Raw genomic sequence first — 57,671 nt, forward strand, 5'->3', positions numbered from 1 at the left:
TCCACTCAACGCTCGGCTACCGCACCCCCAACGAGGTCGAACACGAGCTGAGAAGCCGCAAACACGCAGCCTGAGACCACCAAAAACCACGGTCCGAGAAACACCGAGCACTCCACCGCGCCCCGCGGGCGAGGAGCGGACGTCGTCGGCCGCCCAGGCGGTGCCGAGCGGGTACACCACGTTCCACGGGAGGCGGATGTGAGACGACCGGGCTCACACTGTGAAACAAAACGTTCACACCCCGTGTCGTCATCGTGATGTTCGTTACCATGGTGACGGGCCGTTCTTCACCGTTGAGAGGAGGCCCGATGACGACGACGTCCACCGCCCCCCGGGCCCCCGAGACCACCCGCCCCGCCGGGGATTCGCCGCCCCCCGCCGGGGACGCGCCGCCCCCTCGGCGCAGGCGCCGCACCCCCGTGTGGGCCTCCTACCGCGTCCTCAAGGCGACCATGGCGGTCACGGGCACGATCATGGCCATGTTCGTCGTGGTCCACATGATCGGCAACCTCAAGGTTCTCATGGGCCCGGAGGCCTTCAACGGCTACGCCGCCTGGCTGCGTCGGGTCGCCTACCCGCTCCTGCCGCACGAGGGCCTCCTGTGGATCATGCGCCTGGCGCTGGGCGCGTGCATCGTGCTGCACGTGTCCGCGGGGATCATGCTGTGGCGGCGCGGAAGGGGCGCGCGCGGGTCCTTCCGGCGCCGCTCCCTGCCCGCCCGCACCATCGGCGCCCGCTCCATGATCCTCACCGGCGCCCTCATCGGCGTCTTCGTCCTGGTCCACCTCCTCGACCTGACCATCGGCCGCCTCGTCGCGCCCGAGAGCTTCGTCGCGCCCACGACGTCGAACGGCGAGCTGCAGGTCAGCGCCTACCACAACCTCCTGGCGAGCCTGTCGCGCCCCGGCATGGCGGTCTTCTACAGCCTGATCATGCTGGCGCTGTCCCTCCACCTGGCGCAGGGCCTGTGGAACGTGGTCATCGACCTGGGCGGCACCGGCCCGAGACTGCGCAAGCTGTGCCGCGCCCTGGCCATCGCCGTGGCCCTGGCCATCGCCGTCGTCAACGGCCTGCTGCCCGTACTCATCTGCACGGGGGTGATCGGATGAGCGCGAGCGCGCCGCCCGCCGTCGGCGGCCTGTACGACGTCGGACCCGACCTGGACGCGCGCCTGCCCGACTGCCCGCCCGAGCAGGCCTGGGGGCGCCGGCGCGACGAGTACCGCCTGGTCAACCCCGCCAACCGCCGCAAGCTGACCGTCATCGTCGTGGGCGCGGGCCTGGCCGGCTCCGGGGCGGCCGCGACCCTGGGGCGCCTGGGCTACCGGGTGGAGTGCTTCAGCCTGCACGACGCCCCGCGCCGCGCCCACTCGGTGGCCGCGCAGGGCGGCATCAACGCCGCCCGGGCCCGCAAGGTCGACGGCGACTCCCTGGCCAGGTTCGTCAAGGACACCGTCAAGGGCGGGGACTACCGGGGGCGGGAGGCCGACGTCGTGCGCCTGGGCCTGGAGTCCGGGCGGGTCATCGACCACATGGAGGCCATCGGGGCGCCCTTCGCCCGCGAGTACGGCGGCCAGCTCGCCACCCGCTCCTTCGGCGGGGTGCAGGTCTCGCGCACCTACTACACGCGCGGGCAGACCGGCCAGCAGCTGGAGATCGCCTGCGCCCAGGCCCTCCAGGAGCAGATCGCCGCCGGCAGCGTCCACATGCACACCCGCACCGAGATGCTCGACCTCATCGTGGCCGACTCGCGCGCCCAGGGCATCGTCGCCCGGGACCTGCTCACCGGCGAGATCAGCGCCCACACCGCCCACGCCGTCGTACTGGCCACCGGCGGCTACGGCAGCGTCTACCACTACTCGACCCTGGCCATGGCCTCCAACGCCACCGCCACCTGGCGCGCCCACCGGCGCGGGGCGGCCTTCGCCTCCGCCTGCATGGTCCAGTTCCACCCCACGGCCCTGCCGGTGAGCTCCCACTGGCAGTCCAAGACCACGCTCATGAGCGAGTCCCTGCGCAACGACGGGCGCATCTGGGTGCCCGTGCGCCCCGGGGACGACCGCCCGCCCAACGACATCCCCGAGGACGAGCGCGACTACTACCTGGAGCGCAAGTACCCGGCCTTCGGCAACCTCACCCCGCGCGACGTCGCCTCGCGCAACGCCCGCGAGCAGATCGAATCCGGCCGCGGCGTCGGGCCGCTGCACAACTCCGTCTACCTCGACTTCCGCGACGCCCTGGAGCGGCTGGGCAAGCCCACCATCGCCTCGCGCTACGGCAACCTGTTCGAGATGTACCTGGACGCCACCGGCGAGGACCCCTACGAGGTGCCCATGCGCATCGCCCCGGGCGCCCACTTCACCATGGGAGGGCTGTGGGTGGACTTCGACCAGATGTCCACCATCCCGGGGCTGTTCGTGGGCGGGGAGGCCTCCAACAACTACCACGGCGCCAACCGCCTGGGGGCGAACTCGCTGCTGAGCGCCAGCGTCGACGGCTGGTTCGTGCTGCCGCTGGCGGTGCCCAACTACCTGGCCGGACTCGTGGGCAGCAGGCCCCTGAGCCCCGACGCCCCGCAGGCGCTGGCGGCCGTGGCCGACACCCGCGAGCGCATCGAGGCGCTGGCGGGCGTGGGCGGGACCCGCCGCCCCGTGTGGTTCCACCGCCGCCTGGGCGAGGTCCTCTACGCCGGCTGCGGGGTGAGCCGCTCCGAGGCCGGGCTGAGGCGCGCCCTGGAGGAGGTGCGCGCGCTGCGCGAGGAGTTCTGGGCCGACGTCAAGGTGGTCGGAGGTCGGGAGCGCCTCAACCAGGAGCTGGAGAAGGCGCTGCGGGTCGCCGACTTCCTGGAGCTGGCGGAGGTCATGATCCTCGACGCCCTGGACCGGCGCGAATCCGCCGGCGCCCACTTCCGCGAGGAGTACGCCACGCCAGCCGGCGAGGCCAAGAGGAACGACGCGCTCTGGTGCTCCGTGTCGGCCTGGCAGACGGCGCCCGACGGCGCGCACACGCGCCGATCCGAGCCGCTGGGGTTCTCGATGGTGCCGATGCAGGTGAGGGACTACCGATGAGGGTCGAGCTGGAGATCTGGCGGCAGGACGGGCCGCGGGCGCAGGGCTTCTTCGAGAGCCACGTGGTGGAGGACGCCGAGCCGCAGATGAGTCTGCTCGAGCTGCTCGACCGCCTCAACGACCAGATCATCGAGTCCGGCGGCGAGCCGGTGGTCTTCGAGTCGGACTGCCGGGAGGGCGTGTGCGGGGCCTGCGGCTTCCTGGTCAACGGGGTGCCGCACGGGCCGCTGGACACGACCCCGGCCTGCCGCCAGCACCTGCGGGCCTTCCCCGGGGTGACGCGCTTCCGGCTGGAGCCGTGGAGGTCGGCGGCCTTCCCGGTCATCCGGGACCTGGCGGTGGACCGCACGGCCCTGGACGAGCTCATCCGCGCCGGAGGGACCGTGGACGTGGCGGCGGGGACCGCCCTGGACGCCGACGACGTCGCCCAGGGGCACCTGCAGGCCGAGCGGGCGCTGGACTTCGCCGCCTGCATCGGCTGCGGGGCCTGCGTGGCGGCCTGCCCGAACGGGGCGGCGGCGCTGTTCGCGGGGGCGAAGCTGGCGCACCTGTCGCTCATGCCGGCCGGGCGCCACGAGCGGGGGCGGCGGGCCCGGGCGATGACGCGGGCCCTGGACGAGTTCTTCGGGCCGTGCTCGGTGTACGGCGAGTGCGTGCCGGCGTGCCCGGCGGGGATCCCGATCGAGGCGATCGCACGACTCAACCGGGAGGTGCTGCGCGCCGGCCTGCGCGGGCCGACCCGCGACGACTGAATCGGCGCGGCGGGGCCGGTCCCCTTCTCGCTCGCCGCGCCCTCGCCTTCCTCGCCGAGACGTGCACTTTGCCGCCGAGACGTGCACTTTGCACTCGAGAATGACGGTCAGAACTGCCCGCTCGAGTGCAAAGTGCACGTTTCGGCGTCCGGGGCGACGGCGCGGCGGGCGGTGGCGGGCGCGCTCGACCTCGGGCTTGGGCCGTGCCCCCGACGCACCCGGGGCCCGGGGGCGTCGGACGACGTGGACGCGGGTACGGCCGCGGATCAGGCCTCGGGCGAGGACCCCTCAGCCCCGGCCTCCTCGGGCGCGGCTTCGGGCTTGTGGGCGACCAGGGCGATGCCCACCATGTCCTTCTCGTAGCGGGTGAAGGTGCGCCGCATCTCCATAACGCGGGCGCGCAGCGCCTTGTCCCGCATGACGTTCCACATGATCCTCGCGGCGCCGCCCGGCCCCTCGTCGCGCAGGTTGCGGCTCATCTTGAGCAGCGCCATGGGGGCGGTGTCCACCCAGTCGACGACCAGCCCGGCGTCCTCGAGCAGCCCGCGCCACGCGGCGGCGGTCATGGGACGGGCGTTGACGTGAATGGCGCGGGCGAGGTCGCGGCGCAGCTGCGTGTAGTACTCCTCGTCGATGTCGTCGGGGGCCACGCCGAGCTCGTGGATCGCGTAACGCCCGCCGGGCCGCAGCACGCGGGCGGCCTCGGCGACGATCGCCGCCTTGGACTTGTCCCCCTGCATGGTGAGCATGGCCTCGCCGACGACGACGTCGGCGCACGCGTCGTCCAGCCCGGTGTCGGCGGCCTCCCCCTGGCGGACGACGCCGCGATCCCCGACGACGGCGGCCACCCTGGCCGCGGCCTGCGGGTCGCGGTCGATGGCGGTGTAGGAGGCGGGGCGGGCGGCGACGATCTCGGCGGCGGTGCGCCCGAGCCCGGGGGCGAGCTCGACGACGTCGGCCCCGGGCAGACGGGCGTGGTCGAGCATGGCGGCGGTCAGCGCCGCGCCACCGGGTCGCAGCACGCGCTTGCCTGCGCGGGCGAGGACCCAGTGGCCGGGGGCCGTGGCGACCGGCCTGTCGGCGTAGGGCAGAGGGACGTCAGAGGGCGGCTTCTCGCTCATGAGGGGAGCCTAACCCGAGAGGGCGCGCCCACCGCGAGTGATCTTGATCGGGGCCCGGGGCCGGGGCGCTCGCGAAAGACCCGGCGCCATCCCCGGCGGGAGAGGCTCGACGCGCCTACAGATTCGCGGCGCTTTCCGACCGTCGCCGCCGGTCGCGATGATCGTTGACGACGGCGGCGACGACTCCGGCGGTGTTGAGGACCGTCAGGGCGCCCAGGACGATGACGGGCCACAGCGGCGGGACGCGGGTCAGCCAGATCGCCGCCTGGACGCCGGTGACGATGGCCGTGGTGCCCATGATCCATATCTGCGTGCGAGTGCTCATGAGGCATCTCCTTCCTTCCCGGTCCCCGGCGCCGTCTCAATGGCACCGACAGGTGTGCGGCGCGCCCCGCGCCCTGACGCCCCGCCCCGACAGGTTAGCAGCCTCGCCAGACAGCACCTCCATGCATCACAGGCGTGCGGCGCTTCCCGACGGGAGTTCTCCCGTTGTCCGAACCGGCAGTGACATCTCACTGAGCATTTCCCACCGGGTCGCCGGAGACGCTCCGGGGCGGGGCCGGCGCCGCGGTCCGCGAGGACCGCGACGCCGGCCCCTTCCTCGCCGAGATGTGCATTCTGCACTCGAGAATGACGGTTGGAGCTGCACTTTCGAGTGCGAAGTGCACGTCTCGGCGTCAGGGACGCCCCTCGACGCCGAGGATCCCGTGGGAATTGCCACCACGCCAAGAGACTCGCCCTGACCGAAGAACACCACACCAAGAGACTTGACCGCCCCGTCCCGGCCCGCCCCGGTCGGATTCGCGAGATCGTCACTTAACCCGCGAGCACGTCTGCCGGGGGTACGTGCTCGCGGGTTAAGTGACGTGCTCGCGGCCCGGGCGGCGCCGGGAAGTCAGACCCGGGTGACGTGGTCCAGGCTGGCCTCGCCGGCGCGGACGCCGGGGTACTCGGCGGCGGCGCGCTCGCGGCGGTGCATGGCGATGTAGTGCCTCTCGATCGGGCCGGTGTAGACCTGGCGCGGGCGGCCGATGCGCTTGGCCGGGTCGGCGATCATCTCCCGGTACTGGGCGATCCAGCCGGGCAGGCGCCCCAGGGCGAACAGCGGCGTGAACATCTTGGTGGGGAAGCCCATGGCCTGGTAGATCAGGCCCGTGTAGAAGTCGACGTTCGGGTAGAGGCTGCGCGAGACGAAGTACTCGTCGCTCAGGGCGACCTCCTCCAGCTCCATGGCGATCTCGAGCTTGCGGTCGCCCTCGGCGCTGCCCAGACGGGACAGGACGTTGTGCGCGGCCTCCTTGACCAGGGCGGCGCGCGGGTCGTAGTTCTTGTAGACGCGGTGCCCGAAGCCCATGAGGCGCACCCCGCCCTCCTTGTTCTTGACCCTGCGGACGAACTCCGCCGTCGTCATGCCCTCGGTCTGGATCGCGTCGAGCATGCGCAGCACCGCCTCATTGGCCCCGCCGTGCAGCGGCCCGGACAGGGCGCCGATGCCGGCGGCGACGGAGGCGTACATATTGGCGTCGGCCGAGCCCACCAGGCGCACGGTGGAGGTGGAGCAGTTCTGCTCGTGGTCGGCGTGCAGGATGAGGAGCATGTCCAGGGCCCGCACCACGGCCGGGTCGATCTCGTAGGACTGGTAGGGCATGCCGAAGGTCATGTGGAGGAAGTCGTCGACGTAGCCGCGCTTGGGGTCGGGGTAGAGCAGCGGCAGGCCGATGGCGCGCCGGGCGATGTAGGACACCATGGTGGGCATCTTGCTCAGCAGCAGGACCGTGGCGAGCTCGCGCTCGTAGGGGTCGTGCGGGTTGAGGGTGTCCTCGTAGTAGGTGGCCAGGCCGGAGATGCCCGCCTGGAGGATGGCCATGGGATGGCCCGAGGAGGGGAAGGAGGTGAAGAAGGAGCGGAAGTCCTCGTGCAGGAGGCGGTGGCGGGCGATGCGCCGCTCGAAGCGCTCGAAGGTGGCGGCGTCGGGCAGCTCGCCGTTGATGAGCAGGTAGGCGACCTCCAGGAAGGTGGAGGACTTGGCCAGCTCGTCGATGGGGTAGCCGCGGTAGCGCAGGATCCCGGCCCCGCCGTCGATGTAGGTGATGTCCGAGGTGCACGAGGCGGTGTTGGTGAAGCCGGGGTCGATGGTGACCAGGCCGGTGTCCCTCAGGAGCCTGGCGATCCCGAGCCCGTCGGAGCCCTCGGTGGCCAGGACGCGGGGCAGCTCGAGCGCGGTGCCCTCGATCGTGAGCCGCCCCTGGCCGTCGCCGTCGGACGGGGACTGGGGGGCGGGCCGGGTGCTCGCGTCGGTCATGGTGCCTCCTTGCGGGTCGACGTCGGGCCCTCGCCGCCCGCGGCGGGCGGGCGGCCCGCCGGGCCCGGGCCCTTTCCACCGGCCACTCTACGGCCCGGGACGTTACCGCCCGGACACGGGCGGCGAGGGCCCCGCACTCAGTCCCCCCGATCGAGCTCGTGAACCTCGGTCCGGCCCGCGCGCGCCCGCTCGTAGGCGTCGAGAAGCCTGCGGGCGTTTCATCCCGGGGCTCACGCCTCCCCCAGGTCGAAGCCGTTGGTGGCGATGACCCGCCGGTACCAGTCGAAGGACTTCTTCCTGTGGCGGTCGTAGGTGCCGTTGCCCTCGTCGTCGGCGTCGACGTAGACGAAGCCGCTGCGCCTGGACATCTGGCACGTCGACATCGACACCAGGTCGACGCAGCCCCAGGGCAGGTACCCCATGACCTCGACGCCGTCGTCGATCGCCCTGCCGACCTCGGCGATGTGACGGCGGAAGTACTCGATGCGATCGTCGTCGGCGATGGGCCCCTCCCCCTCCATGGACTCGTAGAAGCCGATGCCGTTCTCGACGACGAACAGGGGCAGGCGGTACTTGTCGTACATGGCGATGAGCGCCAGGCGCAGCCCCTCGGGGTCGATCTGCCAGCCCCACTCGTTGGCCCGCAGGTAGGGGTTCTTGACCCCCTCGGACAGGTTGCCGCTCACCCGCTGCCTATCCGCCTCGTCACGGGTGGTGACCAGCGACATGTAGTAGCTGAAGGACAGGAAGTCGACGGCGCCGGACGCCAGGTCGTCCCGGTCGGCCTCGGTGACCTTCACGCGCAGGCCCCGGCGCCGCCACATCCGCGTGACCCACTGCGGGTACTCGCCCAGGACCTGGACGTCGGAGGCTATCTCGTTCTCCCTGTTGGCGCGCTGGGCCAGCAGCTGGTCGTGCGGGTGGGCCGTGAGGGGGTAGTAGAGGGTCTTGGTGAGCATGCAGCCCATCTGCGCCGTCGGTACGAGGTCGCGCAGGAGCGCGGCCGCCCGGGCGGCGGCGACCAGCTGGTGGTGCAGGGCCTGGAAGCACGCCTCCTCCATGTCGCGACCCTCGAACTGCTCGGCCAGCAGGCCCGCCGAGGTGAAGGGGTGGCGGAAGACGGAGTCGATCTCGGTGAAGGTGAGCCAGTACCCGACCTTCCCGCCGTACTGGCGGAAGCAGACCTCGGCGAAGCGCATGAACAGGTCGATCATCGCCCGGTCGTACCACCCGCGGCGGTTGAAGACGGTGGCCAGCGGCTGCTCGTAGTGGTGCAGCGTCACCATCGGCTCGATGCCGCGCTCGCGCATGGCGCCGAAGAGCCGGTGGTAGAAGCCCACGCCCGCCGGGTTGGGCGCCTTCTCCTCGCCGGTGGGGAACAGGCGGCTCCATTGGATGGACACGCGCAGGACCTTGAAGCCCATCTCCGCCATGAGGTCGAGGTCCTCGAGGTAGTGGTGGTAGAAGTCGTTGCCGCGGCGCTTGCCGTAAGGGCCCTTGAAGTCGGTCCACTTCAGGGCCCGCCGGACCTCCGCCATGGTGATGGCGTGACCGGCCCGGTAGTCCCTGGGGTCGACGTCGGCCTTGTAGCGGGTCACGTCGGCGACGGACGGGCCCTTGCCCCCGCTGTCCCAGGCGCCCTCGCACTGGCTGGCCGCCAGCGCCCCTCCCCACAGGAAGCCCTCGGGGAACACGGGGGTCAGGTCATTCAGGGCGGTGCTCATGGGGCAGCGGCCTCCTCGCTGTTGTCAATGGTCGTCGGCGCGCCCGCTCCCGCGCCGGGCGCGATCGGCGAGCGCGGCGGGGACCCGCCGTCGACCACGGCGGGGGATTCGCGTCGGCGCGGCGGCGGTCGGGACGAGGGCCTGAACGGACCATACCCCTGCGGCCGGGTCGGGGCCGCCGCTTCCCGCCCGGCCGCGCTCGCGGCCACATGCCCTTCCCGGGCCGGCGGAGTCCCCCGCTTCCCGAAGAACCGTCCAACAACCGGGGAAGAACCCGGTACGACCGGCGCATCGGCGTCGTTCCGCCGGAAGATCCCGGTCCGCAGTGCCCGGGCGGCCCGGGCGGCGCCGAAGAGTTCTTGACGAGTTGTTTCAACAACTTCGCAATTACTTCGTGTACGACGTCGTTCAACGGGCCCTGAGCGCCATCGCCGCCGGTCAGCGGCGGAACAGGTCGGTGGCCCGCAGCCTGCTGCAGGCGGCGGCCACCCGCTCGTCGGTGCCGGTCAGACTCATGCGCACGCGCCCGGCCCCGGCCCCGCCGTAGAAGTCCCCGGGGGCGACGACGATGCCGAGCTCGGCGAAGGCGCCCACCAGGTCGAGGGCGCTCATGTCCTCCGGGCCGCTCAGCCACAGGTAGAGGCCGGCCGCGGAGGCGGGGTCGTTCGCCAGCCCGGCCTCGGCCGTGGCCGCCAGCAGCGCCTCGCGGCGGGCCCGGTAGGCCTCCCTCTGGGCGGCGACGTGCTCGTCGTCGGCCAGCACGGACACCATGACGGCCTGGACGGGGGCCGGCACGAGGAGCCCGGAGTGCTTGCGGATCTCGGTGACGGCGCCGACGAGGGCCGGGTCGCCGGCGAGGAGGGCGGCCCGGTAGCCGGCGAGGTTGGACTGCTTGGACAGGGAGTACAGGGCCAGGAGCCCGGTCGGGTCGGGGGCGCCGTCGGGGCCGGTGCCGCTCGCGCGCGCGTCCAGGAGGCTGGGGACGCCGTCGGCGGCCCAGGGCTCGGCCCAGGCGAGCTCGGCGTAGCACTCGTCGGAGGCGACGACGGCGCCGCGACGGCGCGCCCAGGCCACGATGCGGGCGAGCTGGGAGGTGCTCAGGACGTGGCCGTCGGGGTTGCCGGGGCTGTTGAGCCACACGAGGGCGACGGGGGCGTCGTCGGGCAGCTCCCAGGTGGCGGGGTCGGCGTCGGTGTCGACGGGGACGGGGGTGGCGCCGGCGATGCGGGCGCCGACGTCGTAGGTGGGGTAGGCGGCGCGCGGGTGGAGGACGAGGTCGCCCGGGCGCACCCCGAGCTGGAGGGGCAGGAGGGCGACGGACTCCTTGGAGCCGATGGTGGGGATGACGGCGTCCTCGCCCAGGCCGCTCACGCCGCGGCGCCGCCTCATCCAGTCGATAATGGCGGCGCGCAGGGTGTGGGTGCCGACGGCGGCCGGGTAGCCGGGGGCGTCGGAGGCGGCGGCGAGGGCGTCGCGGGCCACGGCGGGCGTCGGGTCGACGGGGGCGCCGACGGCGAGGTCGACGACGCCGTCGGGGTGCTGCGCGGCGCGGGCCCGGTAGGGGCGCAGGGAGTCCCAGGGGAAGTCGGGCAGCGCGAGCGGTCGGGGCAGGATCGAGGCGGTCATGGTCCGATCCTCCCACCGCCCGGCCCTCGCCGCTCCTCCCCCATCCCCTCGACGCCCCCATATTTCCCAGCAACCCCGTATCGCCCGGCGGCCCCATATTTCCCAGCGGCCCCACTCCCGCCGCCCGGCCTTCCTTCTTCCCCCCGCCGCCCGGCAACCCCATATCGCCCAGCGGCCCCACTCCCGCCGTCTGGTCCCCTCCCTCCCCCGCCGTCCGGCACAGAGCCCCGTTCCCCACACCTTTTCACGATTCCCACGACCGCCCAACCGTCCCTGTTCTTCCCGACCCGGCCCGCGAGATCGCCGGGTAACCTCCGAGCACGTCACTTAACCCGCGAGCACGTACCTCTAGCAGACGTTCTCGCGGGTTAAGTGACGTGCTCGCGCGTCGGGGCACCCGTCGTGGTCGCCATCCGGCGAGCGACGGCCCTACCCGAGGGGTCCGCGGGGGCGCAAGTTGTCCAAATCTGTTGCAAAGGCCCAGATCGCACCGAAACGCCGGAAGAGAAACGTTGATATTACGCGCTTCTTCTCACGGCCGATCCCGGCCCGGAGCGCCTTTGCAACAGATTTGGACAAATTCCCGCCCCGAGTCGCCCCAGGAGTCCCACCAGCATCACCGCACTAGCATCCCCTGCGACGGCGAGCCCGGATGAGGACGGTGGGGCCTCCGGGGCGGTGCGCCAGGACCAGGGTGCGTCTCTAGGTGCGTCTCCTAGTGCGGCGGCAATTCCCGCGGACTCCCGCCTAGCGCCCCGCCCCGCCGATTGTCCCGCATAATGGGACGGCGTCTCGCATGTCGTGACGCCGCCGACCCAGAATTCGTCTGCTACGCCCCTTCGCCCTCTACTACGCCCCCTTTTCCCGTACAGCGGAGGATGAAGAGGCGTAGCAGACAGAAAGAGGCGTAGCAGAGGGTGGATGGGCGCGGCGAGGGCGAAGAAGCGCGACGACCGATCACCCGATGCATCGAATCGAATGTCTTCTCCGCCGGTTTCACGTGCGTTTTCCGCCGGTTTCGGCGAAGAGGAGCGGGACGGGAGAGGAGGGCGGCCCTCACTCGTAGCCGTTGGCTTCCTTCCACTCCTCGTTCTGGGGCGGCAGCGCGGCGACCATGGGGTCGTCATAGGGCTGCGGGCCGACCGCCTGGGCGCCGCCCGGCGACCCCAGGCCCTTGAGGTCGAAGAAGTCGATATTGGCGCGGGTGTAGTCGGCCCACTCGTCGGGGACGTCGTCCTCGTAGAAGATCGCCTCCGTGGGGCACACCGGCTCGCAGGCGCCGCAGTCCACGCACTCATCGGCGTTGATGTACAGGCTGCGTTCGCCCTCGTAGATGCAGTCCACCGGACACTCGTCCACGCACGCACGGTCCTTGACGTCGACACAGGGCTGGGCGATGACGTAGGTCATGCGCATCTCCTCTCCTCGCCGGTCAAGCCGCAGGCGCGGCCGCATGCACGGCCCCAGTATCGTCCGCCGGCGCCCGCCGCCCAAGACGGCGCCAACGTGGGCCTGGGCACGCGGTCCGCCGGTCGGGACGCGCGCGTCTTTTCGTCACGACCGGCGTCCGCATACGCGCGGCCCGTTCCCAGGGTGCGCAGGGCGGCGTCGGTGAGGTAGCCCGGCGTCCGCATACGCGCGGCCCCGCCGCTCATCGTCGCCTTCATGGTCGTGGGCCTGTTCCGGCGTCCGCATACGCGCGGCCCCGCCATGCCGCCGCCCGGCGCCCGGTCCCCGCCGGCATTCGCCGCGCGGCCCGCCCGCGGCCGACTCAGCCGGGCCCTCCCGGGCGGGCCCGCCCGACGGCAAGCGCGGCCCCCGGCTCAGCCGCAGACGACGGGATTGTCCGAGTCGTAGGAGGTGCTCAGGACGTCGTCGGGCAGCTTCTGGCCGTCCGGCTTGGTCCGCGAGCGGGTGACGGTGATGTCGAACCCCTGCGCGCCGCCCCCGTAGGGGACGCAGTTCCCGCCGCTCTGGCGCTGGGTCTGGTAGGCGCGGTAGTTGTGGGGAGTGCCGTTGTCGATGCTCACCTGGTAGTACGGGGTGCCCCACAGGCGCACGTGCACCTCGCCGTCGACCGCCCAGGCCTGGACCATGACGGCGGTGGGCGTGGAGTTGCCGAACTTGACGTCCAGGTTGCCGGTCCACAGGGTGGCCTCGCGGCCCGCCGGGTAGCGGGTGAACCAGTAGTTGTGCGGCGTGTGCTCGACGTCGTCCATGCCGGCCTCGAAGCCCGCGTTGAAGACGGTCGTGGCGACCTGCGAGAGGCCGCCGCCCATGGCGTCGGTGTGCTGGCCGTTGGTGACCACTCCGGCGGAGGCGAAGCCGTGCTCCTCGTCGATCGGCCCGAGGGCCTCGGTGAGCGAGAAGACCCCGCCCGGCATGACGACGGTTCCGTTGATGGCGGCGGTACCGGCCACGAGGTTCTGGGTGCGGGCGGCGTCGGGGTAGTAGGGCGTGGAGTACTCGCCGATGACCTGGTTCATGCCCCAGTCGGCGGCGGGCGTGGTGACCGCGGGGGCCTGGTCGATCATGGGCAGCGCAATGCGGCGCTCCCCCGCCCCGCCGTCCTGGGTGGCGGCGGTCAGGACGTTGGCGGCGAGGGCGTCGGCGTCGACGACGGTGCCGCCGTGCGCCTCGACGTAGACGGGTTTCGCGTCGGCCCTGCCCTCGATGGTCCAGGTGGCGTCCTGCACCGGGGACTCGATCTCCGGGCCCATAGCGGCGAGTACGGTCTCGCGCAGCCCCTGGGGGTCCAGAGACGCGGTGATGTCGCCGTCCGCCGTGCCGATCCTGACCAGCTCGGCGAGCTGCTCCGGAGTCAGCACGACGGTGGGCCGCCAGGCCCTGGCGGCGGCGTCGGTCCCCTCGACCGTGATGGTGAAATCGCCGGACAGCAGCGGGGTGAGGACCTTGTCGATGAGGGTCTGCGCCTCCTCATCGGTGATGGCCGGCCTGGCCTCGCCGTCGGGCAGCTCGATGGTCTCCCGCCCGAGCGGCCAGTTCTCGCTCAGGGTGGTGACGGCCGAGTCGACGTCGAGCCCGGTGCCGATGCTCCCGGGGATGAGGACGGGCGTCGTCCCATTGAGGGTCACGCCGGCATCGGAGGCGCCCACGGCCAGGACGTCCAGGCGGGCGTCGAGGGCCGTGGTCAGGGAGCGGGCGTCGACTCGGGTGACGGCGTCCACGTCGGCGCCGCGCAGGCGCCCGATGAGGGTGAGCGGGTTGAGGGTGAATCCCGTGAGCCGCTCGACGCTGGCCCGGGCGTCCACGCTCACGCCGGACTCGGCGGGCACGAGCGTGTCGGTGGCGTTGCCGACGACGAGGGTGACCGGCTGGCCGAGCTGGGCGTTGATGGCGCCGGCGACCGTGCTCTCCGCCTGCGCGGGGCTCATATTGCCGACGGCGACGCCGGAGACGGTGGAGCCGGCGAAGATGTGCTGGGTGGTGGCGAAGGCGGCCGCGCCCCAGACGAGGACGAGCAGCGCGGCGGCGCCGAGGGCGAGGAGGAGCCGACGGCGGCGGGCGGGCGCCACGGCCTCGGACTTCTTCTGCTCGGCCGGGGCCTGTTCGGCGGCGACCTGCTCGTCCCGGGCCTCCCCGGACTCGTCGTCGGCGGCCTCGGACGCAGCAGCGACCCCGGACTCGTCGTCGGCGCCCTCGGACGCAGCAGCGACCCCGGACTCGTCGTCGGCAGCCTCCTCCGCCTCGCTGCCAGCCGGAGCCCGGCCAGTCGCGCCGATCGTGCCGACAGCCTCTTCGGACGCGTCGTCCCTCTCGGGCGTCCGCGCGGCGATCGGCACGCTGGGAGGCAGCGGCATATCGGCCGTCTCAGCGCCGGCGTGGTGTTCAATCGTCTTCGACGGCGCGCCGGCCGCGGATTCGTCGCCGGCCGCGGATTCGTCGGCGGTGGCGGGCGTGGGCGCGCTGAGCGAGAAGTTCGGCCGCAGCGGAGGGCGGGCCGCGCTCGCGCCGACGGCGGTCGCCTCCGATGCCCGCTCGGTGGGCGGCGCGCCGGCGGACGGCGGAGCCGGGGTCGATTCATCAACGGCCTCCTGCGCGGACTGCCCCTCGATGGCGGGCTCAGCGGACCGAACCTCCTCAACGGCAGGCCCCGACCCGGCGGCGGCCTCCTCCGCGGCTTCCGACTCGGCGGTCTCCGACTCAACCGGCTCGGCAGGCTCTGCGGACCGCTCCCCCTGGGCGGACTCCTCGACCCCGACAGCAGTCTTATCCACGGCATCCGCCTCCTCGGCGGACTCCCCCTGGACGGAGTCCACGACCTCGACAGGCCCCTCCGGCTCCGCAGTCTCGGCGACGGCATCCGCCTTCTCAGCAGACTCCGGCTCCGGCCCGGCGGACTCCGACTCAACGGGCTCCGGATCAGCGGACTCCTCCGATTCGACCGGCTCCGCGGTCTCTGCGGACTGCTCCTCCTGGGCGGGCTCCTCGACCCCGACAGCAATCTCCTCCGCGGCACCCGTATTCTCGTCGGCCTCCGGCTCGACAGACCGAGCGGCCTCAGTCTCAGTCTCAGCGGACTCGGCGACGGTCCCCGTTTCGACGGCGGCGGGCTGGGCGGGCTCGTCGGCCTCCGGTTCGACGACGGACTCGGCGGGCTCCTCCACGGGCGCCTCGGACTCCGGTTCCGACGTCACCTCCACCGGAACCGACCCAGCCTTCTCGGCGACCACGGACTCGACGGACTCCTCCGACTCAACGGGCTCCGGCCCGGCGGGCTCCGCGGGTTCCTCGACGGGCGGCTCCGGCCCCTCGGCGGCGGGCTCCTCATCGGCCTCCGCCTTCGCCTCCGGCCTCCGACCGGCGGGCGGCGCCGACTCGACCTCGGACGGCGCCACGACGGGCCCGTCCTGCGACGGGGCGGACGACTCCTCGACCGACCCGAGGTCCTCGGGCGCGTCGTCGGAATCGAGCAGGGGAACAGTGCCACTCATGCGGCGATCCTCTCCGTGAAGACCGGCTCCTGGGTATGGGGGAACCTGGGTATGGGGAAAACTACGGGGGTCAGGCCTGCGCCCGACGACGCCGGGCGGCGTCCTTGAAGCGCTCCTGGGAGTCGAGGATGACCTTGCGGATGCGCACGGCGTCGGGGGTGACCTCGACGCACTCGTCGTCGGAGGCGAACTCGAGGGCCTCCTCCAAGGTGAGGCGGCGCGGCGGCACGAGCCCCTCGAAGACGTCGGCCGTGGAGGAGCGCATATTCGTCTGCTGCTTCTCGCGCACCACGTTGACGTCCATGTCCTCGTTGCGCGGGTTCTCGCCCACGACCTGGCCCTCGTAGGTCTCCTGCCCGGGCTCGACGAAGAAGGTGCCGCGGTCCTCCAGGCGGATGAGGGCGTAGGCGGTGACGGTCCCGGCGCGGTCGGACACGAGCGAGCCGGTGGTGCGCGAGACGATCCGGCCGGCCCAGGGCTCGTAGCCCTCCGCGATGGAGGAGGCGATGCCGGTGCCGCGCGTCTCGGTGAGGAACTGGGTGCGCAGGCCGATGGTGCCGCGGGCCGGGATGAGGAACTCCATGCGCACCCAGCCCGTGCCGTGGTTGGTCATGGTCTCCATGCGGCCCTTGCGGGCGGCCATGAGCTGGGTGACGGCGCCCAGGTACTCCTCGGGCACGTCGATGGTCATGCGCTCGATGGGCTCGTGGCGCTTGCCGTCGATGGTGCGGGTGACCACCTGCGGCTTGCCCACGGTCAGCTCGAAGCCCTCGCGGCGCATCTGCTCGACCAGGATCGCCAGCGCCAGCTCGCCGCGCCCCTGGACCTCCCAGGCGTCGGGGCGGGAGGTGGGCAGCACGCGCAGGGACACGTTGCCCACCAGCTCGCGGTCCAGGCGGTCCTTGACCTGGCGGGCGGTGACCTTGGCCCCCTTGGTGCGTCCGGCCATGGGCGAGGTGTTGATGCCGATGGTCATGGAGATGGCTGGGTCGTCGACCTTGATCAGCGGCAGCGGCCGGGGGTCGTCGGGGTCGACGAGGGACTCGCCGATGGTGATGTCCTCGATGCCGGCGACGGCGACGATGTCCCCGGCGCGGGCCTCCTCGGCGGGTTTGCGCTCCAGCCCCTCGGTGACCAGGAGCTCGGAGACGCGGGCCGAGGCCAGGCTCCCGTCGTGGCGGGCCCAGGCCACCGTCTGGCCCTTGCGCAGGGTGCCGTTGTGGATGCGCAGCAGGGCCAGGCGCCCCAGGAAGGGAGAGGCGTCCAGGTTGGTCACGTGGGCCTGCAGCGGCGCGTCCTCGTCGTAGGCCGGGCCGGGGATGCGCTCGATAATGGTGCGGAAGAGGGGCTCGAGGTCGCCGTTGGCGGGCAGTTCGCCGTCGGCGGGCGCGGTCGTGTCCGCCCGGCGGGCCTTGGCGGAGGCGTAGACGACGGGCACGTCCAGAACGGCGTCCAGGTCGATATCGGGGTGCTCGTCGGCCAGGTCCGCGGCCAGCGACAGGAGCAGGTCGGTGGTCTCGGAGACGACCTCGTCGATGCGCGAGTCGGGGCGGTCGACCTTGTTGACCACGAGGATGACCGGCAGGCTCGCGGCCAGGGCCTTGCGCAGCACGAAGCGGGTCTGGGGCAGGGGCCCCTCGGAGGCGTCGACGAGCAGGACGACGCCGTCGACCATGGACAGGCCGCGCTCGACCTCCCCGCCGAAGTCGGCGTGGCCGGGGGTGTCGATGACGTTGATGGTGATGCCCTCGGGGTGCCCGGCGGCCGCGGCGGCGGGTCCGGCGTAGTGGACGGCCGTGTTCTTGGCGAGGATGGTGATGCCCTTCTCGCGCTCCAGCTCGCCGGTGTCCATGACGCGCTCGCCGGTGGCCTCGCGCGTGGCCCGGGCGCCGAAGGCCCCGGCCTCCCAGAGCATGGCGTCGACGAGGGTGGTCTTGCCGTGGTCGACGTGGGCGACGATGGCGACGTTGCGCAGGTCCTGGCGCACGGTCATATGGAGCTCTTCTTCTCTTCCGTCCGGGAGGGCGCGCCCGAGGGTGCCGTGGACCTGTGGGCGGGCGCTGCGGCGCCGGGCGCACAGCGGGTCAAGGGTAGGGGCGCCCCGGGCGCAGCGCCATGACGGGGATGACACGACCCCTGTGCGGCCGCTCACGCGCGGTCTGCGGGCGGTCAGAGCAGCGCCGTGGCGGCGATGAGGGCCAGGTCCGCGGCCAGGGCGAGGAGCGCGGGCAGGCGCGGGGCGGAGGCCGCGGCGGGCGGCGGCCCGCTCCGCGCCTCGCCCGGCGCTCCTGACGCTCCCCCTGCTCGCGCCGCTCCCGCAGTCCCCGCCGCCGCGCCGTCCGGACGGCGATCGGGCGCTCTTCCCCCCCGCTCGCCTTCCCGACGGCGGTTCAGGCGCTCCTGCCGGTGCGCCAGCCGCTCCAGGACCGCGTGGTGCGCCGCGCGCCGGTCGGCGTAGGCCTTGAGGAGGTCCCCGGCGGAGTCGGAGTCGAGGCCGGTGCGGTAGGTCGCTCCGCCGGGGTCGAGGAACTCCTCCCGCACGCCCCGATGCTCCAGGGCCGTCCCGACGGCGCCGACGCGGCCGGCCCCGCCGAGCATCTCCCTGCGCCGCATCTCCTGACGCCGCCGGAAGGAGGTGACCAGCCCCCCGGGGCGCTGCGCGGCCGACGCCACCACCCGGCCCCCGCCGTCCAGGAGGATCTCCAGGGACCAGCGGGTTCGGCACCCGACGACGTCCTCCCACCGGAGGGTGTGCCTGCGCCAGGCGTTGCTCACGGTGAGGGCCTCATCGGAGAGGGTCACGCTCGGAGCCCACCACAGCGCCCAGGCGGCCAGGACGAGCAGGCCGGCCCAGCCCAGGGCGCGCAGCCCGTTGCGGGCCCCGTCGCTGACGAGGACCGCGGCGACGCCGACGGCGGCCATGACGGCGACGACGACGAAGCCGAGTCGCCCCGGAAGCGAGCGGATGATGATGGTGGGCACGCCCCCATCCTGCACCGTCGGGCCCGGCGGGGGGAAGTGGACGGCCCGCGCCCGGGGCGAGGCCCCGGGCGCGGATGCCGGCGACATCGCCGGGACGGACGGGCCCGAGACCTCATGGCCCCGACCCCCGGCCCCGGGCGCGGGTGCGGGCCGCGCGGGCCCGTCCGGCGGGCGCTCAGTCGGCGAGGTAGCCGATGTCCTCGCCGTGGAACGAGGCCAGCCCCATGGCGCCGAAGTTCGCCAGGCCCTTCGGCACGGCGGTGAGCTCCTGGCGCTCGTAGATCGGGAAGTTCATGACGTTCTCCCAGATGAGCTTGTCGCACTCGTTGGCCAGGCGGATGCGCTCGGCGCGGTCGGTCGTCGTGGCGATCTTCTGGATGTACTCGTCGATCTCGGGCACGGAGATGCGGGAGTAGTTCTGCAGCGCGCCGGTGCCGTAGATCTGGCCGATGTTCGCCATCGGGTACTGGGTGCCCTGCCAGGTGAAGGACGTCATCTCGTAGTTGCCGGTGTTGATGTAGTCCTTGAAGTAGCCGTTGGTGTCGACCGGGACCAGCTTCACCTCGATGCCGACCTCCTTGAGCTGGGCCTGGAGGAGGTTGGCCTCGTTCTCCGTGGTGGGGGTGCCGGAGGGCAGCGTGAATCCGAAGGAGAGGCGCTGCCCGTCCTTGACGCGGATGCCGTCGCTCCCCGGGGCCCAGCCAGCGTCGTCGAGGAGCTTCTTGGCGGCGTCGACGTTGTAGGTCCAGTCCCCGCTGTTGTCCTGGTAGCCCTCCTGGTTGGGCATGAAGAAGCGGTTGCCCAGGAGCAGCTTGGAGGCGTCGACGGGCAGTCCGGCCAGGGCGGAGGAGGCGATGGCCTCGCGGTTGCAGGCGCGCACAATGGCCTGGCGCACCGACTTGTCGGCGAGGACGCCGGTGGAGCAGTTGATGGTGAAGTGGCGCCACTGGAGGCCGTAGTTCTGACGCACCTCGGCGTCGGAGCGGCCGATGCACTGGGTGTAGACGTCGGCGGAGATGATGTAGTCGATGACATCGAGCGACTTGTTCGCGAAGGCGGTGGCCTCCGCGGCGGAGTCGAGGACCCGGAAGGTGACCTTGTCCAGCTTCGGCGCCTTGCCCCACCACTTGTCATTCGGGACCAGGGTGACGAGCTGCTGGGAGTTGTCGTAGGAGTCGATCTTGAAGGGGCCGGCGAAGAAGTCGTTGTTGAAGTTGGCCTCCCCCGCCATGGCGTTGTTGAAGGTGTCGGCGTCCTTCATGAGCTCCTTGGGGCTGAAGCCCGACAGGACATTCGTCCAGTCGGGGAATGCCGCCTTGAAGGTGACCTTGGCGGTGAGATTGTCGACGATCTCGACGCTCTCGACCTGGTCGAGCCCGTCGGTCGAGGCCCACTTGTAGGCCGAGTCGGTGCCGTGGATGAGGGACTCCTTGATGTCCTCGGAGTCCATGGAGCGCCCGTTCCCCCACACCGCCTTCTCATTGAGGGCGACGGTGGCGACGGTCTTGCCGCCCACCTCCTCGGCCTCGTACTTCGTCAGGAAGTCCGGGTTGGGGCTCGGGGTGCCGTCGTCGGCCCAGTCGATGAAGTAGGGGAAGACGAACCACATGACGTGGCGGCAGTCGACGGTGTTGCCGTCGACGTTGAGGTAATTCCAGTTGGCGATGGTGGCCCCCAGGGACATCTTGAGCTCGCCGCCCTGCTTGAGCGCCGAGGGGTCCTTGGAGCTGATGGCGTCGGTCGTGGCGTTCTCGTTGTTCTTGGCGCAGGAGGCGAGGAGGGCGAGGGCCGCTGCGGAGGCGGTGCCGCCCAGGAAGAGGCGGCGGTTCATCATCATCATCGAGGCAACTCCATTCGAAGTGGTGTGGTCGGTCGGCGCCCGGCGGGCGCCCGTGGAATTGTGGGGACTGCGGGGGAACGACGCGGTCCGCGGCGGATCATCGTCGACGGCGCCTTACCGCGCGGGACATGGTATCGGCACACGCGGCGCGGTATCAATGCGCCGCCGCCGGCGGACCGTCCGGGCGCGGCCCGCCGGCCCCGGATCAGAAGACCGAGATCCTCTCGGGGTAGTGGCACGCGACCTCGTGATCCTCCCCCTCGGAGGAGAAGTCCGGCATGGCCCCCAGGCACAGGGACCGCTGGTCCTCGGTGAGGACGTTCTTGAAGACCTGGCAGCGCGTGCGGAAGCGGCAGCCCGACGGCGGGTTCGCCGGGGAGGGCAGGTCCCCCTCCAGGATGATGCGGCTGCGCCCCCGCTCCTTGGCGGGGTCGGGGATGGGGATCGCGGACAGCAGCGCCTGGGTGTAGGGGTGGGCGGGCGCGTCGAAGATGGCGTCGACGTCGCCCACCTCGACGATCTTGCCCAGGTACATCACCGCCACCCGGTCGGCGATGTGGCGCACCACGGACAGGTCGTGGGCGACGAAGAGGTAGCTCAGGCCCAGGGTGGCGCGCAGCTCGTCGAGCAGGTTGATGACGCCGGCCTGGATGGACACGTCCAGGGCGGAGACCGGCTCGTCGAGCACGAGGAGCTTGGGCTCCAGGGCCAGGGCCCGGGCGATGCCGATGCGCTGGCGCTGCCCGCCGGAGAAGTTGCGCGGGTAGCGGTTGGCGTGACTCGGCTCCAGCCCGACGAGCTCCATGAGCTCGTCGACCCTCGGCGCGATATCGGCCCTCCTCCAACCGTTGGCGCGCAGCGGCTCGGCGATGATGTCGAAGATCGGCTGGCGGGGGTCCAGCGAGGCCATGGGGTCCTGGAAGACGATCTGGAGGTCGCGCCGCACGGCCCTGCGGTCGGCCCTGCCCATTGACGCGGTGTCCTTGCCGAGGACGACGATGCGGCCCCGCTGCGGGGCCTGGAGCCCCAGGACCTCCATGAGCGTCGTCGTCTTGCCGCAGCCGGACTCGCCGACGATCGCCAGGGTCTCCCCCTCGCGGACGTCGAAGGAGATGCCGTCGACCGCGTGCACCGTCCCCACCCGCCGCTTGAAGACGGCGCCCTTCATGAGCGGGAACTCCTTGACCAGGTCCGTGGCCCGCACGACCTCCGTGCGCTCGCTGTGGGGCAGGGTGAGGGAGTCCGGCGTCTTGAGCGTGGGGACGGGGAAGATGTCGGTGTAGTCCAGGTTCTCGCGCTCGATCTCCTTCATGCGGCGGCAGGCGCTGTACTGCGCGCCCGCAGCGGGCGGGCCGGCGACGGCGTTGGCGGTGTCGTCGGCGTCGTCGGCGTCGTCGGCATTGGCGGGGCCGGCGTCGTCGGCGGCGTCGCGCACCGGCAGGAGATCGGGCTCGCCCGCCAGGCACTCCTCGACCGCCATGGGGCAGCGCGGGGCGAAGGGGCAGCCGGCGGGCAGGTCCAGCAGCGACGGCGGGTTGCCCTCCAGGGTGGCCAGGGCGGAGTCCTTCTTGGCGTCCAGGCGCGGCAGGGATCCGAGCAGGCCGATCGTGTAGGGCATGCGGGAGCGGTAGAAGATGTCGTCGACGTCGCCCGCCTCCACGATGCGCCCCGCGTACATGACGGCCACCCGGTCGGCCATGCCGGCCACGACCCCCAGGTCGTGGGTGATCATGATGACGCCGGCGCCGGTCTCCTTCTGGGCGGTGCGCAGCACGTCGAGGATCTGGGCCTGAATGGTGACGTCCAGGGCCGTGGTGGGCTCGTCGGCGATAATGAGGTTCGGGTCGTTGGCGATGGCGATGGCGATGACGGCGCGCTGGCGCATGCCGCCGGAGAATTCGTGCGGGTAGGCCCTGGCCCGCACCTCCGGGTTGGGGATGCCCACGAGCTCGAGCAGCTCGACGGCGCGGTCCCAGGCCCTTCTGCGGTCCATCTTCGGGTTGTGGATCTGGAGCGCCTCGACGATCTGGGCGCCCACCGTGTAGACGGGGGTGAGCGCGGACAGCGGGTCCTGGAAGACCATCGACACCTGGGTGCCGCGGATCTTCGACATGTAGTCGTCGTCGCGTCCCAGGAGCTCGGTGCCGTGGAGGCGCACCGAGCCGGAGATCTGGGCGGACTCGTCGAGCAGGCCCATGACCGCCGTCGAGGTGACCGACTTGCCGGAGCCGGACTCGCCGACCAGGGCCAGGACCTCCCCGCGCCCGACGGTGAGGTTGACGCCGCGCACCGCGTTGACCCGCCCGTCCTCGGACGGGAAGGAGACGCGCAGGTCCGTCACCTCCAGCAGCGGGGCGTCGGAGGCGGGGTCGGGCAGCTCCTCGGACTCGAAGGCCGCGACGCTCGGGTTCTTCTTGGGGCTCATGCCTGGCCTCCGGACTTGGACGACGGGTCGACGGCGTCGCGCAGGCCGTCGCCCATGAAATTGACGCACACGAGCATAATGACGACGACGGCGGCGGGCGCGAGGAAGATCCAGGGGTAGGTCGTCGCCGAGCGCTGCCCCTCGGCGATGAGGGTTCCCAGGGAGGTGTTGGGCGCCTGAACCCCGAAGCCGAAGTAGGACAGGGTCGTTTCGCTGAGCACCGCGTAGGCGACGTTGACGGTCGCGTCCACAATGAGGAGGGAGGCGATGTTCGGGATGATGTGGCGGACGATGATGACCGGGCTGGGCACGTTCATGAAGCGCGCGGCATTGACGTAGTCGAGGTCCTTGACGCTCAGCGTCAGGGACCGCACCACGCGCGCCGTGAGCATCCACCCGAAACCCGCCAGGAGGATGATGAACAGGGCGATGGAGCCCTTCGACGCGCCGGCCCGCTGGGAGATGATGGCGATGATGAGGAAGGAGGGGACGACGAGCAGGAGGTCCGTCATCCACAGCGCGATCCGCTCCCACCAGCCCCCGAAGTAGGCCGCCGAGGAGCCGATGACCGCCGCGATGCCCGTCTGCAGGAGTGCGACGCACACGCCGATGAGCATTGACTTGCGGGTGCCCTCGGCGACCATGGCGAAGACGTCGCGGCCGACCTGGGTCGTGCCGAACCAGTGGTCGGCGCTCGGGGGCGACAGGAAGGCCCCCGTGTCCACGTCGGTGAAGGTCCACGAGCCGATCCTGTCGCCGAAGATCGCGAAGCCCGCGACGAGGAAGAAGCCGATCGCGCCGACGACGGCGGTCCGGTTGCGCAGGAAGCGGCGCAGGGTGATCTGGCCCCGGGTCAGCCTCCTGGACGCCTTGGGGTCGTTCTCCCTCAGATCGCCGGCCTCGTCCTCCGAGGCGGGCACATCGGCGGGCTGCTCGACGGCGGAGTGGCCCCCGAGCGTCACCTGCTTGCCGATGGAGTCCATGCCGTTGGTCTGTGAATTGCGGGACATGGTCAGCTCACCCTCACACGGGGGTCGACGATTGCGACGAAGACATCGGACAGGAGCGCCCCCGTCAGCGTGCACAGGCCCGAGAAGGCCACGACCGCCGTCACGCCGTTGATGTCGTAGGTCGAGATGGACAGGATCGAGTACTCGCCCATGCCGTGCCAGCCGTAGACGCGCTCGGTGATGGCCGCGCCGGTGAACAGGGCGGCCAGGGCGAAGGCGAAGTAGGTGGCCATGGGGATCAGGGCGGTGCGCAGCGCGTGGCGCGTGACGGCCTTGCGCTTGATCAGCCCCTTGGCCCGGGCGGTGCGCACGTAGTCGGCCCCCAGGGTGTCGAGCATGAGGTTGCGCTGGTAGCGCGAGTAGCTGGCGACGCCGCCCAGCGACATGGACAGGGTCGGCAGGAACAGGTGCTGGAGCCTGCTCACCACCCCGGAGCCCTCGCCGGTGAATTCGAAGACCTGGTAGCCGGTGGTCCGGTTGAACTCGACGGCGAGGACCTGGAGGAGGATCGCTATGACCATCGCCGGGGTCGAGATCAGGATCATGGACAGCAGCGAGATCACGCGGTCCGAGAGCTTGTACTGGCGGGTGGCGGTCCACGCGCCCAGCGCGACGCCCCCGACCATTCCCACCGCGGCGCCGATGACGACCAGGCGCAGCGAGACGCCGATCTTGGTTCCGAGGATCCCGTTGACCGCCTCCCCCTTGGGGGTCGAGCCCCAGTCCCACGACAGCGCGACGGAGTGGAACCAGGAGAGGTAGCGGTCCCAGACGGGCAGCTCCGAACTGATGTTGTACTCGATCAGACTGGCATTGATCGCATCCCAGTTGAGAGTCGGATCCTCGCGATTCCAGTTGTTGGCCGGATCCAGCGAGGCGGACGCCAGGAGGTACGCCAGCGAGGTCGCGATGAAGAGCAGCAGCGCATAGTTCGCGATCCTGCGCACTAGATAGGGGAACATTCGGTCTTCTCTTCCGGGGGACCGGGCGGGGCCGGGGAGCCGCGGCGGGCCCCGTCCCGTCCAGTTACGGACATCTGCGCACCCACCCGGGCACCCGGAAGATGACACCGTGTGGCGCGGACTGGGCACACGATACCCGAATCCCGAAACGCGTCCGACACGTCGGGGGCGCCGACCGGGGTCCCGCCGCGCGGGCGCGGGCGGCCGTCCGGAGCGATCCGCCCGCGCTCCCGCCGCGGGAGCACGGGCCGCCGACCGCTCGGAACGGCCCGCGAGAGGCCCTCCCCATGCCGCCTCCGCCGGCTAGCGCTCCGGGCCCGCGCCCTCGCCGTACAGGGGGATGGAGGCCCCCGGCACGGCGTCGATGAGCTCGCGGGTGTAGTCCTCGCGCGGATGGGCGAAGAGCTCGTCGGCGGCCCCGGACTCCACCACCCGGCCGTGCTGCATGACGACGACGTCGTCGGCCACCTGGCGCACCACCGCCAGGTCGTGGGTGATGAACAGGTAGGTCAGCCCCAGGTCGGTCTGCAGTTCGGCCAGCAGGCGCAGGATCTGGGCCTGGACGAGGACGTCCAGGGCGGAGACGGCCTCGTCCAGGACGACGATCTCCGGCTTGAGGGCCAGGGCCCGGGCGATGGCGACGCGCTGGCGCTGCCCGCCGGAGAGCTCGTTGGGGTAGCGGCGCATGACCGAGCGCGGCAGGGCCACCATGTCGAGCAGCTCGGCGACCCTGGCCCCGCGCTCCTTGGCGGTGCCGATGCGGTGGACCCGCAGCGGCTCCTCGACGACCCGGTAGATGGAGTACATGGGGTCCAGGGAGCCGTAGGGGTTCTGGAAGACCGGCTGCATGATGCGGCGCAGCGCGAAGAGCTCCCTGGGGCCCAGGGTGGACAGGTCGACCCCGTTGTGGAAGACCTTGCCCTCGGTGGGGTCCAGGAGGTTGAGGATCATATTGGCCACCGTGGACTTGCCCGAGCCGGACTCGCCCACCAGCGCCGTCGTCGTCCCCCGCCGCACCCCGAAGGTGACGTCGTCGACCGCCTTGAGGGTCTTGGCCTCCCCCCTGGCGCCGCGCACGTCGAAGACCTTCGTCAGGTGCTCCACGCGCAGGATCTCGTCAGCGTCCTCGGCGATGGGGCGCACCCCCAGCTCGTCCTCGGTCACCTTGATCCCGGCCGCGTGGGCGCTCTCAATGCGGTGGGAGGCCAGGGAGGGCGCCGACTGGACCAGGCGCCGGGTGTAGGGGTGGCGCGGGTCCTGGAGCACCTCGATGCTCGGACCGGACTCGACCACGCGGCCGCGGTGCATGACGACGATGTGCTCGGCGCGCTCGGCGGCCAGGCCCAGGTCGTGGGTGATGAAGAGCATGGCCGTGCCCAGGGATCGGATCTGGCCCTGGAGGTGGTCGAGGATGCGGCGCTGGACGGTGACGTCCAGGGCGCTGGTGGGCTCGTCGGCGATGAGCAGGCGGGGCCGGGCGGCCAGGCCGATGGCGATGAGGGCGCGCTGGCGCATGCCGCCGGAGAACTCGTGCGGGTACTGGCGCGCCCGGCGGGCGGCGTCGGGCAGCCCGGCGTCCTCCAGCAGCAGGGCCACCTGCTCGTCGACCCCGATCTTCTCCGAGGGGGACAGGTCCTCGCCCTTCTCGGCGGCGGCGATCGCGGCGAGGCGGTCGTCGGCGACGCCGGCCAGGCCGTTGGCGCGCAGAGCCTCCTTGACCTGGAAGCCGATGGACCACACGGGGTTGAGGTTGGTCATGGGGTCCTGGGGGACCAGGCCGATGCTGCTGCCGCGCAGCTCCCGGTACCTCCTGGACGAGGCGCGGGTGATGTCCTCGCCGTCGAAGCGGATCGACCCGCCGGTCACGTGGCCGGTGCCGGGCAGCAGGCCGATGACGGCGGCGGCCAGGGACGACTTGCCGGAGCCGGACTCCCCCACGACGGCCACGGACTGGCCCGGGTAGAGGGTGAGATTTGCCCCGCGCACGGCGGGGACGAGGCCCGTTGAGGAGCGGAAGGCAACCTCGAGGTCGGTGATCTGCAGCAGCGGGGCCTGATCGGCCGGGGTCATCGGGTTGTCGTGGGAACTCACTTGCGCGCCTTCGGGTCGAGGGCGTCGCGCACGGCGTCGCCCATCATGATGAAGCCGAGGACGGTCAGGGCCAGCGCCCCGCCCGGGTACCACAGCACGGAGATGTTGTCGCGCAGGGCGGTCTTGGCGGCGGCGATGTCCGCCCCCCAGGACACGACGGTGGGCGGCAGACCGATGCCCAGGAAGGACAGGGTCGCCTCGGCGACGATGAAGCTGCCCAGCTGGACGGTGGCGGTGACGATGATGGGCGCCGCCGCGTTGGGCAGGACGTGGCGCATCAGGATGGCGAACCTGCCCGAGCCCAGGGAGCGGGCGGCGGTCACGAAGTCCTCGTTCTTGACGCTCATCACCGCCCCCCGGGTGATGCGGGCGATCTGGGGCCACCCGAAGACCGCCAGGACGAGGACGACGGTGAGGATCGAGGAGCGCCCCTTGAACATCTGCATGACGACGATCGCCGCCAGGACGAAGGGCACCGCGAAGAAGACGTCGGTGATGCGGGCGAGCAGGGTGTCCGCCCAGCCGCCGAAGAAGCCGGCCAGAGCCCCGACGACCACGCCCAGGACCAGGACGAGGAGGGTGGTGAGCACGCCCACCGTCACCGAGGCCCGCGCCCCGTAGACGGTGCGGGCGTAGATGTCGCAGCCCTGCTGGTTGAAGCCGAAGGGGTGGCCCGGGGCGGGGGCGCCGTAGGAGTGCTTGAGCTCGCAGAAGGTCGGGTCCGCGCTCACGAACAGGCCCGGGACGAGCGACAGGGCCACGACCGCGGCGATGAGGAGGGCGGAGACCCAGAAGATGGGGCGGCGGCGCAGCTGCTTCCACGCCTCCCCCCACATGGAGGCCGGGGCGCTCTCGTCGGCGACGGCGTCGACGGCGCCCAGCCCCTGCTCGTCGGTCTGGGCGACGTAGCGCTCCTGCCCGGGGCGCGCGACGGATGGGCTGGAATTGTCAGACATAGCGGATCCTCGGGTCGAGGGCGGCGTAGAGGAGGTCGACGAGGAGGTTGGAGAGGATGAAGACGATGATGAGGACGGTGGTGAAGGCCACGACCGTCGGCCCCTCGCCGGTGTTGATCGACTTGTAGAGGTTCCCGCCGACGCCGTTGATGTTGAAGATGCCCTCGGTGACGATGGCCCCGCCCATGAGCGAGCCGAGGTCGGCCCCCAGGAAGGTGACCACGGGCACCAGGGAGTTGCGCAGGACGTGGACGATCATGACCCGCGGGCCGGACAGGCCCTTGGCCCGGGCGGTGCGCACGTGGTCGGCGGAGAGGTTCTCGGCGACCTGCGTGCGCGTCAGCCGCAGCACGTAGGCGAAGGACACCCCGCCCAGCACGAGCGCCGGCATGAGCAGCTCCCTGAACCCGGGGGAGTTGCCCGCCGTCGTCGGCAGCCAGCCCAGCTTGACGCCGATGACGAATTGCAGGACGAAGCCGATGACGAAGGTGGGCACGGCGATGACCACCAGGGACAGCACCAGCGCCGTGGCGTCGAACCACCCGCCCTTGCGGATCCCGGCGATGAGCCCGACGGCGATGCCCGCCACGGCCTCGAAGAGCAGCGCCATGAGCGAGAGCTTGATGGTGACGGGGTACACGTCCGCCAGCTTCTCGATGATCGGGCGCGAGCCGCGCAGGGTGACGCCCAGATCGAGGGTGAACACGCCCTTGAGGAAGAGCAGGTACTGGACGAGGAAGGGCTTGTCCAGGTTGTACTCGGCGCGGATCTGGGCCTGCACGGCGGGGCTGAGGGAGCGGTCCCCGCCCATGGCGGCGACCGGGTCCCCCGGCAGGAGGAAGACCATGGCGTAGACGAGCAGGGTGGCTCCGAAGAAGACGGGGATCATCTGCAAGAGCCTGCGGCAGGCGTAGCGGAGCATGGGATTGTCCTCGGGTCGCGGCGCCGCGGGCCCGGTGCGGGCCCGCGGCGCCTGGGCGGGTCAGAAGGCCTTGATCTTCTCGGCCTGCTCCCACAGGCTCTTGGCCTGGGCCGCATCGAAGGCGAGGACCTCGTTGCCGGGCACCGTGGCGCTCCAGCCGGCGATGACCGGGCTGGTGAAGTCGGAGGCCGGGGTGCGGGTGTCGTAGTAGAGCGTTCCGCAGATCTCCTGGCGGTTGATGGCCCGCGACAGGGCGGCCCGGCGCAGGCGGCCCTCCTCGTCCATCTGGAAGTGCTCGGCCTTGACGTTGATGGCGAAGGCCTGGAAGACGGCGCCGGGCTGGTTGACCGCGCGCTCGCCCAGCTCGCTCTTGAAGGAGGACAGGGCGGAGTCCGGGATGGCGTCGATGACGTCGACGGCGTCGGACTGGAGGTCGGAGTAGGCGGCGTCGTAGTCCTGGTAGAAGGTGAAGGTGATGCCCTCGTTGGCCACGGTGCGCGAGCCCTGGTAGGAGGGGTTCTTGGCCAGCACCGCCTGGGAGTCGTGCTCCCAGGAGGACAGGGTGTAGGGGCCGTTGCCGATCGGCTTCTCGCCGAAGGCCTTCATGTCCGCGTAGGCGGACTCGGGCAGGGGGTAGAAGGCCGAGTACCCCAGGCGCAGGGCGAAGTCGGAGGCCGGCGCCTTGAGGGCGACGGTGAAGGTGTGGTCGTCGACCTTGACCAGGCCGGTCAGCTCGGAGTCCGCCTCGTAGGAGAAGCCCTCGATGATCTCGTAGAAGTAGCTGGACAGCTGCTTGTTGCTCAGCAGGGCGCCGTAGTTCCAGGCCTTGATGAAGGAGTCGGCGGTCACCGCGCTGCCGTCGGAGAAGGTCCAGCCGGGCTTGATCTTGATGGTGAAGTGCTGGTTGTCCGTGGTCTCGATGGACTCGGCGACCTCGTTGACCACCGAGCCGTCGGCCTTGTAGGCGACCAGTCCGGAGAAGACCAGGTCGACGATGCGCCCGCCGCCGACCTCGTTGGTGTTGGAGGGCACCAGCGGGTTCTGCGGCTCGGTGCCGTTGGCCAGGACGACGCCGCCGGGGGCGGTGGTCTTGATCTGGGAGTACACCGGCACGGAGTGCCAGTCGAAGACCACGTCGGAGACGTTCTTGGAGTAGCCGCCGAAGCCGTTCTGGTACCACAGGGGGATGGCCGGCAGGTCCTTGAACAGGACGGACTGGGCCTGGGTGTAGAAGCCCAGCGCCGCGGTATCGTCCGACGCCGCGGCCGCCTGGGCCAGGAAGCCGTCGAACTCCTGCGAGGAGTAGTCCGAGTCGTTGGAGCCGGCGCCGGTCTGGTAGACGGCGCCGAGGAAATTGTTCATCGAGGGGTAGTCCGCCTGCCAGCCGGTGCGGAAGGCGCCGACGAGGGTGCGGTCGGTGACCTGCTTGCGCAGCTCGGAGAACTGGGCGACGGGCAGGGGCTCCATGGTGATGCCCAGGGTGTTGGTCACCGAGTTGCAGACGGCCTCGACCCATGCCTTGTGGGGGCCGTCGGCGTTGTAGGCGAGGGTGAGCTTGCCGCCGGAGGCCTGCCCGGAGCCGGAGCCGGCCGAGGCGCCGCCCGAACTGGAGCCGGAGCCGCAGCCGGCGAGGAGGATGGCGGCGACGCCGGCGGCGCCCAGGCCGAAGGATCGGCGCGAGATCAGTGGATGGTTCACGGGGGCCTCCATGTGGGTCGAGATGGCGGTGCTGCGGGCACCGTGGCCGAGCGGGCGAGAGTTGAACTTGACCGTATTTTTATACACGACTATTCACCCCCTCCCGCACCCGCAGTGCGGCGCCTCCACGAGAACGAGAGGCCATTCATCAACAAAAGTGATAAAGGTCACTTCGTCGTGGTCGTGCGGCGGCCCGCCCCCGGGCCCCGCCGCCATGGCGCGCCGGGGCGCCGCGCGGCCGCTCACCGGACGCTCACCAGGCCCGCGCCAGCAGCTCGTAGGAGCGGCGCCGCGCCGCGGCGTCGTGCGCGTAGGTGACCACCAGCAGCTCCTCGGCCCCCCAGCGCTCCGCCAGCTCGTGCAGCCGCGCCGCGACGTCGTCGGCCTCGCCGACGAAGGACAGGGCCATCGCCTGCTCGACGGCGCTCTCGCGCCCCGGCGCGAAGGCCCGCCAGGCGCCGTGCTCCGCCGCCGGCGGATCCAGCGGCCCGGGGCGGCCCCCGACGACGCGGGCCGAGGCCGCCATCGCCGTGGTGAACAGCTCCTCCGCCTGGGCGCGGGTGGGGGCGACCATGACATTGACCCCGGCCGCCACCCGCGCCACGCCGTCGGGCGAGCTGGGGGCGGAGGCGTCGAAGACGGAGCGGTAGGTGACCACCGCCGCCTCCGCCTGGGCCGGGGCGAAGTGCGAGGCGACCGCGAAGGGCAGGCCCAGCGCCCCGGCCACGCGCGCGCCGTTGACCGACGAGCCCAGGATCCAGGCCTGCGGGCCCGTCCCCTCCCCCGGCACGGCGCGCACCCGCCGGAAGGGGCCGGTCGTCGCCGGCGCCTCCTCCACCAGCCGGGATGCGGCCGCCGCCAGGCGCGGGGCGTGCGCGTCGCCGGCGGCCAGGGAGGTGGGAACGGCGGCGTCGGCCCCGGCGGGCATGAGGGAGCCGGGCACTCCGGCGGTGGCGTCGCGCGGGATCCCGCCCAGGTAGGCCAGGGTCTCCAGGACCTCCTCGGCGAAGTGGCGCGGATCGGCCCGGCTTCGCCGCAGGGCCGAGGCGGTCAGCGGGTCGGTCCCCGGCGCCCGACCCAGGCCCATCCCCACGCGCCCGGGGTGGAGCGTCGCCAGGGTCCCGATCTGCTCGGCGATCACCAGCGGGGCGTGGTTGGGCAGCATGATCCCCCCGCTGGCCACCCCTATTCGCCCGGTCGCCGCCAGGACCTGCCCCATGAGGACGGTCGTGGCCGCGGCCAGGTACGTCGTCGAGCCGTGGTGCTCTGCGATCCAGTAGCGGCGGTACCCGGCGGCATCGGCGGCCCGGGCCAGGGCGATCATCTCCCGCAGGGCGTCGCGGCGGCTGCGGCCCGCCGAGACCGGCACGAGATCGAGGACGGACAGCGCCGGTTCGGTCTGGGCGACATTGCTCATGGCGGCCACCCTACGGGCCCGGGCCCCGCCGCGGCGGGCGCCCGCGCCGGGCGCGACTCAGCGCGCCGTCGCACCGCGGACGTCAGCGCCCCGTCGCGCCGCCCGGCGTCAGCGCCCCGTCGCGGCGCCGGTAGACGGCGGCCAGGACCGCGCCGGACAGGTTGTGCCAGATGGAGAAGACGGCGCCGGGCAGGGCCGCCTCCGGCAGGGCGGCGAAGTGCTTGAAGGCCAGGGTGGCCGCCAGCCCCGAATTCTGCATGCCCACCTCGATGGAGATCGTGCGCGCCGCCCTCTCGTCGCGGCCGACCGCCCGGCCGACGAGGTAGCCGAGCAGGTACCCCAGGCAGTTGTGCGCGGCGACGACGAGCAGGACGAGTGGCCCGGCGGACAGGATCCTGTCCGCCGAACCGGACACGACCGCCAGGACGACGTAGCAGATGCCCGCCACCGACACCCAGGGCATGGCCGGCAGGACCCGCTCGACCGCGCGCGGCAGCAGCGCGCGCACCACGAGGCCGCCGACCACGGGGACCAGGACCATCTCGACGATCGACAGGGCCATGGACGCGGCGTCGACCGGCAGGTACCGGCCGGCCAGCCACCCGGTGAGCAGGGGCGTCATGACCGGGGCCAGGAGGGTCGATATGGAGGTCATCGTCACCGACAGGGCGACGTCCCCCCGGGCCAGGTAGGAGATGACGTTGGAGGAGGTCCCGCCGGGGGCGCAGCCGACGAGGATGACGCCCGTGGCCAGCGCCGCGTCGAGGCCGAGGCCCCTGGCCAGGAGCCAGGCGAGCAGCGGCATGATGACGAACTGGGCGACGACGCCGGCCAGGACGGGCAGGGGGCGGCGCACGACGAGGACGAAGTCCGGCGGGGTGAGGGTCAGGCCCATCCCGAACATGATGACGCCCAGGGCCCAGCTGGTGCCCGCGCCCAGCGGGGCGAAGACCCCGGGCAGGGCCACGGCCAGGAGGAAGGCCGCCAGGATGAGGGCCGGGAAGACCGTGACGGCCGTGCGGGCCGAGCGGTCCTCCCCGGCCGACTCCGAGGGGGCCTCGGGGCCGGCCGGGGAGGCCGACCCGGGAGTCGGGTCGGGGGGATTGGGAACTGAGGGAGTCATGACTCAGTCATATCCCGCTCCCCCGCCGCGCCGACGGACGTTCTCACAGTCCGATCGGGTACCGGCGCGGTTCGCCGAGTCCGACGTCGGCGTCGGCGTCGGAGGTTCTATCCGCGGCGGGGGCGCGCCGCGCCGTCCGGGGGCTGCCGCCGCTCGGTTCCACTGGTCCGCGGCGGGGGTGCGGGACGGGAAATGGCGCTCCGGGAGGATCGTTCTTGGCCGCCGCCAACCGCGGCGCCGCTAGAACCGCGGAGTCATGCGGAATCCGCTCGGTGGTTCCGATGCGTCGGTGCGAACGATCCTCCCAGAGCGCCAGAACGGGACCGCCGGCCCGCCCAGCTCAGCCGCGAGCGCGGCGAGCGGGCAGCAGGGCCGCGACGGCCGACTTCAGCAGGTCGCCGACGACGAAGGGCGCCAGACCCATCGTCAGCGTCGCGCCCCAGGCGGCCCCGGTGGCGGCCTTGAGCCAGATCAGCCCCGGCACGTACACGACGGCGGAGGCCAGGACCATCAGGCCCGCCCGGCGCAGCACGGCGGCAGCGGCGCCGCCGCGCCGGGCGCCGGAGGCGGGGGCCGGCCGCGGGGCGGTGGCCGCGCCGGCGACGACGGCGGCCAGGCCGTAGCCCAGCACGTAGCCGAAGGATGCGGTCATGCCGCTGTGCCACCCGGCCAGGACGGGCGCGCCCAGCGCCGCCGCCGCGGCGTAGAGCGCCACCGAGGCCAGGGCGCGGCGGGCGCCGAGCAGGCCGCCCGCGCCCAGGACGGCGAGGGTGCCCAGCGTGACGGGGACCGGCGTGAAGGGCAGGGGCAGCCTGATCTGCCCGATGAGGGCGATCGCGACGGCGCCGGCGAGCACGAGGGCGGACTCCCGGGCGACGGTCGCGCCCAGCGTGCGGCGGGCCGCGCCGTCGGCCGCGACGGTGGCGCCGGTGGCGTCGTCGGCAGTGCCGGCGGGAAGAACCGAAGGAACCTGCTTCATTGTCATGCCACAACCGTAGAGGATGAAGCGGGGCGCGTCACCGCATGATTCCGCCCGTGACCATAAGAGCGTCTTGTACTTTACCTCCAAAGGCGGTGAGTCCGCGGTGCGGGTCCGGCGAGCACGGCGGGAGCCCGGCATCCGGCCAGCGCAACGGGCTCGGCGGGCGCCCGCTGGACACGGCGGGCGCTCACACGTGCGCCCCCACCCAGACGAGCAGATCGGCCGTCACCTGCTCCCGGTTGGTCTCATTGAGCAGCTCGTGGCGCGCCCCCGGATACAGGCGCAGGGACACCTCCCGCACCCCGGCGCGGCGATAGGCCGTGGCAACCTCGCGCACGCCGGCCCCATCGCGCCCCACCGGGTCGGCGCTGCCCGAGACCACCAGGATCGGCAGACCGGCGGGGGTGGCCGCGAAGGTCTCCGGCCGCCCGACCTCGACGCCGCCACGGGCCAGGTCCCGGTAGAAGGCGGCGGTGCAGGTGAAGCCGCACAGCGGGTCGGCGATGTAGGCGTCGACCTCCGCGCGCTCGCGGCTGAGCCAGTCGAAGTCCGTGCGGGCGGGGGCGAAGGCCCGGTTGTAATTGGCGAAGGCCCGGCGCTCCAGGAGGACGGAGGGGTGGCGGGGGCCGCGCAGGCGCACCTCGGCGCGGGCCAGGCCGATACCGGCGCGACCGAGCAGGCCCGGGTCGCCGATGGTGCCCATGATGATGAGACCGGCGAGGCCCTCCCCGTGGCGGGCCGCGTAGCCGCGCGCCAGGATCGAGCCCCAGGAGTGGCCCATGAGGACCAGCGGGGCGCCGGGCCAGGCGGCCTCGACGTCGGCCCGCACGGTTCCCAGGTCGTCCAGGACGAGGCTCCAGCCGTCGGCGTCGTCGGTGTGACCGCGCTCGTCGGGCGCGGCGATCGTGGCGCCGTGCCCGCGGTGGTCGTCGGCGACGACGGCGAAGCCTGCCACCGCGGCGGCGGTGGCGAAGCGCTCGTAGCGCCCCGAGTGCTCGGCCATGCCGTGCACCACCTGGATGACGGCGCGGGGCGGGCCGTCGGGCAGCCAGCGGCGCAGCGCCAGGGCCCTGCCGTCGACGGCGGTGAGTGTGGCGAGCTCGGATCTCACGGCGTTCCTCGTTCCTCAGCGGGCGGGACCGTCCCGGCCAGACGTCGTCATAGACGTCCAGACGCCCTCGTTCCTCAGCGGGCGGGACGGGTCCCAGCCTACTGGCGCCGGGCCGCCCCCTCGTCGCCCCCCTCGCCGAAACCGGCGGAGAAGTCACGCGAGACCGGCGGAAAGCGCGCATCGGGGCCTCCCCGCCGGAAAGCGCGCATCGGGACCTCCCCGCCGAGGACGTCGAGCACCCGGCCGGGTCGGGCCCCGGCGCGCTCCGTCCCCCGCGAACGCGTAGGTTTTCCATGGTCGCCCATCCGGTCCAGGCGACTCCCACTCCGTCCCCGCGAACGCGCAGGTTTCCAGTCGAACGCGCGGGCGGGAGGTGCGCGTTCGACTGGAAACCTGCGCGCTCGCGAAGTCGGGGCGGGGGCGGCCGGGGAAACGGGGCGGACGCGGGACTGGGAGGAGCGGAGTTGGGAGGAGCAGTGCTGGGAGGAACGACGGCGGAGGCCCTCACGGGCAACGGCAAGCAGGCCCTGGGCCTCGTCGCCCGCGCGCTGCGCAGCCGGGGCGTGCGCACCGTCCTCGTCCCGCGCTACCGCTGCGAGGCCGTGGTCCTGCCCTTCGAGCTGGAGGGAATGGGGACGCGCGCGGTCGACGTCGGCCCCGACCTGCTCCTGGAGCCGCGGGCCCTGGCCGCGGCGCTCGCCGACGAGCCCGGAGCCGCCGTCCTGCACTGCGAGACCTACGGCAACCGGGCGCGCGGCGACCTGGCGGACCTGCTGGTCCGGGCGCGGCGCACGGGTCGGGTCGTCGTCGTGGACGCCACGCACTCGCTGCTCGATCGGCCTCGGCTCCTGGACGGCGCGGCCGACGCCGTCGTCGCGAGCCTGCGCAAGCTGCTGCCCGTGCCCGACGGCGCCGTCATCGCGTGGGACCCCGCCGGGCCGCTCGACACGCCGCTGTCCGCGGGCGTGCGCGAGATGGAGCGCCGGGAGGCCGATGCGCGGGTCGAGTCGCTCGGGCTGGCGCTGCTCGACGCCGAGCGCGCCTTCGCCCGGGCTCCGCGGGCCGCGCCCGCCGAGCAGGCCGCGCGCGAACGGATGCGGCGGCGCGTGTGTGAGATCGCCGCGCGGCACGAAGCCGCGATCGAGCAGGCGCTGACGCCGGTTCCCGCGAGCGCCTCGACAGTTCGGCGGCTGACGGGAGGGGCCGGGCGATCGGCCGGGCGCGCCGCGCACGCACGCGCGCTGCACGAGGCCGTCGCGGCCATGACGGCCGGGCACCCGGCGGGGGCGCGCGTGGTCAATCCGGGCTCGGTCGGCTGCGTCGCCCTCCAGGGACCCCGACTGCTCGTCGAGGAGCTGGCCGGGGCGCTGGCGCGGGCGGGGCTGTGGGGGCCGGTGTCCTGGGACAATCCGGACGATCCGGGGTCGCCAGACGGGCCGTGCGGACCGGAAGCATCGGGCGGGCCGGAGAATCCAGGAACGGCGGACGGGCAGACCGCGTTGAACGGGCCGGACGATCCGCGAACGGCGGGAGCGCCGGGCGGGTTGGCCGTGCCCGGTGTGCCGGGCGCGGCGCCGGGAAAGGCTGCCGGCGCGGAAGAGGCGGCCGGTGCGAGACCGTGGCCCGCCGTCGTCACACTGCCCACCAACGCGCCCGAGCGCGCCGACGAGCTGCTCGACGCCGTCGCCCGCTCGCTGCGGGTGCGACCCTGACCGGAGACCCGGCTGCGCGCGGCCCGGGCCGCCTGCCGCAGGGACCGCGGGCCCGGCGAGCCGCTCCGGTGAGGACGGTCGGCGCCGCAGTCGGACCCGACCGCGCGAACGCGGGGTCCTGAGGATTCTCCACCCCGGAGCGTCAGGAGACGGTGACGCTGCCGGAGGCGGCTCCCGTGGCGGCGCCGCCGTTGGCTGTGGTCACCGTGATCGAGGATGTGGACATGGTCATGACGGCGCGTCCCTCTTCTCGTGCGGACTGGCGTCCGGGCGGGCGCCGGTCGGCGGGGCCGGGCCGGGCTCCGCGGGCGCCCTCAGGCTGTCCAACGGCTCTGTCGAGCGGGCAGGCGCCGTCCATGACTGCGCTGTGAGAGCGCGGCGCCCGACTACCGTGGCGGTATGGCCGTTCACGTCTTCTCCCTCGTCCCCGCCGCCTACGTCATCCTCCTGCGCGAGAGCGGGCGCGGGCCCGAGGTCCTCCTCCAGCTGCGGCGGGGCACCGGCTACATGGACGGCCACTGGGCCTGCGGGGCGGCGGGGCACGTCGAGGCGGGCGAGTCCGTGCTCGACGCGGCGGTGCGCGAGGCCCGCGAGGAGATCGGCGTCGTCGTCGACCCGCGGGCGCTGGAGCCGCTGACGGCGATGCACCGCAGCAACGACGTCGGCGGGGCGGCGCTGGAGCAGCGGGTCGACTTCTTCTTCGCGCTGCGCCGGTGGGAGGGCGAGCCGGTCGTGCGCGAGCCCGCCCGGACGGGGGGTCTGGCGTGGTGCCCGCTCGCGGGACTGCCCGAGCCGGTGCCGCCGCACGAGCGGGCGGTGCTGGAGCTGCTGCGGGAGTCGTCGGCCGGGGGCCGGGCGGTGCCCGCGATCACGACCTTCGGCTTCGCGCCGGGCGAGGACATCGACCTCTACCGCCGCACCCGCGAGCACTGAGCCCTCCTTGGGGCCCCGGCGGCGACCCCGCCGGCATCAGCCGCCCCTGCCGGGCACTGAGCCCTCCCCCGTACCACCGGGAGCGGGCCCGGGGCCCGCCTCGGCGGCCTCTGCCCCGCTTTCCCCGGGGGCCGGGGGCGGAAAGTGGCGCTCTGGGAGGATCGTTCGGACGGCCGCCCCGGATGCGCTCGGCGGTTCCCGCATGATTCCGCGGTTCTTGCGACGGCACTGTCGGGTGGGTGCCGGAACGATCCTCCCAGAGCGCCATTTCCCGCCCCCATCGTCTCCCAGACGAACGGGGTGCGAACCCGCTGAGACGCATGGGACTCTTGGGACTGGCTCGGACGGGGGCCTGTCCAAATCTGTTGCAAAGGCGCTCCGGGCCGGGATCGACCGCGAAGAAAAGCGCGGAATACCAACGATTCTCTTCGCGCCTCCCGGCGCGATCGGGGCCTTTGCAACAGATTTGGACAACGGCCGGGCGAACGGGACCCGGAATGGCCAGCGGCTAGCGGGGCGCGGACCCGCCGAGGCGCGGGGTCAGACGCCGAGGAACTCCATAATGGCGGGCAGCTCCCGACGGGCCTGCACCAGTCCCGCCTCATAGGCGCCCACGACGCGGTCGTAGCGCAGCTCGCCGTTGGCGATCGGCATGCGGTCGGGCCGGAAGAGGTACACGCGCCCCTCCCGCTGCCCCTGCTCCAGGTCCTCCAGGGTGCGGTTGTAGTTGGCGGGCCGGCTGATGATCGCCTCGGCCACCGCGGGCCGGCGCCGGAACAGGCGGCGGTAGACGCCCGGGCGCTTCTCGGCGGGCTTGCGGTAGCCGACGGGGCGCGTCATGACGACCAGCATCTTCTCGTAGCCGTCGGCCGCCGCCGCGTCGGTGGCGAAACCGCCCGTGGATCCCAGCGCGCCGTCGAGGTAGGGCGCGCCGTCGATATACACGATGGGCATGAGCACCGGCATGGAGGAGGAGGCCTGGCAGCGCGGCAGCAGGTCCTCCAGCTCGTCCATGTCCCCCAGGCCCCAGTAGACCTCCTCGCCCGTGTCGCAGCGGAAGGAGCCGATCCGCACCGTGGCGGGCGCGGCCTTGAAGGTGGGCCAGTCGAAGGGGAAGAGCTCGCCGGGGGCGGAGGTGTGGCGGTAGATGTGGTCGGAGTTGAAGTAGCCCCGGCGCCGGATGAAGCTGCCCCAGCCGCCGGCCTGGGGATCCGTGGTCAGCCCGACGAAGGCCTCCCGCGTGCGCCACAGGTCGCGCGAGACCATGTTGACGGTGTTGGTGCAGCCCGCCGAGATCCCCCCGACCCACGGGAAGAACAGGCCCGCCTCGAGGAGCACCTGGACGAGGGCGGCGGTGTAGGTGCCGCGCATGCCGCCGCCCTCGAAGACGAGAGCGACGTCGTCGACCCGGGTCGTGATCGGCGCCGGGGCGTGCTCGGGGAGGCCGTAGGGAACCGGTCGGGTGCTGCTCATCGCGGCCAGCCTATCGGCGGGGGTCGGCGCGGGCGGGGCGGTCTCGAACAGTGGCCGACACCGGCGCCCCCGCGCAGGGGCGGGGCGTGGACGGCGGGAGGAGCGGGCACGTAACGTGCGTCTCATGACCACGCCGACCATCCTGACTCCCCTGCCCATGCGCGGGCGCACCGCCCGCAACCGCCTGTGGCTGCCGCCCATGTGCATGTACTCCGTCGAAGCCCACGACGGCGTCGCCACCGACTGGCACGTCCTGCACTACGCCACCCGCGCCGCCGGCGGCTTCGGCACCGTGATCGTGGAGGCCACCGCGGTGACGCCCAACGGCCGCCTGTCCCCCGCCGACCTGGGCCTGTGGGACGACGCCCAGGTCCCCGGCCACCGCCGCATCGTCGAGGCGATTCACGCCGCCGGCTCCCTGGCCGGCGTCCAGCTCGGCCACGGCGGCCGCAAGGCGGGCACTCCCCCGTGGCGCCCCGACGACGCCGCCGGGGCCCGCACCACCACCATCGAGGGCTGGGACCTGGTGGCGCCCAGCGCCATCGCCTACCCCGGCCACGCCGCGCCGCGGGCGCTCACCGGGGAGGAGATCGCCGCGACGACGGCCGCCTTCGCCGACGCCGCGCGTCGCGCCGCGGCGGCGGGCTACGACGTCGTCGAGCTCCACGGGGCCCACGGCTACCTCATCCACGAGTTCCTCTCGCCCCTGTCCAACACCCGCGACGACGAGTTCGGCGACTCGCCGGCCGGCCGGCGCCGCTTCGTCCTCCAGACCGTCCGGGCGGTGCGCGAGGCCGTTGACGACTCCACGGTCCTGGACATCCGCCTGTCGGCCACCGACTGGACCGAGGGCGGCCTGACCGGCGGGGACACCGCCGAGCTCGCGCCCCTGCTCGTGGCCGCGGGCGTCGACGTCCTGCACATCTCGACCGGCGGGAACGCGCCCGCGCGCGTGCCCGTGGGGCCCGGCTACCAGGTGCCCTTCGCCGCGCAGGTCAGGGCGGCCGTGGCCGGGACGGCGACGCCGGGGGGCGGCGAGCCGGTGGTCGTGACGGTGGGGGTCATCACGGAGGCCGCCCAGGCCGAGCAGATCGTGGCCACCGGGCAGGCCGACGCCGTCGCCGTGGGCCGCCCGGCCCTGCGCGAGCCGTACCTGCCGGTGCGCTGGGCCCACGACCTGGGCGTCAACGACTGGCGGGCCGCCGGGCTGCCGATCCAGTACTGGCGCGGCGCCTGGCGCTGACGCCCGTTTTGACGCGGCCCCGCGCCGCCGCCGGAATGACGGCCGGAAAAGGTGGCTCCCGCGTATCTTTGGCGCCCCGTCGGCGACAGTCCACTGGGACAAGGGGCGAGATGACGCCGTTCTACCGCGTCCGCGGCGCCGTTGGGCGTCCGAAAGATACGCGGGAGCCACCTTTTCCCCGTCCCGGTCGGCCCCGCGAGCCCCGCTCGAGCGCCCTGCGACAGGGGGCGCGGGTTCACAGCGCGTCGAGGTAGAGCCAGCGGCCGGCGCGCCTGACGAAGCGGCTGCGCTCCTCCAGCTCGTCCTCGATGACGCGCCCGCGGCCGTCCCCGGTCAGGAAGCGCGCCGTGAAGGCCACGACCGCCTCCTCGCCGTCCGCCGCCCCCGCTCCCCCGCCGACCGTCTCGCGGACGGTCAGGCTCAGCCACCGCGTCCCGGCGTGGCAGTAGGGGCCGGGCGGGCGCGTGCGCGGGTGCCAGGAGCGGAAGAGGTGGTCCTCGTCGCCGACGACGAAGGCACTGAAGCGCGAGCGCATGAGCGCCTCCGCGGTGGGCGCCGGCTCGCCGTCGAGCACGGGCGAGCAGCAGTGGGCGAAGGCGGCGCCCGAGCCGCAGGGGCAGGGGTCGGCGCCGCGCACGCCCCCGCTGCGCACGCCGCCGGCACTCCCGTCGCCGACACCCCCGCCGTTCCCGCCGCTCCTGCGGGCCGCGGCCCCCGCCGGGCCGCGGGCATCGCGCACGCCGCCGGTGCTCCCGCCGGCGGCGGCGCCTCTGCCGATGGCGCCCGCGCGCGCCCGGCTCACCGGCCGCCCCAGTAGGCCAGCAGCGCCTGCGCCAACCAGGGTCCGTCCTGGACCCCGCACATCTCCCGCTGGGAGTGCATGGACAGCAGCGGCTGGCCGACGTCGACCGTGGTGATCCCCAGGCGCGTGGCGGTGATCGGCCCGATCGTGGAGCCGCAGGGCACGGCGTTGTTGGACACGAACTCCTGGTGGGGCACGCCCGCGGCGGCGCAGGCGCGCTCCCACACCGCCGCGCCGACGGCGTCGGTGGCGTAGCGCTGGCTCGCGTTGATCTTGAGCAGGGGGCCGTGGTTGAGGCGGGGCCGGACGACCGGGTCGTGCAGGTGGGGGTACTGGGGGTGGACGGCGTGGCCGGCGTCGGCGCTCACGCACAGCGAGCGGGCCAGGAGGGCCTGGCGGGCGTCGCCCTCGAAGCCCATGACGCGGGCGAGCCTGCCCAGGACGGATTGGAGGAGGGGCCCGGCCGCCCCGGAGCGGGTCGCCGAGCCGACCTCCTCGTGGTCGTTGGCGACGAGGACGACGGCGTCGACGGCGGCCTGAGCATCCCACTGCGCCCCGTCCGGGCCGCCGCCCCCGCCGGCCAGGGCCTGGAGGGCGACGAGCCCGGCGTGGACCGAGGTGAGGTTGTCCAGGCGGGAGGAGGCCAGGAACTCCCCGTGCCGCCCGAAGCGGGCGGGGGTCTCGGTGGGGAAGGTGAGGACGTCGTGGGAGGCGAGGTCGGCCGGGCTGATTCCGGCGAGCTCGCACAGGTGTGCCTCGACGGCGCCGGGCTCGCCGCGGGAGGCGGGGTCGTCGAAGCGCGCCGGGCCGGTCGGGTCTTCCGCACCGGTCGGGCCGGCCGAGCCGCCCGCACCGCCCGGGCCACTCGCACCGCCCGCACCGCCCGGGGCCCCGCCGCCGGCGACGGCATCGTCGAGCAGGCTCCACAGGGGCAGCAGGTGGGCCTGGCGGTCGAGGCGGAGGGAGTCGTTGACGCCGCGGTCCAGGTGCGGGGCGACCTGGGCGACGCGGGCGACGGGCCCGGTGCGCACGAGGTGGACGGCGCCGTCGCGGGTGACGAGCCGGCCGGCGAGCCCGAGCTCGCGGTCGAGGAAGGAGTTGAGCAGGGGGCCGCCGTAGACCTCGGCGTTGATGAGCTGGTATCCGCAGCCGCTCAGGGCGGCGGAGGGCTTGAGCTTGAGGGCCGGGGAGTCGGTGTGGGCGCCCACGATGCGCACGCCCGTGCGGCCGGTGGGGCGCTCGGGCAGCATCCAGGCGATGAGGGCCCCGTCGCGCACGACGCAGCCGCGCCCCGGCAGGTCCCGCCCCCAGGCGGCGGTCTCCTCGACTCTGCGGAAGCCGACGGCCTCCAGGCGCCGGGCCGCCTCGGCGGCGGCGTGGTAGCTGGAGGGGGAGGCGGTGACGAAGTCGATGAGGCCGGCGGTGTAGGCGTCGACGTCGGTGAGGGCGGGCGGGGGCGCCGGCGTCGAGGCGCCGGGGGCGCCGGAGGCGGGCGGAACGGGCGGGGTCGTCGGAGTGGTCGGCATGCGCCCCAGTGTGGCACCGCCGCGGGCCCGGGCCGGGAGCGGGCCGGTCCGGCAGCTCCGCAGCGCCGACAGTCGTACCCCGCCCGGCCCGGCCGCGCCGACCCTCCCGCCCATTCCACTGGCGGGGACGGGCGGTGCATGACGATGATGAGCAGCATGAACGCGCTTCCACCCATTCCACCGGCGGGGACGGGCCCGATCCGCGCCATCCTCTTCGACGCCGACGGCGTCCTCCAGATCATCGGGACCCCGTGGCGCCGGGCCCTGGCGGAGGCGGGCGGCGAGGAGTTCGCGACCCGCCTGCTGGCCGAGGAGGGCCCCACCCTGGAGGGTCGGCGGCGCCTGCTGCCCTTCCTGGAGGAGCTGGCCGGACAGCTGGGCCTGAAGTCGACCGGCCGCGAGCTGCTCGAGCTGTGGAGGCGGGCGACGCCGGATGCGGCCGCCCGGCGCCTCGTGACCGACCTGCGGGCGGCCGGCTACCTGACGGTCCTGGCCACGAACCAGCAGTGGGAGCGGCGCGAGTGGATGCGCGCGCACCTGGACTACGACGGCCTGTGCGACATCGACGCCTACTCGTGCACGCTGGGCGCGGCCAAGCCCGACCCCCGCTACTTCGCCGCCGTCCTGTCCCTGGCCGACACGCGCCCGGACCGGGCCCTGTTCGTCGACGACAGCGCCGCCAACATCGCGGCGGCGGCCTCACTGGGGATCCGCACCCTGCACCATCCGGCGGACGCGGGCGGGGCGGTCCTGCGCGATGGCGTCGTCCGGGCGCTGTCCGCCCCCTGACCGGGCCCCGGCCGCGGGCCGCGACCGAGTCCAGTCCCTACCGGGTCCCGACGGCGGGTCGCCCCGGCCCGGGGCGCCGTCGCGGCCGCCCCCGCGAGCCGATCGCGGACCCGCGGGTCCTCCTGGAGGAGGAGTGAGATTCATCCGCTGGGTCTTGGCGGATACATAGGATTCGCGCCAGACTCGGCCGAGGGGCGACGCGCGGGCGTCGCAACAGGAAGGACCGGAATGACGCGACCCACACAGGCGACCAGCTCCGCCGACACCGCTTCCGCCGCCGGCGCGCGGCCCGCGGGGGCGCCCGTCGACGGGACCGGGGGCGCCCGCGAGGCGGGGGGCGCCCGTACGACGGCGCCCGCCCGCAGGGCCGCCGTCGCCCGCGAGCGCATCAACCAGCGCCTCGACGACCCCTCCCGCCGCGCCCCCCGCGTCTTCCGCCACGCGATCCGCCGCCTGCACCGGCTCCTGCCGCCGGCGCTGCGCCGCCTGGTGCCGGTCACGTTCATCGGCTACGCGTTCATCAACGGCTCGGCCTTCGTCCTGGACATCTCCCTGCTGTGGGTCATGTACGAGCACCTGCACTGGTTCTACCCGCTGGCCGTGAGCGTGGGCTACGCGGCGGCCGGCCTGTACTCGCTCATCCTCAACCGCTGGCTCAATTTCCAGGCCCGCGGGCACCTGGCCGCGCAGGGCTCCCGCTACCTGGTGGGCCTGGCGAGCCAGTACGTCCTGTTCATCCTGGGGCTGTCGAGCCTGCTGCACTGGGCGGGGGTCAACGCCGAGCTGGCGCGGGTCGTCTCGGCCTGCTGCGAGGGCGTCTACCTGTACACCCTCATGCGCCTGTGGGTCTTCCGCGGCACGCCGGAGCCGGGCGACGACGAGCCGGACGAGGGCGGTCCCGACGGCGGGCCCGCCGTCCGCCCCGCGCAGGTGAGCTCGACCGCCCTGTGAGGCGCGCTGGCGTGCGCGCGGGCCCTCGCGGGCCGGCGGCAGGCCGACGATGGCCGCCTCGGCGGCGCGCCCGCGCAGAGCCTCGCGCCCGCCGTCGGCCCGCCGGCCTCACCAGAAGGCGCGCGCGGTCTCGGCGGGCCCGTCCAGCTCGGTGAAGCCGGCGTCGACGACGGACACGGGCCTGCGCGCGGCCTCCCACCGGTCCCGGTCGGGGAAGACCGCGCGCACGCGGTAGCCGTCGCGCGCCCAGGCCCGGCGCAGCCCGTCCGGCATGAGTGGGCTCTGCCAGGCGAGCTGGGCGGCGTGGGCGACCTGGGCGCAGAGCTTGCCGCTGGTCATCGTCTCCAGGGGCGTGACCTCGATGGTCACCAGCGCCCCGGTGGACGCCGACTCGGAGCCCAGCTCGATCGGCGGGGCCGGCGCCGCGCCGTCGGAGCCGGCCGCGCGCTCGATCGCGGCGGTGACGGCTGCGGGCGGCGGGGGCAGCCGGTCGCCGTGGGGGAAGTGGGTGCCCTCGACCTGGGTCTTGGCCAGGGCGGGCGGCAGGGGTCGCACGGGGCCGGGGACGAGGGCCCGAGCCTGCGCCGGCGCCCAGCCGGTCGGCCCGTCCTGGGCGATGGTGACGCCCGGCAGGGCGCCCACCTCCTCCCAGCGGCGCCCGCGCGCCCGGCGGACGAGCTTGCGGATCCGCCCGCCGCGCCAGTGGGCGACGGCCTCGTGCCAGGGGCCGCCCGCGGCGGCCTCGGGACCGGCCAGGAGGGCGACGACGGCGCGGGCGGCGGCCTCGGCCACGTCGACGCGGCGGGCGGGGTGGACCTTGTCGTAGTGGACGGCGATCTGCATGCCCCAGGGCGCGGCGGGGTCGGCGGGCCCGGGCGCGAGCGCGGTCAGGGGCGAGGCGGGCGCGGGGCCGGGCGCACCGGCGGGTGCGGCGAGGGGGCTGTCGGCGGGTGCGGGCACGGGACCGACCCTAGTGGACCGCCCTGGCCCATTGCGGGCGCGGGCGGGGCATGGCGGTCGAGGAGGCCGCCGGGGCGGGCGCCGTCGCCCATCGCGGGCTGGTGGGGCACGCTGGTGGGGCCCGGGCGGGCGCCCTTCGGCCCGTCGGGCGCGCGGCGGTACGGTCGACCCCATGACCCAGCCGCCCCCACCGCCCCGGACGACGCCGCCGGGCTCCCGGCCCGACGCCCCCGCCGCCCCGACCATGACCAACGGCGCGACCGTTCACGGCAGGGGCGGCGTTCCCGGGCTGCGCCACCCCCGCGAGATGGTCCTCGTCTGCGTCTGCACGGGCCTGACGGTCCTGACCTACGGCGCCTGGCTGTGCGTCCTGGTCCGGATCGCCGCGACCTCCTCCGTCAGCGCCTCCTCCGTCTACGCCCTGCTCACCGGCGGGCTGGTCGGCCGACTCCTCCTGCTCCTGCCCGCCATGCCCTTCGTGATCTGGGTGGGCCGCGCCCTGCTCTACGCGGAGATGCGGGCCTCCGGGGTCCGGATGAGCCCCACGCAGTTCCCCGAGGGCTACCGGATGGTGGTGGAGGCGGCGGCCGCCTTCGGGATGCGCCGAGTGCCCGACGCCTACGTGATCCTGGGCAACGGGACGGTCAACGCCTTCGCGGCGGGCCACGGCCTGCGCCGCTACGTGGCGGTCCACTCCGATCTGTTCGAGGTGGGCGGCGCGGCGCGCGACCCGGAGGCGCTGCGCTTCGTCATCGGCCACGAGGTCGGGCACCTGGCCGCCGGGCACGTCTCCTTCACCCGGCTGATCTGCACCCGGCTGGCGGGGCAGATCCCCCTCATCGGGCCGGCCCTGTCGCGCGCCCAGGAGTACACGGCGGACAACCACGGGTTCGCCCTCGCCCCGCGGGGCGCGGCCGGCGTGATCGGCCTGCTGTCCGGTGGGAAGTACCTGGGCGCGCAGGTCAACCTCCACGCGATGGCGGACCGGGCCGCCCGGGAGCGGGGCCTGTGGCTCCACCTGGCCGTGTGGGCCGCCTCGCACCCGGTGCACACCTGGCGGGCCCACGCCCTGCGGGACCGCAGTGCCCCCGGGCGCCTCATGATCCGTCCGGCGGAGTCGACGGCCTGGTTCCCGCCCGTCCAGCCGACGGGCCAGCAGCGCTCCGGGGAGTGGCCGACCCCGGATCAGGTGCTCGCGGTCCTGGACTCCGCAGGTCCGCGCACGCGGGTGGAGGAGCAGTTCGGCCGCTACCCGGGCGTGGACTACGACCAGCCGCGCGACGTCTGGCGCCTGGCGGATCCGACGCCGGCGGCCGGGAGCCGGTCCGGATCGGACGGGCCGGACGCTCCCGGGCGGCCCGCCGCCCCGGGAGACGGGGGCCGGTCCGATCCGGGCGCCCCGGGCGAACCGGGCGCCCCGGACGGGCCGGGCCCCGGGGGCCGCCCGGCGCCTCAGAACCTCTGACCGATGCCGCGCAGGCGCCCGAGCCCCCGGATCACGACGGCGACGACGAGGAATCCCCCGGTCACGCCGGCGATGTCCTACTCGCCCGCGGCCCCGGGGGCGGGCTCGTGGACCATGACCACGCCCCGCCCACCCGCGAAGGTGATGCCCGCGTACTCCTCGACCCGCTCCGTCTGCGTGAAGCCGACCGCGAGGTGCAGCCCGATCGAGGCGTGCCTGTCGGCGTCGACGACGCTGACCACGGGCTCGCCCGGGTCGAGGGCCGCCACCGCGTCCAGCACCGCGCCCAGCAGCGCCCGGCCGATGCCGTGGCGGCGGGCCCGCGGGTCGACGATGAGTCCGGAGACCGTCCATCTCTCGGGGCGCCCGGTCCCCAGGTCCCCCGGCAGCACGAAGGCGCCGGAGAGCGCGACGGGGGCGAGCCGGTCGTCGCCGACCTCCTCGGTCCCCGCCTCAGCCTCCTGCTCGACCGGCATGAGGGCGAGCAGGAGCACCGGCAGCGCCTCGATCATGCGGGGCGCCTGCGCCAGGGCGTCCTCGACGCCGGTCCCCCGCAGCGCCAGCAGTCGGGCGACGCGGGCGGCGTCGTCGGGCGAGGCGGGGCGGATCACGAGGCCCGCGGCGGATCCGCCGCGGGCCCGGGGGGCTTGGTCGGCGAAGTCGTTCACGGGGCCAGTCTTCCACGGCGGTCCGCCGACGCTCCGGGGCCATCGGCGGGCCCGGCGCCGAGCCGCGCGGCGGCGCCCCCGCCGCCCGCGGTCGTGGCCGTCGGCGGGCCCGACGACGGCGCAACCGCGGGATCCCGCCCGGAGCCGTCGTCCCCAGACGGACCCGGAAGAACGGTTATCCACAGGGCTCGACCGGGGGCGTGGACTGGCGGCGCCGCCCGTCCCTACCCTCCAGTCACCAGTCCCGGAGAGGAGAGCCCCATGCGCCCCGCCAACCGCCGTTGTTCCGATCCCCCCGCCCGCCAGCGCCGGCGCGCTCACACCGGCGCCGCCTTCGGCCTGGCCGGGCCGCGCGCCCGCGGAGGGGACCTGGACGAGACCACCGTCATGGAGATCGCGCTGGCCATGCGCGAGAAGCTGGCCGCCGCCGGCATCACCACCGAGCTCGCCCACGGGGAGACCGGCATCGAACTGCACGGCACCGGCGAGTACGAGACGATGGTCAGCTCCCTGGGGCCGACCGTCTTCGAGCTCGCCGGTCACGACCGCGGCGAGTGGGACCGCATCCTGGACGTGCGCGTGGACCAGGCCGTCCGGACTCTCGCGAGCGTCAAGAGGAGGTGGCCCGGCACGCCCGAGCAGTGGCGCGCGGCGGTGCGCACTCGCCTGATCGACCCGGACGTCTCCTGCCGGTACGGGTCGCCGGTGCACCGGCCCTTCGGCGGCAACCTCGTCCTGACCCTGTACCTGCGACTGGACGGCGGGGTCATGCCGATCTACTCCGAGCACCTGAAGGACTGCCCGCTGAGCGCCGACGAGCTCTTCGAGGCCGGTCAGCGCAATACCGACCGCGCGCCCCTCGTCCACTGCGGGCCGATCGGCGCCGGGGCCTGGGCGCTGCACGGGGAGGGCTTCTTCACCGCCTCGAAGGCCGCGAACCTCGGAGCCGTCCTGGACGGGATCGATGTCGGGGCCGACGCCGGAGTGCTCTTCTGCCTGCCCCACAAGCACGTGCTCGGCCTCCACCCGATCGACCCGGACGACCCGTACTGGGCGCTCAATTCGATGGCGCTGCTCCACCGCGATGAGACCGACCGGCACGTGGACCCGATGCTCTCGCCCTTCATCTTCCACCGCGCCCCCACCGGCGAGGTGGAGGCGGTGGCAGTACCGGGCGGGGTCATCTACGACGACCCGCGCGTCCTCATCCTGCCGGCGCCGCGCTTCGACGCGATCCTCGACGCCGCCGGCTGCGAGAGCACACCGGTGCGATGCGCCGGAGCCGGCGATCGGCTCTCCGGGCGCATGGGTGCCGGGGGCGGCCTCAGATCTCCTGGACGGGGCGCCGCCGGAACCCGCGCAGGGTGAAGCCGGCGCCGAGCAGCCCGGCGGCGAGCACCAGACCGGTCAGGGTCACGCCCGTGACCGGAAGGGGACCCCACCCGGAGGACGAGGTCCGCTTGGAGTCGTCGGGGGGCGGGGCCACCGCCACGGGGGCCGGGCTCGACCCCGCCGAGGCGGAGTCGTCCGCCGGCGCGTTGTCGACGGGCAGCGCCCCCGGATCCGAGGTCCCCGCGGCGGCGGTCGCCCCGGCGGCCTGGCGGGTCGCCTGCGCCGTCGGCTGCTGGGCGGCCGACGGCGGCGCGCTCGGCTTCTCCGGGGCGGCGGGGGCCTCCTCGGCGGCCTCGGGGGTGGAGGGGTCCGGGGCGGCGGGGGTCGTCAGGTCGGGCGAGGCCGATGCGGACGGCTCCTGGGGGGCGGTGGGCGCGCCGTCCGTCCGGGTGAGTCCGGAGGCGGCGGCGTCCGGGTAGGCCGCCAGGCTCTGGGTCACGTACCAGGAGTCGGTGGAGGGGCTGTAGGCGATGCCGATGCCCACGGCGTTGGCGTCGGCGGCCGTCATCTTGGCGCGGTCCTCCTCGGAGGCCATCCACTGGTCGACGATCTGGCCGGCGACGTCGGCGCCGTCGGCCTTGGCCTGCACGGCGACGATCTCCGCGCTCGAGCTCGAGCCCGCCGGGTAGGAATTAGCGAAGTTCGGCCTGTGCGAAACGGCGCCGTCGGCGGCCATCTGCTCGGACTGGGCCTGGGCGGCGGCGTCGAGCTGGACGTACCGCACGAGGGGGGCGCGCCCCATGCCGGCGCGCAACTCGTTGACCCTGCCCAGGATCGTGGCGGCGTAGGCCTCTCCTTCCGCGCTGTCCGGGGTCGGACTGGCCACGACCGCGGCGACGACGACCGGACCCTGCGGCACAGGGGTCGCAGAGGCAGCCGCCAGGGGAGCGGCAGCGGCAAGCGCTGCGGCGGTCAGCGCCAGCGGGAAGCGGGCGGGGGTCCTCATCGGTCGTCCTCTCGAGTCGGGACCTGGCTACGATAGCCCATATGAGGCTCGCCGGTCACGGCGAGATAACAGAGTGCTCACTGAGGGTGGGGAATGGAACCTCAGACTTCACACTCATCCACTGTAGCATCAAACCGTGGAAGGCGGGAAGGCGTCACCGGTCGCGCCCGAGGAGCCGGGCGATCCCCCGGCTCCCGGGGCCGGATGTCCGGCGGCCGAGCGGATCACCGGTCCGCGCCGGGCCCCGGCGGCCCCGTCCGCGGGCCCCGGCGGCCCCGTCCGCGGGCCCCGGCGCCCGCGGACGGAGAGAAGTCCCCATTGGGTCCGCACGCGCGCGCCGCCGATCATCGTCCTGACACCGGCCCCGGCCGCCGGTGGAACCTGACCGCCGTCCGGACGAATCACCGCCAGACAAGGAAACAGCACGTGAGCACCACGATACTCAGGCACATCGTGACCCTGTCCGCCACGGCCGCCCTCGCGCTCGGCCTGAGCGCCTGCGGTCACAACGCCACGAGCGGCTCCGCCGCGTCCAGCGCCCCGGGGGCGGGGGCGCCGCGGACGGGCGCCCCGGGGACCGGCCCGGGCGCCCCCGCCCCCGGGGCCTCCGCGATCCCGACCATCCCCGACAACCCGAACGCCGACGTGTCCACCGGCGGCTCCTACACCGCCTCGGTCGACGGCGCGCCCTACGTCATCGACGACGCCTCCGTCGCCTGCGTCAAGGCGGAGGGCATGACGACCCTCACCGTCGCCTCCCTCAGCAGCACCAGGGACAAGAGCATCATCGTGCTCCTCAACGACTCCGGCGGCGTCTCCGGGCTCACCATCGGCATCGAGGGCGGTCAGAGGATCAACTACGTCGAGGGCGCGCCCGTCGGCAGCGCCACGGCCACGATCGACGGCTCGACCTACACCATCACGGGCAGCGCCCCGTACGTGAACACGAGCACCCCGGCCGCCTCCGGGCTCAAGTCCTACGACATCACCATCACCTGCTCGTAGCGCCGCACCCGGCGCCGTCGGCCCGCACGATCGACGGCGCCGGCCTGTTAGCGTCGTCCCCATGACCTCCCACGCGACACCCCCCGGGGCGGCGCCCTCAACCGCGTCCGCCGCCCGCCGCCCCCTGCCCGACCCGGGGCCCATGGCGCTCCAGCCCGAGGAGCCGCAGGCGCCCGCCTGGTACGCCTGCGGGGCGCGAGCCTTCGCCGACCGCGTCCTGACCGCCCTGGGCCGGCCCGCCGACCGCCCCGGAATCATCGCGGTGGACGGGCGCAGCGGGGCGGGCAAGACCACGGTCACCTCGCGGCTGACCGCCGTCGTCCCCGACGCGCGAGTGCTGCACATAGACGACCTCGACTGGAACGAGCCCCTCTTCCAGTGGGACCACCTGCTCGTCGCCGCGCTGACCGGCCTGCGCCGCGACGGCGCCCTCGACATGACGCCCCCGGCCTGGCCGCTCCACGGACGCGCCGGCTCCATCGTCATCCCCGCGGGCGCGCCGCTGGTGATCGTGGAGGGCACGGGCTCGGGGATGCGCGCCGTCGCCGACCTCGTCGACGTCCACATCTGGATGCAGACCGACGACGACGTCGCCGAGCGGCGCGGCATCGCCCGGGACACGCGGGACGGCACGAACGGCGACGCCGAGGAGTCCGTCCGCTTCTGGCACTGGTGGATGAGCGGGGAGCGCCCCTTCTTCGCCGCCGACCGGCCCTGGGAGCGCGCCCGCTTCATCGTCTCCGGCCAGGCCCTGCCCGGGCTGGCCGACGGCGAGATCGCCTGGGCGGACGGCCCCCTGACCCGCTGACGTCGGGGCCGGCGGCCCGGCCGCTCACGGCCGATCGAGCCCGACGCTCCGCCCGGCTGACGCCGACTCGGCCTTCTCGACCCCAGCAACCGGCTCGACGTCGGCGTCCCCGGTCTCGGCCGGCTCGACGTCGGCCCGCACGGCCCGCACGGTCCGCTCGGCCCGCTCGGCCTCGGCGATCTGCTCCATGCCCGTCTTGCGCGACAGCGGCACCTCCGGCAGGAGGAGCGCGATGATCGACGTGAGGACGAACAGCGGGATCATCCAGCCGAAGATCGGCAGGAGGGCATCGGCGTAGGCGCCCGCGACGGCGTCGTGGAGCGCGGCGGGCAGCCGATTGACCAGGGCCGGCGTGAGCGAGGAGGTGTCGGCGTCCCCGAACTGGGCGAGCGAGGCCCGCGCCTCCGGATCGGAGCCGGAGGCCAGCGCCCCGATCCGATCGGCGAGACTGGAGGTCAGGTTCGAGGAGAAGGCCGCGCCGATGAGCGAGGCGCCCAGCGAGACCGCCACCTCGCGGAAGAAATTGTTGCCGCTGGTGGTCGTGCCCAGATGCCGGGCGGGGATGGCGTTCTGCACCACGGTGACCAGCAGCTGGAAGAACAGGCCGATGCCCGCGCCCATGACGAAGGTGGCGGCCGAGACCTGCCACACGGGCGACGCCGTCGTCAGCCGGAAGAGCCAGAAGGAGGCCGCGGCCGCAATGAGCGCGCCGAGCACGGGGTAGACCCTGTAGCGGTCGTTGCGGGCCACCAGGACGCCCGACAGGATCGAGGCGGCGAGCATGCCGATGGTCATGGGCACCAGCAGCAGCCCGGAGACGGTGGCCGAGTACCCGTAGACCATCTGCAGGTAGGTGGGCAGGTAGCTCATGACGCCGATCATCCCGCCCATGGCGAGCATGCCCACGACGGTGGCCACGACGAAGGTGCGGTTGGTCAGGATCGACCAGGGCAGGATCGGATCGGCGGCGCGCGTCTGCGCGAGGGCGAACAGGCCCCAGCACACGGCGCCGGCGGCCCCCAGGCCGATGATGACCGGGCTGGTCCACGCGTACTGGTTGCCGCCCCAGGTGGCCATCATGACGATGGCCACGGCGCCGGCGTTCATGAGCACCAGGCCCCACCAGTCGATGGGGCTGGTCAGGCGGCGGCCGGGCAGGCGCAGCACGACGGCGATGGCGGCGAAGGCCAGGACCCCCAGCGGCAGGTTGATCCAGAAGGTCCAGCGCCACGAGACGGAGTCGGTGAGCCAGCCGCCGATAATGGGACCCAGGATGGAGGCGATGCCGAACATGGCCCCCATGGGCGCCATGTAGGTGCCGCGCACGCGCGGCGGGATGAGGTCGCCGGTGATCGCCTGGGAGGAGATCATGAGGCCGCCGCCGCCCAGGCCCTGGATGAAGCGGTAGACGATGAGCTGGGTCATGGTGCCGGCGGTGCCGCACAGGGCCGAGCCGGTCAGGAACAATCCGATGGCCACCAGGAAGAGGTTCTTGCGCCCCACCAGGTCGCCGAGCTTGCCGTAGACGGGCATGGCCACGGTGATGGCCAGGGTGTAGGCGGTGAGGATCCAGGCCATGTGGGCGGCCCCGCCCAGGTCGCCCACGATGGTGGGCAGGGCGGTGCCCACGATCGTCTGGTCCATGGCCGACAGGAACATGACGACCAGGAGGGAGGCGTAGACCGCCCAGAAGCGGCGGTCGGGGCGGAAATCGGCCCCCGCCGGGGCGGGGGCGCCGTCGGCGCGGGCCGACGGCGTAGCGGACTGAGTCATGGATGGTGCCTTTGCTCGATGGAACGGGTGCTTGTGAGAAGTGGCGGGCGGGCCGCGGGCCGGACGGGCCGGGCCGTCGCCGGTCGGGGCGCCGGCCGGCGGGCGTCAGCGGGTCGGGCGCGGAACGGAGCCGGCAGGCGCGAGTCCTGCGGATGCCGGGCCGGCGGGCGACGACGGCGCGGTCAGGACCTCGCCCAGGGCCGCGGTCACGGCGCGGACGGCATCGGCCAGGCGGGTCCTCTGCGGCTCATCCGGAGTGTCCTCGCCGGCCCACAGGTCTATGGCGGTGCGCTGGATCGCCATGGCCAGGGCGACGACGGCGCGGACCCGGGGATCGTCGGGCGCGGCCCCCAGGCGCCGCGCGACCGCCTCCGCCAGGGAGAGGGAGATCGCCCACAGCCGCTCGTGGACGGCCCGCTCCACCTCCGGGTTGTCGCGCACGACCTCGGGGCAGGCCAGGAGCCAGTCGCGCTCGGGCTCGACGGACTCGGCGCCGGCGGCGAGGAGGGAGCCGAGGTCCTCCAGCAGGGCTCCGGTCCCGGACACGAAGGCCTCGACGTCGTCGGGGTCGGGCGGCTCCAGCCCGACGACGAGGAGGTCGGCCTTGGAGGAGAAGTGGTTGAAGACGGTGCGGCGGGAGACCCCGGCGAGGGCGGCGACGTCGTCGACCGTCATGGCGACGTAGCCGCGCTCGCGGGTCAGGCAGAGCGCCGCCGCCCGGATGGCGGCGCGGGTGCGGCGCGCGTGGGCGATGCGGAGGTCGGGTCTGGTCATGCCTCAATCATGCACTCAGTGCAGGATTGCACTTAATGCAGAAATCTGCGAGATTAGTCACTCGACTCCGGCGGCGATCCGGCGATCGCAGCCGCGCCCAGGGGCCGCGCCGGCCGCCCTCGGCACCGACATCGCCGACCAGGCGGCCCAGCCCGCAGCCCAGATCGACGATGGCGGCCCCGGGGCCCGCGGGGGCCGTGCGATCGCGGCGGTGCGGGTGGGACTCCTGGGGCGGTCCGGGGCGGGGCGTGTCCAAATCTGTTGCAAAGGCGCCCCGGGCCGGGATCGGCCGCGAGAAGAACCGCGGAATATCAACGATTCGCTTCCGGCACTTCGACGGGATCCGGGCCTTTGCAACAGATTTGGACAAACAGCGCCCCTCTGGCGCCCCCGGGGCGGGCTCCGTCGGACCAATTCGCCCCACGACGACCGCGGCGCACCCCCCGACACCGCCCTCAGTCCCCGACCGGATCCGCACCGCACCGGAAGACTCGGCCCCGCCTCCGGTCAGGGTGGCACTCCGGCCGAATCCATGACACGTTAATCATTAACGTGTGATGATCAGCTGTTGTACGACACGTTGTGCAACATCTTGAGGAGGATCGATGGGACGGCGGGTCACCCGCTTCTGGGAGAACCCTCACGAGGGCGGCCTGCGCCGCCGGGACCGGCGCTCCGGGGAGTACCGGGCGTACGTTCCCGACCCCCTGGTGGGGGCCGCCCTGGTCCTGAGTCCGGGCACCGAGGCGCTGGCGGCCCGGGCGGAGGCGCGCGTGCGGGCCCTCGGCGCCCTGCCGGACATGGCGGGGATCGCACGGTTCCTCCTGCGCAGCGAAGCGATCGCCTCCTCCCGGATCGAGGGGGTGGCGCCGTCGGCCCACAGGGTCGCCCTGGCCGAGCTGGCGCAGCAGGAGAAGGTCAGGGGGCTGAGCGAACAGGCCCGCGCCGTCGCCCGCAATGTGACGCTCGTGCGCACGGCGGTGGAGAAGCTCTCCGGCGCACGACCGGTGACCGCCGACCGTCTGCTGGCCCTCCACCGCAGCCTGCTGCCCGACTCCCCCGAGCACCACGGCATCCGCTCCACCCAGAACTGGGTGGGGGGCTCCTCCTACCACCCGCTGGACGCCGACTTCGTGCCGCCGCCGCCCGAGCTGGTGCCGGATCTCGTCGCGGATCTGCTGACGTACCTCAACGGCGCCACCCATGCCCCGCTCATCCAGGCGGCGCTCGTGCACGCCCAGTTCGAGACGATCCACCCCTTCGCGGACGGCAACGGCCGGGTGGGGCGGGCGCTCATCCACACGGTGCTGACGCGCCGGGGGCTCCTCGCCGGCATGATTCTGCCGACGAGCCCGGTCCTGTCGACGCTGAGCGACGAGTACATCGAGGCGCTGTCCTGCTTCCGCAAGGCGGGGGATCCCGACTGGCCGGACGCGCTGGGCGATCCGGGCGGACCGGGAAAGTCGGGCGATCCGAACGGGCCCAGCAGACCGGGCGGACCGGGCGGGCCGAATGAACCAGGCGAGTCCGACGGCGGCCGCGACGCGTGGATCTCGTTCTTCCTCGGGGCCGTCGTACTGGCCTGCGATCAGGCGGAGAGGATCTCCGCCGAACTGGCGGACGTACGGGAGGAGTGGAATGAGAGTCTCCAGAAGTGGGTCGCCCGCGAGGGCGGCGGCCGGGCACTGCGGAGAGACTCGGCGGCCCTGCGGATCCTGGAGGGGCTGCCGGGCGCCCCGGTCCTCACCATCGCGACGGCGTCGAGGATCTACGGCGTTTCGCGCACGGCCTCATCCCGGGGCCTGGAGACCCTGCGGGCCGCGGGCATCCTGACCACGGAGTCGATCGGGGCCGGGCGGCGGGCCTACACGGCGCGCGCCGTCCTGGACACGATCACCTGGGTGGAGCGCCGCCTGGCGAGCACGCGCTTCGACACCCGCATCTGCGCACCCGCGCGGGCTGTCCCCGCAAGGCCCGCGCAGTAGGGCCGACGGCGGGCCCGGGGCTCAGGCGCGGTGGACCCGGGCATCGGATGGTGACGAGGATGGTGTCGGTCTCGCCCGGGGCTCAGGCGCGGCGGGCCTCGTAGGCCTCGATCTCGCCGACCTTGGGGCCGTAATCGCTCGTGGGGTCGTGGCGCAGGTCGAGCCAGATGTCGATGAGCGCCCAGGCCGCGGGCGCCGCGATGACGTTCTGGCCCATGCACAGGATCTGGGCGTCGTAGTTCTCCACCGAGCCTCGCACGGTGATCAGATCGTGGGCGGTCGCGGCCCGCACGCCCGGGACCTTGCCCGCGGCGATGGCGGTGCCCACGCCGGTGCCGCAGATGAGGATGCCGCGATCGGCCTCCCCCTCGGCAATCGCCCGGCCGGCCCGGAAGGAGACCTCCGGGTAGGTGATACCCGGCGCGGACAGGTCGACCACGGAGTTCACGCGCCGGTCGACGGCCAACCGCTCCTTGATCGCATCCTTCAAAACGGTTCCGTTGCCCGGGGCGCCAATGACGAGTCGCATGCGCCAAGCCTCCCAGGTTCCGCCGCGGAGGGCGAGTCAGGCCCCGTCGTAGAAGGCGAGCTCGACGAGGTTGCGATCGGGGTCGCGCACGTAGAGGCTGCGGACGGGGCCGAGCGCGCCCGCCCGGTCGACGGGGCCGAGCTCGACGGGGACGCCGCAATCGGCGAGGCGCGCGACCGCGTCGTCGGGCTCCCCGACGACGACGAGGCACAGGTCGGCGCTGCCGGGGGCGGGGCGGGCGGCGTGCGGGGCGTCGGCGGGGTGGAGATTGATCTTCTGGTCGCCCAGGCGCAGCGCGGTGCGCCCCCGCCCGAAGGTCACGACGTCCAGCCCCAGGACGCGCGAGTAGAAGTCGACGGAGGCCTCGACGGAGGCGACGGTGAGGACTACGTGGTCGATACCGGTGATGCGCACACCGCGATTGTCCCCCTCCGGCGGACCATTCCCTCCGGACTGCGGCTCCCCTTCGAACCGGCGCCCCCGGACGGGCCCCGTCCCCCGGACTGCGGCGCTCCCCTCCCCCACGACCCGCACCCCGGTTTGCAGTACCCCCATCCCCCGGACTGCGGCGCTCCCCGGACGGGCGCAGTCCCGACTCGCGACGGCGCCCGGGATCCGCTGCACCCCGTTGCACCCCGTGCGGGGCGGCCGGCGCGTAGGCTCGCCGCGTCGAGCGTCGTCGTGCAGCTGCGAAAGCGAGCCCACATGGACCTGTTCCACATGCCATCCGCCGGGGAGGTCGTGCCCGCCCTCTTCGTCCTGCTCTTCTGCGGCCTCATCGGGCTGGAGCGCGAAGTGCACCGCAAGGACGCGGGAATCAGGACCCACGTCCTCGTGGGGCTGGGGAGCTACCTGTTCACCCTGGTGTCGC

At 73.4% G+C, this 57,671-nt stretch carries 45 protein-coding genes (1 of these 45 running past the window's edge); 14 read left to right on the plus strand and 31 right to left on the minus strand.

Features of this window, described 5'->3' with window-relative positions:
• The first annotated feature begins 308 nt into the window (after positions 1-308).
• Genes G446_RS0103600 through G446_RS0103610 form a run of 3 tightly spaced genes read left to right on the plus strand, consistent with a single transcriptional unit; the run spans position 309 to position 3,819 of the window.
• On the plus strand, positions 309-1,109 hold the full coding sequence (locus G446_RS0103600; RefSeq protein WP_084778947.1) for a succinate dehydrogenase cytochrome b subunit: 801 nt from the start codon (positions 309-311) through the stop codon (positions 1,107-1,109).
• Positions 1,106-3,067, plus strand: a complete 1,962-nt coding sequence (locus G446_RS0103605; RefSeq protein WP_026409121.1) for a fumarate reductase/succinate dehydrogenase flavoprotein subunit — start codon at positions 1,106-1,108, stop codon at positions 3,065-3,067. Before G446_RS0103600 ends, G446_RS0103605 begins: the two co-directional genes overlap by 4 nt.
• Positions 3,064-3,819: a succinate dehydrogenase/fumarate reductase iron-sulfur subunit gene (locus G446_RS0103610; RefSeq protein WP_026409122.1), complete on the plus strand. Its 756-nt coding sequence runs from the start codon at positions 3,064-3,066 to the stop codon at positions 3,817-3,819. Before G446_RS0103605 ends, G446_RS0103610 begins: the two co-directional genes overlap by 4 nt.
• 266 nt (positions 3,820-4,085) lie before the next feature.
• Here the strand turns inward: G446_RS0103610 and G446_RS15705 are convergent, their stop codons facing one another.
• The 21 genes from G446_RS15705 to G446_RS0103720 all read right to left on the minus strand — a co-directional run bounded on the left by G446_RS15705 (position 4,086) and on the right by G446_RS0103720 (position 35,066).
• The gene (locus tag G446_RS15705) at positions 4,086-4,940 is read right to left on the minus strand and encodes a class I SAM-dependent methyltransferase (RefSeq protein WP_051285616.1); all 855 of its coding nucleotides are present in this window, start codon (positions 4,938-4,940) and stop codon (positions 4,086-4,088) included.
• A 115-nt stretch (positions 4,941-5,055) separates the two neighbouring features.
• Positions 5,056-5,265 (minus strand): hypothetical protein, encoded by a 210-nt coding sequence (locus G446_RS0103620; RefSeq protein ID WP_026409123.1) that lies wholly within the window; start codon positions 5,263-5,265, stop codon positions 5,056-5,058.
• A gap of 570 nt (positions 5,266-5,835) precedes the next feature.
• Positions 5,836-7,242 (minus strand): citrate synthase, encoded by a 1,407-nt coding sequence (locus G446_RS15710; RefSeq protein WP_084778948.1) that lies wholly within the window; start codon positions 7,240-7,242, stop codon positions 5,836-5,838.
• A 230-nt stretch (positions 7,243-7,472) separates the two neighbouring features.
• Positions 7,473-8,966 (minus strand): glycoside hydrolase family 1 protein, encoded by a 1,494-nt coding sequence (locus G446_RS0103630; RefSeq protein WP_034468961.1) that lies wholly within the window; start codon positions 8,964-8,966, stop codon positions 7,473-7,475.
• A gap of 438 nt (positions 8,967-9,404) precedes the next feature.
• Positions 9,405-10,592 carry a succinyldiaminopimelate transaminase gene (gene dapC / locus G446_RS0103635; RefSeq protein WP_026409125.1) on the minus strand — a complete coding sequence of 396 codons (1,188 nt, stop codon included), beginning with the start codon at positions 10,590-10,592 and terminating at the stop codon, positions 9,405-9,407.
• 1,056 nt (positions 10,593-11,648) lie between these two features.
• On the minus strand, positions 11,649-12,002 hold the full coding sequence (gene fdxA, locus G446_RS0103640) for a ferredoxin (protein ID WP_026409126.1): 354 nt from the start codon (positions 12,000-12,002) through the stop codon (positions 11,649-11,651).
• A gap of 413 nt (positions 12,003-12,415) precedes the next feature.
• Positions 12,416-15,547 (minus strand): VanW family protein, encoded by a 3,132-nt coding sequence (locus tag G446_RS19765; RefSeq protein ID WP_051285617.1) that lies wholly within the window; start codon positions 15,545-15,547, stop codon positions 12,416-12,418.
• A 70-nt stretch (positions 15,548-15,617) separates the two neighbouring features.
• Positions 15,618-17,540 carry a translational GTPase TypA gene (typA, locus tag G446_RS0103650; protein WP_026409127.1) on the minus strand — a complete coding sequence of 641 codons (1,923 nt, stop codon included), beginning with the start codon at positions 17,538-17,540 and terminating at the stop codon, positions 15,618-15,620.
• 176 nt (positions 17,541-17,716) lie between these two features.
• Positions 17,717-18,529, minus strand: a complete 813-nt coding sequence (locus tag G446_RS15720; RefSeq protein WP_051285618.1) for a PH domain-containing protein — start codon at positions 18,527-18,529, stop codon at positions 17,717-17,719.
• A gap of 175 nt (positions 18,530-18,704) precedes the next feature.
• Positions 18,705-20,369, minus strand: a complete 1,665-nt coding sequence (locus G446_RS0103665; protein WP_245574572.1) for an ABC transporter family substrate-binding protein — start codon at positions 20,367-20,369, stop codon at positions 18,705-18,707.
• Between the two features lie 205 nt (positions 20,370-20,574).
• On the minus strand, positions 20,575-22,794 hold the full coding sequence (locus tag G446_RS0103670) for an ABC transporter ATP-binding protein (protein WP_026409129.1): 2,220 nt from the start codon (positions 22,792-22,794) through the stop codon (positions 20,575-20,577).
• Entirely contained in the window at positions 22,791-23,777 is a 987-nt protein-coding gene (locus G446_RS0103675; protein ID WP_026409130.1) for an ABC transporter permease, read from the minus strand. Before G446_RS0103675 ends, G446_RS0103670 begins: the two co-directional genes overlap by 4 nt.
• Before the next feature lie 29 nt (positions 23,778-23,806).
• Positions 23,807-24,766 (minus strand): ABC transporter permease, encoded by a 960-nt coding sequence (locus G446_RS0103680; RefSeq protein ID WP_026409131.1) that lies wholly within the window; start codon positions 24,764-24,766, stop codon positions 23,807-23,809.
• 303 nt (positions 24,767-25,069) lie between these two features.
• Entirely contained in the window at positions 25,070-26,836 is a 1,767-nt protein-coding gene (locus tag G446_RS15725) for a dipeptide ABC transporter ATP-binding protein (RefSeq protein ID WP_084778959.1), read from the minus strand.
• Between the two features lie 17 nt (positions 26,837-26,853).
• Positions 26,854-27,813, minus strand: coding sequence for an ABC transporter permease (locus tag G446_RS0103690; RefSeq protein ID WP_026409132.1), 960 nt, complete (start codon positions 27,811-27,813; stop codon positions 26,854-26,856).
• Positions 27,806-28,735 carry an ABC transporter permease gene (locus G446_RS0103695; RefSeq protein WP_026409133.1) on the minus strand — a complete coding sequence of 310 codons (930 nt, stop codon included), beginning with the start codon at positions 28,733-28,735 and terminating at the stop codon, positions 27,806-27,808. The genes G446_RS0103690 and G446_RS0103695 overlap by 8 nt, the downstream gene beginning before the upstream one ends.
• A gap of 60 nt (positions 28,736-28,795) precedes the next feature.
• On the minus strand, positions 28,796-30,433 hold the full coding sequence (locus G446_RS0103700) for an ABC transporter substrate-binding protein (protein WP_026409134.1): 1,638 nt from the start codon (positions 30,431-30,433) through the stop codon (positions 28,796-28,798).
• A 253-nt stretch (positions 30,434-30,686) separates the two neighbouring features.
• Positions 30,687-31,850 (minus strand): LLM class flavin-dependent oxidoreductase, encoded by a 1,164-nt coding sequence (locus G446_RS0103705; RefSeq protein WP_026409135.1) that lies wholly within the window; start codon positions 31,848-31,850, stop codon positions 30,687-30,689.
• 82 nt (positions 31,851-31,932) lie between these two features.
• Complete coding sequence (locus G446_RS15730) at positions 31,933-32,973, minus strand: bile acid:sodium symporter family protein (RefSeq protein ID WP_051285620.1); 1,041 nt, start codon at positions 32,971-32,973, stop codon at positions 31,933-31,935.
• 340 nt (positions 32,974-33,313) lie between these two features.
• Positions 33,314-33,952, minus strand: coding sequence for a BioY family transporter (locus G446_RS0103715; RefSeq protein ID WP_026409136.1), 639 nt, complete (start codon positions 33,950-33,952; stop codon positions 33,314-33,316).
• Between the two features lie 190 nt (positions 33,953-34,142).
• Positions 34,143-35,066, minus strand: a complete 924-nt coding sequence (locus G446_RS0103720) for an alpha/beta fold hydrolase (RefSeq protein ID WP_026409137.1) — start codon at positions 35,064-35,066, stop codon at positions 34,143-34,145.
• 476 nt (positions 35,067-35,542) lie between these two features.
• On the opposite strand from G446_RS0103720, the gene G446_RS0103730 reads away from it, so the two are divergent.
• Positions 35,543-36,778 (plus strand): hypothetical protein, encoded by a 1,236-nt coding sequence (locus G446_RS0103730; protein ID WP_051285621.1) that lies wholly within the window; start codon positions 35,543-35,545, stop codon positions 36,776-36,778.
• Positions 36,779-37,177: 399 nt separating this feature from the next.
• Complete coding sequence (locus G446_RS0103740) at positions 37,178-37,711, plus strand: NUDIX hydrolase (RefSeq protein ID WP_026409139.1); 534 nt, start codon at positions 37,178-37,180, stop codon at positions 37,709-37,711.
• 540 nt (positions 37,712-38,251) lie between these two features.
• Here the strand turns inward: G446_RS0103740 and G446_RS0103745 are convergent.
• Positions 38,252-39,184 carry a patatin-like phospholipase family protein gene (locus G446_RS0103745; RefSeq protein WP_034468965.1) on the minus strand — a complete coding sequence of 311 codons (933 nt, stop codon included), beginning with the start codon at positions 39,182-39,184 and terminating at the stop codon, positions 38,252-38,254.
• Between the two features lie 124 nt (positions 39,185-39,308).
• On the opposite strand from G446_RS0103745, the gene G446_RS0103750 reads away from it, so the two are divergent.
• Positions 39,309-40,427: an oxidoreductase gene (locus G446_RS0103750; protein WP_026409141.1), complete on the plus strand. Its 1,119-nt coding sequence runs from the start codon at positions 39,309-39,311 to the stop codon at positions 40,425-40,427.
• A gap of 235 nt (positions 40,428-40,662) precedes the next feature.
• Here the strand turns inward: G446_RS0103750 and G446_RS0103755 are convergent, their stop codons facing one another.
• Positions 40,663-41,079 (minus strand): YchJ family protein, encoded by a 417-nt coding sequence (locus tag G446_RS0103755; RefSeq protein ID WP_026409142.1) that lies wholly within the window; start codon positions 41,077-41,079, stop codon positions 40,663-40,665.
• A 146-nt stretch (positions 41,080-41,225) separates the two neighbouring features.
• A complete protein-coding gene (locus G446_RS0103760; RefSeq protein ID WP_026409143.1) occupies positions 41,226-42,755 on the minus strand; it encodes a M18 family aminopeptidase in 1,530 nt (509 codons plus the stop codon).
• A 147-nt stretch (positions 42,756-42,902) separates the two neighbouring features.
• On the opposite strand from G446_RS0103760, the gene G446_RS0103765 reads away from it, so the two are divergent.
• A complete protein-coding gene (locus tag G446_RS0103765) occupies positions 42,903-43,544 on the plus strand; it encodes an HAD-IA family hydrolase (protein WP_156916505.1) in 642 nt (213 codons plus the stop codon).
• Positions 43,545-43,772: 228 nt separating this feature from the next.
• Entirely contained in the window at positions 43,773-44,495 is a 723-nt protein-coding gene (locus G446_RS15735) for a GtrA family protein (RefSeq protein ID WP_084778950.1), read from the plus strand.
• Between the two features lie 108 nt (positions 44,496-44,603).
• On the opposite strand, the gene G446_RS0103775 is transcribed toward G446_RS15735, so the two are convergent.
• Positions 44,604-45,338, minus strand: a complete 735-nt coding sequence (locus G446_RS0103775; protein WP_026409145.1) for an aminoacyl-tRNA hydrolase — start codon at positions 45,336-45,338, stop codon at positions 44,604-44,606.
• 289 nt (positions 45,339-45,627) lie between these two features.
• Between G446_RS0103775 and G446_RS15740 the strand changes: the two genes are divergently transcribed.
• Positions 45,628-46,920 carry a M48 family metallopeptidase gene (locus G446_RS15740; protein ID WP_342664144.1) on the plus strand — a complete coding sequence of 431 codons (1,293 nt, stop codon included), beginning with the start codon at positions 45,628-45,630 and terminating at the stop codon, positions 46,918-46,920.
• Positions 46,921-46,997: 77 nt separating this feature from the next.
• On the opposite strand, the gene G446_RS15745 is transcribed toward G446_RS15740, so the two are convergent.
• Positions 46,998-47,588, minus strand: a complete 591-nt coding sequence (locus G446_RS15745) for a GNAT family N-acetyltransferase (protein WP_051285622.1) — start codon at positions 47,586-47,588, stop codon at positions 46,998-47,000.
• A 261-nt stretch (positions 47,589-47,849) separates the two neighbouring features.
• Between G446_RS15745 and G446_RS15750 the strand changes: the two genes are divergently transcribed.
• On the plus strand, positions 47,850-48,956 hold the full coding sequence (locus G446_RS15750; protein WP_156916506.1) for a hypothetical protein: 1,107 nt from the start codon (positions 47,850-47,852) through the stop codon (positions 48,954-48,956).
• Here G446_RS15750 and G446_RS15755 read toward each other — a convergent pair.
• Positions 48,913-49,926, minus strand: coding sequence for a CAP domain-containing protein (locus G446_RS15755; protein WP_084778951.1), 1,014 nt, complete (start codon positions 49,924-49,926; stop codon positions 48,913-48,915). The genes G446_RS15750 and G446_RS15755 overlap by 44 nt on opposite strands.
• 426 nt (positions 49,927-50,352) lie before the next feature.
• Here G446_RS15755 and G446_RS20270 point away from each other — a divergent pair, with 426 nt between their 5' ends.
• Both G446_RS20270 and G446_RS0103810 read left to right on the plus strand, forming a co-directional pair.
• Entirely contained in the window at positions 50,353-50,931 is a 579-nt protein-coding gene (locus G446_RS20270; RefSeq protein WP_051285624.1) for a lipoprotein LpqH, read from the plus strand.
• Positions 50,932-50,992: 61 nt separating this feature from the next.
• On the plus strand, positions 50,993-51,739 hold the full coding sequence (locus G446_RS0103810; RefSeq protein WP_026409146.1) for a uridine kinase family protein: 747 nt from the start codon (positions 50,993-50,995) through the stop codon (positions 51,737-51,739).
• A gap of 24 nt (positions 51,740-51,763) precedes the next feature.
• Here G446_RS0103810 and G446_RS15765 read toward each other — a convergent pair whose 3' ends face one another.
• Both G446_RS15765 and G446_RS0103820 read right to left on the minus strand, forming a co-directional pair.
• Positions 51,764-53,512 carry an MDR family MFS transporter gene (locus tag G446_RS15765; RefSeq protein WP_051285625.1) on the minus strand — a complete coding sequence of 583 codons (1,749 nt, stop codon included), beginning with the start codon at positions 53,510-53,512 and terminating at the stop codon, positions 51,764-51,766.
• A 105-nt stretch (positions 53,513-53,617) separates the two neighbouring features.
• A complete protein-coding gene (locus tag G446_RS0103820) occupies positions 53,618-54,286 on the minus strand; it encodes a TetR/AcrR family transcriptional regulator (protein ID WP_026409147.1) in 669 nt (222 codons plus the stop codon).
• A gap of 605 nt (positions 54,287-54,891) precedes the next feature.
• Here G446_RS0103820 and G446_RS20850 point away from each other — a divergent pair.
• On the plus strand, positions 54,892-56,271 hold the full coding sequence (locus G446_RS20850) for a Fic family protein (RefSeq protein ID WP_026409148.1): 1,380 nt from the start codon (positions 54,892-54,894) through the stop codon (positions 56,269-56,271).
• An 82-nt stretch (positions 56,272-56,353) separates the two neighbouring features.
• On the opposite strand, the gene G446_RS0103830 is transcribed toward G446_RS20850, so the two are convergent.
• Together G446_RS0103830 and G446_RS0103835 are read right to left on the minus strand one after the other, a co-directional pair.
• Complete coding sequence (locus G446_RS0103830; protein WP_026409149.1) at positions 56,354-56,800, minus strand: RpiB/LacA/LacB family sugar-phosphate isomerase; 447 nt, start codon at positions 56,798-56,800, stop codon at positions 56,354-56,356.
• Between the two features lie 36 nt (positions 56,801-56,836).
• Positions 56,837-57,214, minus strand: coding sequence for a VOC family protein (locus tag G446_RS0103835; protein WP_026409150.1), 378 nt, complete (start codon positions 57,212-57,214; stop codon positions 56,837-56,839).
• Between the two features lie 291 nt (positions 57,215-57,505).
• Between G446_RS0103835 and G446_RS0103840 the strand changes: the two genes are divergently transcribed.
• On the plus strand, positions 57,506-57,671 hold the 5' end (the start) of the coding sequence (locus tag G446_RS0103840; RefSeq protein ID WP_026409151.1) for an MgtC/SapB family protein. The gene runs 527 nt beyond the window's last position; only the first 166 of its 693 coding nucleotides appear in the window; its start codon is at positions 57,506-57,508; its stop codon lies off the right edge, out of view.

Source organism: Actinomyces dentalis DSM 19115 (assembly GCF_000429225.1).
Taxonomy (GTDB): domain Bacteria; phylum Actinomycetota; class Actinomycetes; order Actinomycetales; family Actinomycetaceae; genus Actinomyces; species Actinomyces dentalis.

Excerpts from the sequence above, each read along its gene's own strand:
- G446_RS0103675 (WP_026409130.1), bottom strand. The coding sequence starts at position 23,777 with ATGGACTCCATCGGCAAGCAGGTGACGCTCGGGGGCCACTCCGCCGTC.
- G446_RS15755 (WP_084778951.1), bottom strand. The coding sequence starts at position 49,926 with ATGAGGACCCCCGCCCGCTTCCCGCTGGCGCTGACCGCCGCAGCGCTT.
- G446_RS0103715 (WP_026409136.1), bottom strand. The coding sequence starts at position 33,952 with ATGAAGCAGGTTCCTTCGGTTCTTCCCGCCGGCACTGCCGACGACGCC.
- G446_RS0103695 (WP_026409133.1), bottom strand. The coding sequence starts at position 28,735 with ATGCTCCGCTACGCCTGCCGCAGGCTCTTGCAGATGATCCCCGTCTTC.
- typA (WP_026409127.1), bottom strand. The coding sequence starts at position 17,540 with ATGACCGTGCGCCAGGACCTGCGCAACGTCGCCATCGTCGCCCACGTC.
- G446_RS0103600 (WP_084778947.1), top strand. The coding sequence starts at position 309 with ATGACGACGACGTCCACCGCCCCCCGGGCCCCCGAGACCACCCGCCCC.
- G446_RS15710 (WP_084778948.1), bottom strand. The coding sequence starts at position 7,242 with ATGACCGACGCGAGCACCCGGCCCGCCCCCCAGTCCCCGTCCGACGGC.
- G446_RS0103605 (WP_026409121.1), top strand. The coding sequence starts at position 1,106 with ATGAGCGCGAGCGCGCCGCCCGCCGTCGGCGGCCTGTACGACGTCGGA.
- G446_RS0103745 (WP_034468965.1), bottom strand. The coding sequence starts at position 39,184 with ATGAGCAGCACCCGACCGGTTCCCTACGGCCTCCCCGAGCACGCCCCG.
- G446_RS0103740 (WP_026409139.1), top strand. The coding sequence starts at position 37,178 with ATGGCCGTTCACGTCTTCTCCCTCGTCCCCGCCGCCTACGTCATCCTC.
- G446_RS0103680 (WP_026409131.1), bottom strand. The coding sequence starts at position 24,766 with ATGTTCCCCTATCTAGTGCGCAGGATCGCGAACTATGCGCTGCTGCTC.
- G446_RS19765 (WP_051285617.1), bottom strand. The coding sequence starts at position 15,547 with ATGAGTGGCACTGTTCCCCTGCTCGATTCCGACGACGCGCCCGAGGAC.
- G446_RS15725 (WP_084778959.1), bottom strand. The coding sequence starts at position 26,836 with ATGACCCCGGCCGATCAGGCCCCGCTGCTGCAGATCACCGACCTCGAG.
- G446_RS0103610 (WP_026409122.1), top strand. The coding sequence starts at position 3,064 with ATGAGGGTCGAGCTGGAGATCTGGCGGCAGGACGGGCCGCGGGCGCAG.
- G446_RS0103830 (WP_026409149.1), bottom strand. The coding sequence starts at position 56,800 with ATGCGACTCGTCATTGGCGCCCCGGGCAACGGAACCGTTTTGAAGGAT.
- G446_RS0103620 (WP_026409123.1), bottom strand. The coding sequence starts at position 5,265 with ATGAGCACTCGCACGCAGATATGGATCATGGGCACCACGGCCATCGTC.
- G446_RS0103760 (WP_026409143.1), bottom strand. The coding sequence starts at position 42,755 with ATGCCGACCACTCCGACGACCCCGCCCGTTCCGCCCGCCTCCGGCGCC.
- G446_RS0103690 (WP_026409132.1), bottom strand. The coding sequence starts at position 27,813 with ATGTCTGACAATTCCAGCCCATCCGTCGCGCGCCCCGGGCAGGAGCGC.
- G446_RS15765 (WP_051285625.1), bottom strand. The coding sequence starts at position 53,512 with ATGACTCAGTCCGCTACGCCGTCGGCCCGCGCCGACGGCGCCCCCGCC.
- G446_RS0103750 (WP_026409141.1), top strand. The coding sequence starts at position 39,309 with ATGACCACGCCGACCATCCTGACTCCCCTGCCCATGCGCGGGCGCACC.
- G446_RS15740 (WP_342664144.1), top strand. The coding sequence starts at position 45,628 with ATGACCCAGCCGCCCCCACCGCCCCGGACGACGCCGCCGGGCTCCCGG.
- G446_RS15730 (WP_051285620.1), bottom strand. The coding sequence starts at position 32,973 with ATGACTCCCTCAGTTCCCAATCCCCCCGACCCGACTCCCGGGTCGGCC.
- G446_RS0103810 (WP_026409146.1), top strand. The coding sequence starts at position 50,993 with ATGACCTCCCACGCGACACCCCCCGGGGCGGCGCCCTCAACCGCGTCC.
- G446_RS0103765 (WP_156916505.1), top strand. The coding sequence starts at position 42,903 with ATGAGCAGCATGAACGCGCTTCCACCCATTCCACCGGCGGGGACGGGC.
- G446_RS0103705 (WP_026409135.1), bottom strand. The coding sequence starts at position 31,850 with ATGAGCAATGTCGCCCAGACCGAACCGGCGCTGTCCGTCCTCGATCTC.
- G446_RS15735 (WP_084778950.1), top strand. The coding sequence starts at position 43,773 with ATGACGCGACCCACACAGGCGACCAGCTCCGCCGACACCGCTTCCGCC.
- G446_RS0103630 (WP_034468961.1), bottom strand. The coding sequence starts at position 8,966 with ATGAGCACCGCCCTGAATGACCTGACCCCCGTGTTCCCCGAGGGCTTC.
- G446_RS15705 (WP_051285616.1), bottom strand. The coding sequence starts at position 4,940 with ATGAGCGAGAAGCCGCCCTCTGACGTCCCTCTGCCCTACGCCGACAGG.
- dapC (WP_026409125.1), bottom strand. The coding sequence starts at position 10,592 with ATGACCGCCTCGATCCTGCCCCGACCGCTCGCGCTGCCCGACTTCCCC.
- G446_RS0103670 (WP_026409129.1), bottom strand. The coding sequence starts at position 22,794 with ATGAGCCCCAAGAAGAACCCGAGCGTCGCGGCCTTCGAGTCCGAGGAG.
- G446_RS20850 (WP_026409148.1), top strand. The coding sequence starts at position 54,892 with ATGGGACGGCGGGTCACCCGCTTCTGGGAGAACCCTCACGAGGGCGGC.
- fdxA (WP_026409126.1), bottom strand. The coding sequence starts at position 12,002 with ATGACCTACGTCATCGCCCAGCCCTGTGTCGACGTCAAGGACCGTGCG.
- G446_RS0103665 (WP_245574572.1), bottom strand. The coding sequence starts at position 20,369 with ATGATGATGATGAACCGCCGCCTCTTCCTGGGCGGCACCGCCTCCGCA.
- G446_RS0103820 (WP_026409147.1), bottom strand. The coding sequence starts at position 54,286 with ATGACCAGACCCGACCTCCGCATCGCCCACGCGCGCCGCACCCGCGCC.
- G446_RS0103775 (WP_026409145.1), bottom strand. The coding sequence starts at position 45,338 with ATGCAGATCGCCGTCCACTACGACAAGGTCCACCCCGCCCGCCGCGTC.
- G446_RS15750 (WP_156916506.1), top strand. The coding sequence starts at position 47,850 with ATGCGCCCCGCCAACCGCCGTTGTTCCGATCCCCCCGCCCGCCAGCGC.